We start from the raw sequence: 57,671 nt of genomic DNA on the forward strand, positions 1-57,671 counted from the left end.
GCCCGGCGGTGAGCAGCGCCACCGCGCGGCGGTCGCGCAGGTCCGCCGCCGGCCGGGCCGGCGGGTGGGGGCCGTCGAGCGGCACGTAGGCCGCGCCGGCCTTGCCCACGGCCAGCAGCGCGACCACCGCCGGCGGGCCGTCCAGCAGTACGCCGACCAGGTCCCCGCGGCGCGTGCCGGCGGCGATGAGGTGGTGGGCGAGCCGGTTCGCGGCCGCGTCCAGCTCCCGGTAGGTCAGCCGGGCGGCCGGGCCGTCGCCGCTGCCCTCGACGGCGACCGCGTCCGGCGTGCGGGCCGCCTGGGCCTCGAAGAGCCGGTGCAGCGGCCCGGCCGGGATCGGGGCCGCGGTGTCGTTGGCGTCCAGCAGCAGGCGGCGCAGCTCGGGGCCCGGGATGACGGGCAGCGCGCCGATCGGGCGGTCCGGGTCGGCGGCCGCGGCGGCGAGCAGTTCGGCCAGGGAGCCGGCCAGCCGGGCCGCGGTGGCCGGGTCGAACAGGTCGGCGGCATAGTCGAGGATGCAGTCCAGCCCGTCCGGCGTCTCCCAGACGTTGAGGTCCAGGTCGAACCGGGTGGCGGTGGCGTCGCCCCAGATCAGCTCGACGGTGACCCCGGACAGCGAGGCCTCGACCGGCGGCATGTTGTGCAAGCCCAGGTTCACCTGGAACATCGGGTTGCGACTCAGGTCGCGCTGCGGGAACAGCCGCTGGGCGATCATGTCCAGCGGCGTCTCCTGGTTGGCGTAGGCCGACAGGCAGGTGTCCCGGACCTGGTGCAGCAGGGTGGTGAACGTCGGGTCGCCGGTCAGGTCGATGCGGAACAGCAGGGTGTTGGCGAAGAAGCCGATGAGGTCGTGCAGCTCGCGCTGCCGGCGGTTGGCGATCGGGCCGCCGATCACCAGGTCCGGCTCGCCGCCGTGGCGGAGCAGGGTGGCGGCGAACGCGGCGAGCAGCGTCATGTAGAGGGTGGCGCCGCACCGGCGCCCGAGGTCGCGCAGGCCGTCGGCCAGCGCGGCCGGCAGCGTGAACGCGTGGGTGGCGCCGCGGTTGCTCTGCACGGCGGGGCGGGGCCGGTCCAGCGGCAGGCTCAGCCGCTCCGGGGCGCCGCTGAGCCGGGCCGCCCAGAAGTCGAGCTGCGCCCGGGCCGCCGCGCTCTGCTCCCAGTCGCGCTGCCAGCGGCTGTACGCGGCGAACTGCATGGGCAGCGGCGACAGCGGCGAGGGAGCGCCGGCCTCGAACGCCTCGTAGAGCGCGCGCAGCTCGCGGGCGAAGACGCTGAACGACCAGCCGTCGAAGACGACGTGGTGGAACGTGCCGAGCAGGATCGACTCGTCGTCGCTCAGCCGGAGCAGGAGCAGGCGCAGCGGCGGCCCGGCGACCAGGTCGAAGGGGGCGGCCGCGGCGTCGTCCTGCAGGCGCCGCGCGGCCTGCGCGCGCTCGGCCTCCGGCAGGTGGCGCAGGTCGACCACGGGCAGTTGACGGGGGCGCGGCGGCTCGACCCGCTGCACCGGCCAGCCGTCGACGACGGGGAAGCGGGTGCGCAGGATGTCGTGCCGGGCGGCGATCTCGTCCAGGCAGCGGGCCAGGACGGCGACGTCGAGGGGTCCGGTGAGCCGGTGCGCGCAGGCGATGTTGTAGAACGCGCTGTCGGGCTGCAGGTCGGCCAGGAACAGGATGCGCCGCTGTGCGAAGGAGGCGGGGGCGTCGCGCCCGGCCTCGGCCGCGCCGTGGTACATCGCCGGCGTCGGGGCCAGGCCGCGCTGGGTGAGCTGGTGCAGTACCACATCGCGCTGCTCGGGCGGCAGCGCCCGCAACCGGTCGGTCGGCGCGCTCATGCCAGGTCCTCCAGCAGCTGCGACAGGGCGTCGTCCACGGTGACCGCCGCGGCGCGGCGCGCCTCGACCGCGGCAGCGGTGCCCGCGACGGTCGGATCTGCGAAGAAGCCGTCCAGCCGCAGCTCCACGCCGAAGCGCTCGTGCAGCAACGTGAGCAGCACGGTGGCCAGCAGCGAGTGCCCGCCCAGCTGGAAGAAGTTGTCGTCGCGGCCGATGCTTTCGCGGCCGAGTACCTCGGCCCACATCGCGGCGACCTCCTCCTCCAGCGGGCCGGCCGCCTGCTGCGGGGCCTGGGCGGTGGCCGGCCCTGCGGCGGCGGGCCGCGGGACCGGCACCGGACCGGGCGTGCCCTCGATCGGCCGGTCGGGGTCCGCGGCGAGCTCGCGCAGCACGGCGATCCAGCCGGCGGCCAGGGCGGCGACGCTCGCCTCGTCGTAGCGGTCCGTGGCGTACTCGACGTAGCCGCCGGCGGGCTCGATGGTGAAGACGAGGTCGAACATGGCCGGCGCGGGCTCCGGCGGCCGGAACGCGGCGGCGAGGCCCGGCAGTTCGAGCTCGGTCGTCATGTTGATCATCTGGAAGACGACCTGGAAGAACGGGTGCCGCTGCGGGTCCCGCGCCCCGCCGCGCAGCTCGACGAGGCGCTCGAACGGGGCGTCCTGGTGGTCGTAGGCGTCCTGACAGGTCGCGGCGGTGCGGCGCAGCGCCTCGCGCAAGGTGGGGCGGCCGTCCAGCCGGGTGCGCAGGACGAGCATGTTGACGAAGAACCCGACCGTGTCCTGCAGCTCCGGCCGGTGCCGGCCCGGGCTGGTGCCGCCGACGACCACGTCGTCGCGGCCGGTCCAGCGGTACAGGAGCACGTTGAAGGCGGCCAGCAGCACCATGTACCGGCTCGCGCCCTCCCGCCGGGCCAGCTCGTCGAGCGCGCCCAGCAACCCCGGGTCGAGCGCGAAGTGGTGCAGCCCGCCCCGGCGGGTCGGCACCGGGGGCGGCGGGCGGTCGGTGAAGAGGTCCAGGGCCGGCAGGTCGGCGGTCTGGCGCAGCCAGTAGTCGAGGTGGACGTCCATCCGCCCGGCGTCGAGGGCGCGGCGCTCCCAGGCGGCGTGGTCGGCCTGCTGCAGCCGGGGCGCGGGCGGCTCGCCGGGCTCGCCGGCGACCAGCGCCCGGTAGTCGGCGGCGATCTCGCGCACGACCTGGTCGAGCGACCAGGCGTCGACGACGATGTGGTGCAGCACGAGGACCAGCACGTGGTGCTCGTCGGCCGGGCGCAGCAGCAGCGCCCGCAGCAGCGGCGCGGTGCGCAGGTCGAAGGGGTCGGCCGCGGCAGCCCGGACGAGGTCGTCGGCGAGCCGGTCGGCAGCGGGCAGGCCGCGCAGGTCGACCATGCGCAGCCGGGGCTCCCGGCTCGTGATGATCTGCCGGAGGCGGGTGCCGCGCAGCTCGAAGCGGGTCCGCAGTGCCTCGTGGCGGCGCACGCACCGGTGCAGCGCCTCGGCGAGCGCCGGCGCGTCGAGCGGGCCGCGCAGGTCGACCGCCCGGTTGACGTGGTAGGAGGAGCCGACCGGCAGCATCCGGTCCAGCAGCCACATCCGGGTCTGGGCCGTGGAGGCGTCCGCCGCGGCCACCAGCTTGGTGGCCGCGGGTGCCGGCTGTCGGGCGGCTGTCACGACGGGGCTCCGTGGGGCTCGGCCATGGCCACCGCGATGTCGCGCGGGCCGGTGAACGGCTCGCGCCCGTGTGCGGTCGACATGTTGTCGACGACGAGCACGTCGCCCGCCTCGTAGTCGAACCGGGTGGCCGCCCCGCGGTAGGCGGCGCGCAGGTGCTCCAGCACGTCGGGCGGGATGGCCCCGCCGTCGCCGTAGTAGGTGTTGCTGGGCAGGCCGGCCTCGCCGTAGAGCTCCAGGAGCCCGTCGCGGACCGGTGCCGGCAGCGTGCTGACGTGGAAGATGGTCGCGTGGTTGAACCAGCTCGCCTCGCCGGTGCCGGGGTGGCGGTGCACGGCGTCGCGCACCGCGGTGGTGCGCAGCCGCGCCGGGCCCAGCCACTGTGCCCGGATGCCGCCGGCCGCGCAGATTCGCTCCACCTCGTCGGGGTCGTGGGTGCCGAAGACCTCCGGCCAGGGCAGGCCGAACTCTTCGCCGAAGTTGCGCACCACCATCCAGCGGCGGCGGGTGAACTCCTCCACGACGGCAGGGTCGATGGCGGCGAGCACCCGGCGGGTGTCCGACAGGGGGGTCGCGCCGCCGGCGCCGGGGGCGGTGCGGCAGTAGAAGTAGAGCGTCAGGGGCCACGAGAGCTGGTAGGAGTTCTCGTTATGGAAGAAGATCTCCTCGCTCGGCGGGTAGTCGGTCGAGGTGTAGACCCGGCCCTTGATGGTGCTGCGCGGGGAGGAGCGTTCGGTGTACGGCAGCGGCTCCCCCGACAGCGCGGTGACCGCGGCCTGGAAGCCGTCCACCCCGCCGGTGTCGAAGCCGCGCAACAGTACCGCGCCGTGCTCGTGCAGCCGCCGCCGGACCTCCTCGCGATGGGCGGCCGACCAGGTGGCGAGCGCACGACCGTCACCGGCGATGACGTGCAGGAGATCCATGCGGTGCTCCTTCAGGTTTGTGGGACGTCGAAGCCCAGCTCGCGCGCGCAGAACTCGCTCCACCGCGGGTCGGCGCAGCGCCACAGCTCGCCCTCGTCGGCCGCGGCCGGGGCGGCGACGACCGTCAGGTCGTCCTTGAGGTAGACCACGGTGTCGTCGCCGAGCCCGGCGCCGGCGTCCCAGCCGGGGAACCGGCGCAGCTGGCCGAGCAGGTAGCCGCGGCAGTAGCTGATGGTGTTCACTCGTCCTCCTCGATGAGCTCGCGCGGGACGGGGACGATCTCGTCGTAGGGCCCGGCCGGCGCGAGCGCGTCGATCACGGCCGCGAACCCGGCCACGGTGGGGTTGGCGAAGAGGCTGCGCACCGGCGGCTCGACGGCCCAGCGGGCGGTGACCAGCGCGATGAGGCGCATGGCCAGGAAGGAGTCGCCGCCGGCGGCGAAGAAGTCGTCGTGCACGCCGGGCGCCGGCCCGTCGAGCACCGTGGCCCACAGCCCGGCCAGCTCGCGCTCGGTCGCGCTGCGGGGCGCCACCGCGGCGGGCGCCGGGGCGACCGCGGCCGACGGGTGCCGGGCCAGCGCGGCCCGGTCGAGCTTGCCGTGCCGGGTGATGGGCAACTGCTCGTGCACCGTGAACCGCTCGGGCCGCATGTAGTGCGGCAGCCGCCCGCGCAGCACGGCGGCCCAGTCGGTCGGCGCGGCGGGGTCGGCGACCACCAGGTGTGCGCGCAGGCCGCCGTCCGCGGTGACCGCCGCCTCCCGCACCCCGGGCAGCCCGCGCAGCGCCGCCTCGATCTCGCCGAGCTCGACCCGGTAGCCGTTGACCTTGATCTGATGGTCCTGCCGGCCGAGGAACTCGATGTGCGGGCCGCCCGGGCCGGTCCGCAGCCGCGCCCGGTCACCGGTGCGGTAGAGCCGGCGGCCCGGCTCGTCGCTGCGCGGATGCGGGACGAAGGACGCCGCCGTCGCCGCCGGGTCGCCGTTGTAGCCGCGGGCCAGGGTGGGGCCGGCGACGTAGATGGTGCCGGTCGCGCCGGGCGGCGCGGGCTGCAGCTCGTCGTCGAGGATCCAGATCTCCGTGCCCGGCAGCGGGGTGCCGATGAGCACCGCGTCGCCGTGCTCCTCCTCGGCTGGGCTGACGTAGCAGGTGCTGTCGATCGAGGCCTCGCTGAGCCCGTAGCAGTTGATCACCGTCGTGTCGGGCCCGCCCAGCCGACGGATGCGGACCAGCTCGGCCGCACGGTAGGTGTCGGAGCCTACGATGATCATCTTCAGGAAGCTCAGGCTCTGGCCGGTCGCCTCGGCGTGCCGGACCAGCGCCCGCAGCACCGGCGGGACGAAGTCGGCGGCGTCGACGCCCTCGCGCCGCAGCAGCTGCAGGAGGCGGTCCGGCCGCAGCAGTACCTCCTTGGGGCACACGACCAGCTTCGCCCCCGTGCACAGCGCACGGACCAGTTCCCCGAGGTAGCCGTCGAAGCCGAAGTTGGCCATCTGGGCGTGGGCGGTGACGGTGCCGCGCAGCGCGAACGCGCGCTCCCAGGAGCGGTAGGTGGTGAGCAGGCCCTCGTGGGTGGACATCACGCCCTTCGGCACCCCGGTGGAGCCGGAGGTGTACACGACGTAGCCGAGGCTCGCCGGGACGATCGAGCGCGGCGGCGGCGCGGCGGCCCGGTCCTCGTCGCCGCCCAGCACCAGGACGGTGACCCGCTCGCCGAGCACGGCGGCCAGCTCCGCGGCGAGGTGCGGCCGGGTCACCACGACCCGGGCCGCGCAGTCGGCCACGATGAGCCGCAGCCGCTCCGGCGCGTTCTCCATGTCCAGCGGCACGTACGCGGCGCCGGCCTTCCACACGCCGAGGACGGCGACCAGCGCCTCGGCCGAGCGCTCCAGGAACACCCCGACGCGCGCCTCGGTGGCCACGCCGAGCCGGGCGAGGCGGTTGGCCAGGTGGTTGGCCCGCTCGTCGAGGTCGCGGTAGGTCAGCCGGTCGGAGCCGGCCACCACGGCGGGCGCGTCGGGCGGGCGGCTCTCGATCAGGTCGAGCACCGTGGTGACGGGCCGGGTCGTGGCGGGCAGTGTCGTGGTCATGTCAGCTCACCGCCTCCTCCAGCCGCTCCGGCCGGCGCTGCCTGATCGGCGTGGCCAGCGCGGCCAGTGCGATGGCCACGCAAGCGGTGCCGCCGACCACGCAGGTGGCCATGACCCCGTAGCGGGCGGCCGCCGCGGTGAGGGCGGCCGCGCCGATCGGGCCGAGGGAGTTGTGCAGGGTCCAGAACGCGGAGGTGACCCGGCCCAGCAGGTGGTCGGGGGTCACCTCCTGGCGCAACGACATCGAGGCGATGCCGGCCCAGCCGGTGGCCACCAGCTGCACGGTGGCCAGGACACCGACGACGATCACGCTGCGGGTCAGGCCCAGGCCGGCGATCGTCACGCCGCACAGCGCCCAGGAGCCGATCCAGCAGCCGCCGAAGCCGAGCCGGTCGCGGACCGGCGCCACCGTGCTGGCCGCGAGCAGCGAGCCGAGCGTGGCCGCGGCGAGCACGTAGCCCACGACGCCGTCGGAGCGGCCGAGGTCGTGCTTGAGGTAGTAGATGATCAGGTCGGTGAGGCCGGTGGTGATGAACAGCAGCAGCGACAGCAGGACCGTCAGCGAGCGCAGCACCGGGTGCCGCCACAGGAACGTGACGCCGGCCAGGAAGTCTCTGACCAGGGCCCGGCGCCCGGTGACCGCCGGCGGCGCACCGCCTTGGCCGGTCGGCGCTTCGGCGGCGTCCGCGGTCGCGGCGTCAGGGGCAGCGGGGGCCAGCGTCGTGGGCCTGATCCGGATCAGCACGAGGCCGGCGGCGGAGGCGGCGAAGGTCGTCGCGTCGATGGCGACCGCCCATGCCGGGCCGAACGCCGCGGACAGCAGGCCGGCCAGCATGGGGCCGGCGACGCTGGCCACCGCGTAGCTTGAGTAGAGGTGCCCGTTGGCCCGGGTGATCTGGCCGGCCGGAACGAGTGCCGGCACGACCGTGACATAGGTCACCTGAAATTGCTGGGCGAACGCGCCGGCCAGCGGCACGACCACGTAGAGCAGCCAGATCTGGGGCGAGACCAGCCAGACCACGGCGACGAGGCCGTACAGCACGAAGCGCGCCACGTCGCAGGCGATGAGCAGCCGCCGCCGGTCGGCATGGTCGGCGATGTAGCCGGCGAAGATGCCGGTGACGACGGACGAGGCGCCCACCAGGGCCGTGACCACGCCCATCTGCACGACGGAGCCGGTGGCCTGCAACACCAGCAGCGGAATCGCCACGAACGAAAACGAATCGCCAAGCGCCGATAGAGTTTGGCCGGCGAGAAAAATCTGGAAATTCCTGCTCCGCCACAGGCTGACGCCGCCCCCGTTGGACATCAGCACTCCTTCCCGGTGTTTTGGTGCGGAGAACCGCATCAATAGAACAAGCGGATGCACGGACTGTCAACCCCGTGTCACACAGGGGTTGACGTCGATGCTTCGTGGGGTTTAGGTGTAATGGTCGGACGCGCGGAGCACATCCGAGCGTAACGGCATGACTACCGAGTGTAGCAACCGCAGCCGTAGAACGGGGACTACGATGCGCATTGCCTTTGTGCATACACCCATGTCTTCCGTGGCCTTGGATGAGCGCCGCGAATTCTGGCAGAATTTCGATTTCCAATACAACTCGACGCATCCTGGACTGCGCCCGATGCGGCGCAACATGTGGGAACTACCGCACTGGATGCACTGGCTCGGCGGCGTGCTGCTGGCCCACGGCCACACCGATCTCGGGGTGGTCGATCTCTACTCCGAGCCCGGCGCGGTCGGCGAGCTCGGCACGCTGAACTCGGAAACGGTCCGGGCGAGCCTGCGGGCCCGCCCCGCCGACGTCTACCTGTTCTCGCCGATGACCGTGAACCTGCCGTTCGCGTACCAGATCGCCGAGGAGGTCAAGGCCCTCACGCCGGACGCCGTGGTGGTCTTCGGCGGGGTGGCCGCCACGCCGCTGGCGGCGGAGGTGGCCCTGCATCCGGCGGTCGACTACGTGGTGGTCGAGCGCGGCGAGATCGCGCTGCCCGAACTGCTGCGGACGCTGACCCGCCGCGGCGACCCGCGCGCGGTGGGCAACCTGGTCTTCCAGGCCCGCGACGGCGCGCTGGTGCGCACCGGATTTCGCTACCCCGATGTGCCGGCCCGCGAGATTCCCTTTCCGGCGGTCGACCTGTTCGACGCATCGGCCGGGCAGGACATCCGATACCTGCGGCAGGTTTATGCATTGGGCTGCCCATACAAGTGTACTTTCTGCACGATTCAAACGATCGGCCGGAAGCCGGACTACTTTCCCATCGACCGGGTGCTGCGCGAAATCCGCAGTTACCGGGAACGTTACGGCACGCATCACAATATTTACTGGGGCGACGAAACATTCACCCTACACCCCGAGTACACATTGCAGCTGCTCGCCGCGCTGGAGAGCGAAGGCGACATTCACTACGACTGCCAGACCCGACTCAACTGCCTGACCGACGAGCGCGTGCTGCGCGCCCTGGCGGCCAGCGGCTGCCGATGGGTCGAGATCGGCCTGGAGACCGGCGTGCAGGGCAGCCACGAGCAGCACAAGCACCACATGAAGCTCAGCCCCGTCGAGGACGTCCTGCAGCGGATGCGCGACGCCGGCCTGGCCGCATGCGCCTTCACGGTCAACGGCTTCCCCGACCAGACGCTCGACGACATGCGTCGCAGCGTGGAGTGGGTGTGCGACCTCATCGACCGCGACCTGCTGCAGGCCTCGTACCTCTTCGGGCTGGTGCCGTACCCGGGCAGCGCGATGTTCGACGACCCGGCCCGCTTCGGCATGACCCTGCTGCACCACGACTACGGCCGCTACCACGAGGATCTGCCGCCGGTCTTCGCCACCGAGCACGCCACCCCCGACCAGGTCTACGAGGTCTTCCTCGACTCGGTCGGCATGCTCGCCCAGGCGATGAGCAAGCGGCCGTACTTCGGGGCGCCCGCGGCCGTGCCCGAGCACGGCTACGGCGCGTTCTGGGCCGGCGCCCATGTCTAGCCCACACTGGCGGCCGCTGAACGCGGGAACGAAGGCGCTGGTGCTGGCCGTGCACTTCGACCCGGGCGCGGGCGGGCCCGGCTTCGCCGACCTGGCCGGGGACCTCGCCGGCGCGCGGCTGTACGAGACCCTCCCGCCCCGCTCGGCCGGCGCCTTCGACGAGGAGTCGGAGCCGGTGGCGTACATCCGGCCGTGGCTCGCCGAGATCCCGGCGCTCGGTGCGCCGGTGCGGGCGGTGCTCGGCTACTGCGCCGGGTCGTCGCTGGCCGGGATCCTGGCCGCGCAGATCGCCCGGGCCGGGCTGGGCGACCCGCCGCTGCTGGTGTTCGCCCCGCAGCGGGTCGACGCGGCCACGCTGGCCACCGAGTTCTGTGCGGCGATCGACCGCCTGGCCGCCCAGCTGTCGCCCGACGAACTGGCCGCGGCGCGGCACAGCGCCGCCGCGGTCCAGGGCGAGGCCGACCTGCCGGCGGCGGCCGGGGCGCTGGAGCGCGCCTACCGCACCGCGGTGGAGGCGGCCACCGCGCGGCTGGGGGTCGCCCCGGCAATGCGGCGCCAGCTCGGCGACCGCTTCGCCACCTACCTGGCCTACCTGGTGGCCTGCGCCCGCGCGGCGTCCGTGCAGCTGCCGGCGCAGGCCGTCCTGCCCCACCCGCCGGGCGGCGCGGCCGAGCGGGTCCTGGCCCTGCTGGCGCACTAGGAGGCATCCGATGGTGAGAAGGATCGACCCGCGCGCCCTGCGTCCGGTCCCCGTCGAGCCCGCCGCGGCGGTCGTGCGCGAGGGCACGGGCCTGCCGCTGGTCCTGCGCCCCGCCGGCGACGACGTCGACCTCGTCGAGTGGGCCGGCGCCGAGCGGGAGGCGCTGGAGGCCGAGCTGCTGCGCCACGGCGGCCTGCTCCTGCGCGGCTTCGGCGTGACCGAGCCCGCGGAGCTGGAGCGCTTCGCCGGGCTCTTCGTCGACGAGCTGTTCGCCGACAACGGCGAGCACCCGCGGGCCCAGATGGGCGGGGGCGTCTACACCCCCGTGTTCTTCCCGCCCGAGGAGCGGCTGCTCTGGCACAACGAGAACTCGTTCAACCGGCAGGCGCCGGCCAAGATCTGGTTCTGCTGCGCCCGACCGGCCGCCTCCGGCGGGGAAACCCCGCTGGTGGACAGCCGCGCCGTGTACGACCGCCTGGACGCCGGCCTGCGCGACGAGTTCGCCGCCAAGGGCGTCTGCTATGTGCGCAACTACGGCACCGGCATCGGCCTGGACTGGCCGGACGTGTTCCGGACCGGCGACCGGGCGCAGGTCGAGGCCCGTTGCGCGGCCGAGGGGCTGCGCTGGCAGTGGCGCGGCGACCGGCTGCGCACCGAGGCCGTGCGCCCGGCGGTGGTCCGCCACCCCGGCAGCGGCGCCCGGTCGTGGTTCAACCAGGCCCAGCACTGGCACCTGGCCTGCCTCAACGAGCGGACCCGGGCCTCGCTGCTGGCCACGTTCCCGGCCGACGAGCTGCCTCGCACCTGCACCTTCGGCGACGGCTCGCCGATCCCGGACGCGGCGATGGCCGAGATCCTGCGGGTCTACCAGGAGCTCGAGGTCGTCTTCCCGTGGCAGGCCGGCGACGTGGTCATGCTCGACAACTTCGCGGTGGCGCACGGCCGCAACCCCTTCACCGGCCCGCGCTCCCTGCTGGTCGCGATGGGCGACATGCGCACGGTCGACTGAGAGGACACGGGGAATGACGGCGGGGTATCGGCTGTCGGTACAGCAGCGGCGCCTGTGGCGGCGGGCGTGCGGCCCGGCCCGACTCCGGCTGCGCCTCGGCGGGCCGCTCGACGCGGACCGGCTGCAAGCGGCGCTGGACGCCCTCGTCCGGCGGCACGAGCTGCTCCGCAGCACCTTCGAGCGGGCCCCGGGGCGGCGCACCCCGGTCCAGGTGGTGCATCCGGACGCGCCCGAGCCGCCCGCGCTCACCGCCGACCTGCGGGCGCTCGGCCCCGGCCGGCACGCCCTCGAGCTGACGCTGAGCGCGCTGGCCGCCGACGCCGAGTCGCTGCGACTGCTGGCCGAGGACCTGGCCGCCGAGTACGGCGGGCGGGCGGAGGAGTCGGACGTCCTGCAGTACAGCCAGTTCGCGCAGTGGCAGCACCACCTGGCCGAGGAGGAGCCCGACGAGGTAGCCCGGGCCACGGCGGTCCTGCAGCGCCGGGCCGACCCGGCCGAGCTGCGTTTCCCGCTCCAGCTCGCGCCGGCGTACCCGGCCGGGACGGACCCGGCCGGGTCGCGGGCGCCGGCGGTGGTGCGCCGTGCGCTCCCGGGCGGTGTGCGCGCCTACGCCGACCGGTGCGGGGTCCAGCCCGACGCGGTGCTGCTCGCCGCCTGGCAGGTGCTGCTGTGGAGGGTCACCGGGCAGAGCCCGGTCACCGTCGGCACCGCGTTCCGCTCGCGCTCCCAACCCGACCTGCAGGGCTGCCTCGGCCCCCTCACGCGCTGGCTCGGCGTGCCGGCCACCGTGGAGCGCACCGCCACCTTCGCCGACGTCGTGTCCGCGACCGCGCGCGAGCTGGACGAGATCGAGGAGGTCGAGGAGTACCTCCTGGGCGCCTACGAAGCCGGCACGCCCCGCTGGGACGCGGCGTTCGCGTGCCGGCCCGCCCCCGCGCCCACGACGGCGGGCGGCGTCACCTTCGCCGTCGAGCTGGCCGAGGTGCCGGACGAGCCCTTCGACATCGGGCTCGAGTGCCAGATCGGCCCCGCCGGCGGCACCGCGGTGTGGCGCTACCGCGACGAGCGGTTCACCCCCGCGTACGTGCGCGGCCTGGCCGAGCAGTACGACGACCTGCTGGGCGCGCTCGTCGCCGCCGGGCCGGCGGTGCCGCTGAGCCGGGCCATCCCGCCCCGGGCCAGGTCCGGTGCGGCCCTGCACGAGCTGTTCGAGGAGCAGACGGCCCGCAACCCGGACGCCGTGGCGGTCACCTCCCCCGGGCGCGCCCTCACCTACGCCGAGCTCAACGGGCGGGCCAACCGGCTCGCCCGGCAGCTCGCCGGGCAGGGCGCCGGCCCGGAGACGCTGGTCGGTGTCTGCCTGGAGCACACCGCCGACCTGCCGGCCGCGCTGCTGGCCGTGCTCAAGGCGGGCGGCGCCTACGTGCCCCTCGACCCGGCGCTGCCCCGGCTGCGCATCGCGGAGCTCGTCGAGCGGGCCGGCTGCCGGACGCTCCTGGTCGACGCCGGCACCGCCGAACGCTGCGCCGGTCTCGCACCCACGGTCCTGAACCTCGCCGATGCCTCTGCCGATGCCGGCGTCGGCGACGCCGGCGGCGCGGACCTGCGCCGGGCGGTGGACCCGGACCAGCTCGCCTACGTCATGTTCACCTCCGGCTCCACCGGGGAGCCCAAGGGTGTACTGCTGCCCCACCGCGCGCTGGTCAACTACCTGCAGTGGGCCGCCGGGGCGTACGGCGGCGAGCGCGGCACCGGCGCCCTGGTGCACTCCTCGGTCTCCTTCGACCTGACCGTCACCAGCCTCTTCGCCCCGCTGCTGGCCGGGCGCACGGTGGCGCTCGACCCCGCCTGGCGCGACGTCGGGGCGCTCGCCGCCGAGCTGCGCCGCCGCCGCGACCTCAGCCTGCTCAAGCTCACGCCGTCGCACCTGGCCGTGCTCAACGGGCTGCTCGCGCCGGCCGACCTCGCCGGCACCGCACAGGCCCTGGTGGTGGGCGGCGAGGCGCTGTCCGGCGCGGCCGTGCGGCCCTGGCGGGGGCACGCGCGCGTCTTCAACGAGTACGGCCCGACCGAGGCCGCCGTCGGCTGCTGCGTGTACGAGGTGCGCGCGGACGCGGGCGACGGGCCGGTGCCCATCGGCCGGCCCGTCCCCGGCACCGAGGTGCTCGTGCTGGACGAGCTGCTGCGCCCGGCCCCGGTCGGCGTGCTCGGCGAGATCTACATCGGCGGCGAGCAGCTGGCCCGCGGCTACCTCGGTGCGCCCCGGCGCACCGCCGAGCGGTTCGTGCCCCACCCGGCCCGGCCCGGCGCCCGCCTGTACCGCACCGGCGACCTCGGCTGCCTGGACACCGACGGCGAGATCCGCTTCCACGGCCGGCGCGACGAGCAGGTCAAGGTGCGCGGGGTGCGGGTCGAGCCGGCCGAGATCGCCGCGACCCTGCTTCGCCACCCTGCCGTCCGCGACGCCGCAGTGGCCCCGGGCGAGGCGCTCGCGGCCTTCCTGGTCCCGGGCGACGGCGGTCCGATCCCGACCGAGGCGATCGCGGCCTTCCTGCGCGAGCGGCTACCGGCGTACATGGTCCCGGAGCGCTACGCCTGGATCGAGCGCATCCCGCTCACCGCCAACGGCAAGACCGACCAGGCCGTCCTCGCCGCCCATCAGGCCGCCGGGGCCGCGCTCGGGCACGGCACGGCGGCGCCCCGCGATCCGGCCGAGGCCGCGGTCGCCCGCATCTTCCAGGAACTGCTCGGCGTCGAGGGGGTCGGCGCCCACGACGACTTCTTCGCCCTCGGCGGGCACTCGATGCTCGCCGTGCAGCTCATCGCCAAGCTCAACGCCGAGTTCGGCCGGGGCCTGCCGGTCGCGGTGCTCTTCCCGGCCGACGACCTCGACGGCGGCGACCGGCCCACGACGGTGGCCGGCCTCGCCCGCCTCGCCCGCCTCGCCCGGGGCGACGCGGCCGCCGCGCCAACGGGGCGGCTGGTGCTGCTGCGCGCGGGGACCGGGGCGCCCGTGTACGTGCTGCCCGCGGCCGGCGGCGACGCGCTCGCCTTCCGGGAGCTGACGCCGGCCTGGGACTCCCCGCGGCCGCTGTACGCCCTGCAGCCCGGGGTCGCGCCGAGCATCGAGGCGCTGGCCGCCGCCGCGCTGGAGGAGGTCGCCGACGGGCCGTGCACGCTGGCCGGCTGGTCGATGGGCGGCCTGGTGGCCTTCGAGATGGCCCGCGCGCTCGGACCGGCGGCGCGGCTGGTGCTGCTGGACAGCTACCTCGCGGCGCAGCAGACGCCCGACGACTCCGGCGACGAGCTCTACCGGGCGCACGCGCGCGCGGTGGCCGCATACGACCCGGCGCCCCACGATGTGCGGGCCACCCTCGTGCAGGCGGCCGAGCAGGACGCCGGGCTACGGGCGGCGGCGGTCGAGGCGTGGACCCGCGCCTGCGGGGCGCCCCCGGCGGTGCATGTGCTGCCGGGCGGGCACTTCTCGCTGCTGCGCCGGCCGCACGTCGAGCGGCTGGCCCGGCTCCTGCCCGGCCTGTAGGCGACCTAACCCACCGTGAGGAGCGCTCATGCTGACCCCGACGGAGCTCAAGCAGTACCGCGAGGCGGGCTATCTGCTCATCGAGGACGGCCTCGGCCCGCGGGAGGTCGACTGCCTGCGCCGGGCGGCGGCAGCCCTCTACGCGCAGGACTCGCCGGACCGCACGCTGGAGAAGGACGGCCGCACCGTGCGCGCGGTCCACGGCTGCCACCGGCGCGACCCGGTCTGCCGCGACCTGGTCCGCCACCCGCGCCTGCTGGGCCCGGCGATGCAGATCCTGTCCGGCGACGTGTACGTCCACCAGTTCAAGATCAACGCGAAGGCCCCGATGACCGGCGATGTCTGGCCGTGGCACCAGGACTACATCTTCTGGGCCCGCGAGGACGGCATGGACCGTCCGCACGTGGTCAACGTCGCGGTCCTGCTCGACGAGGCCACCCACCTCAACGGCCCGCTGCTGTTCGTGCCGGGCACCCACGAGCTGGGCCTCATCGACGTGGAGCGCCGCGCTCCGGCCGGCGACGGCGACGCGCAGTGGCTGCCGCAGCTCAGCGCCGACCTCGACTACGCCATCGACGCCGACCTGCTGGCCCGCCTGACGGCCGGGCGGGGCATCGAGTCGGCCACCGGCCCGGCGGGCTCGATCCTGCTGTTCGACTCCCGGATCGTGCACGGCTCCGGCACGAACATGTCGCCGCACCCGCGCGGCGTCGTCCTGGTCACCTACAACCGCACCGACAACGCCCTGCCGGCGCAGGCCGCTCCGCGCCCGGAGTTCCTGGCCGCCCGCGACGCCACCCCGCTGGTGCCGCTGCCCGCGGGCTTCGCGCTGGCCCAGCCCGTCTAGGCTGCCGCAGGCGGCGCACGGCCCACCTCAGCGCAGGCCGAGCAGCCGCCCCACGCCGGCGGCGAAGCGGATCAGGCCGCGCAGGCCGAGCGGCGGGCGAGGCGAGCATTGTCGGGCTGCCCAGTCGTCGTGTCGTGGGTGACAGCCCGTGGCGGCTCTTCTGACGGCCCGCGACGGATCACGGTCATGTTTGCCGATGGGACGTCACGGTCGTGTGCCCGGACGGTCGAAAATCACCAGAATGGTGCTGATGGCCTGTCGCGGGGTGTCGGTGGTGCGGTCGCCGGCATTCCTCGGCCGCGCCGGGGCCGGTGCGTCTCACCAGGCCGTGCGGGCGTTGACGGCCGAGGCGGCGGACCGGAAGGCGGCCACCGGTTCGCCGAGATAGCACCACGGGAACTCGGTGACCAACTCGCCGATGGCCAGAAACTGCATCGCCGCCGCCTCGTCGTCGCCGGCCGCCAGAAACGCGACCGCGAACGCGTTGGCGTCCAGGGCCCAGTCCCGGCGCCGCACATAGCGGCGGTGCCGGACCGACTCGCGGGCCGCGTCGTTGAGCGACTCCCGCACCGCCGCCGAGCGGATGTAGTCACGGCTAGGCGCGCCACCGAGGTCCAGCCAGTGTTCAAGGTGCGCCAGGGCGACGAGCGTGCCAAGACGGCTGCCCTCGCCTGCGTCCCGCGCGGCCCTCTCGGCGAACGCGCGCATCCGCTCCGGCGAGCCGCCCCACTTCCGGCAGAGGTTCTGCAGCATCGCGGTGTGGGCGCGGTAGTTGTCCGGGTCATGCGCGACCGCCGCATCGAACCGGCGCCGCTGCTCGTTCGCACTCAGACCCAGGCCACGGGCGACGGTGATCAGGCCAGTCCAGGCCGTGACATTGGCCGGCTCCCGGCGTACCACCTCCTGCAGGCAGTACTCGGCGAGTTCCAACCGCTGCCGGAACAGCACCCACCGCTCAGGCGGGACGTACGCGGCAAAAAGCCCGGTGCGAGCCTCCCAGGCCCACGCGATCGCCCGGTGACCGCGCACGAGCAGCGCCAGGGGATCGTCCGGTCCGTGCTCGATCACATGCGCCAGCCAGTGCTCGGTGCCGGGGACCTGGGCCGCGACCGAGACCAGGAAGTCGAGATCCTCCTGTGCCCGCTCGGCGGCCAGCATGGGCCGCGCGGCAAGCCAGTCTCCGGCGGCCAGCGCTGCCCACAGCCACCGGGCGTCGGCATCACCGAGCGTCGGGTCGAGGCCGGGCGCCACGCGCCCTGCGGACCGCCGGAACAGGGGCATGCGCGCATCCTCCAGCCGATGCGCCGATCAGCCGGCGCGGCAAGATCGTACGCCCGGACGGCGAGGTCGGGAGGTCCACGGGCGGTCCCCACTGGGCGACGACTGTCAGTGGCTACGCTGGCCCGGTGGCCGAGATCACCGGGGCGTTCGAGATCCATGTAACCGTCGAGGCGCACCACGGCACGGACCTCGCCCGGTTCGCCGAGAAGCACGACGTCAAGTTCCTGCACATCGTCCTGGACCGCGGCCGGTTTCCGTCCCAGCCGATGCTCACGCTGCCGACGCACGGCACCCTCGCTCAGGCACGGAAGACGGCCGCCACGTGGCGGGAGCGGCTACTCGAGCACGGGCTCGTCCCGGCCCGGCTGAAGATCGAGGCGGCGCCGTGGTGCGACGGGCTGCCGCAGACCGACGACGAGGCCGCCGGGGAGCCGGCGGGGCGCTACTTCGAGCACCACGTGAAGCTCGCCCTGCCGGCCACCCCTGCCGCCGCTATGCAAGCGGCCGCCGAGATCGGCGCGGCTCACGACGCCCGCCTGTCGCGCAACGCGCGGCGCCGCCACGACGGCGGCGGGCAGGAGCGGTTCCTCACCCAGCGCTGCCACCACGTCGGGCTGGACACCGCGACGCAGCGGCTCCAGCGGCTCACCGCCGCGCTCCGCGACGCGGGCCTCGACGTGGTCAAGGTCGAGCAGGAGTACGTCGTCGAAGACTCCAACCTCGGCCACGACCGCGGCTGGATCACCCGCGAGCCCGAGTCCTGGCGCAACGAAGCCCGTGAGGCCACGATGCGCTCCGCACGGGCCGGCTCCCCGCACTACCCGCCCACCTACCTGCCGGTGCCGGCCGACGGGTCGGTGCGGCAGACGGCGGCGTTCGACCCGGCCATGCGGCAGTACCAGAACGCATACCGGGCCGGTGAGCCCGCCTTCGCCGACGAGGGCACCGGCCGGCGGTGGCGGCAGGCCCGCCGCGTCGCCCTCGAACACGCCCTCGGCGCGATCGCCCGCAGCCGCTGGGCCGGCCACCTCGTACTGCGCGGCAGCGTCACGATGGCCGTGTGGGTCGGCGACGCCGCGCGCGACCCCGGCGACCTCGACTTCGTCGTCACCCCGCACACCATCACCAGCGGCAGCGACCAGGCACGGGAGCTGCTCGGCGGCATCACCGACGCGATCGCCGCCGACCCCGGCGCCGGCCTGCGGCCCGACCGCGTCGTCCACGCGGAGATCTGGACCTACGAGCGCGCCGACGGCCGCCGCCTCGCCGTACCGTTCACCACCGGCGACGGCGGCCCCAGCGGCAGCATCCAGATCGACGTGGTCTTCGGCGAGCCGCTGCCGCTGCCGCCCGAGCCGATCACGCTGCCCGCCATCGACCGGCCGGTCCCGGCCGCGCCGCCCGAACTCGCCCTGGCGTGGAAGCTGCTGTGGCTGGCCACCGACACCTACCCCCAGGGCAAGGACCTCTACGATGCGGCGCTGCTGGCCGAACTCGCAGCACCCGACCTGCACTTCGTCCGCGACCTGCTGCGCCCCGAGTTGGGCGCCGAGGCCGACACCTTCTGCGCTGAGAGCGTGCTGGCGCTGACCGTCGACTGGCCGAACTTCACCGACGAATACCCCTGGGCCGGCGGTACCGAGGAGCAGTGGCGCTGGCGCCTAGCGCTCGCCCTGGAGCGCGCCTGGGGGTAACGCCGCGGACCGGAACGCTGAGCCTCCTGGCTCCCTGGGGCCGCCGCCCGGCTGCTCGGCGGCCCCGTCACAGGTCCTGTGCGACCCACGGCGGTCGCGAAGCCGCCAGGTTTTGGGCCGCGTCATCGTGACGGGCCGCTTCGAGCACGCGGACGGTGGACCATCGCCGTCGGCCCGGCCGGTCGATAACGCCTGAAGGCCAGGGCGGCCAGCACGAACGCGAGGCAGAGCAGGACGATGCACAGCAGCGCGGCGAGTAATGGGACCTCTCCCGTGACTGATCGAGGATCAGCAGTTCTGGGTGGGTTGTCCGTCGCCGTACGGGATCGGCGGTGTTTGTGTTGTTGTTTTGTTGCCGTAGCTCATGAGGTCGGAGCGCGCTCTGGTAAAGCCGCCCGAGATGGGGTGGCTGACCAGCTGGCGAGGAGTTTGAGTCGGTCTTCGGACGCGGTGCCGGGTTCGGCGGTGTAGATGATCAGGTTGTGCACGGCTCGGCTGGACAGGGGCAGGTCGAGGTGCTGGAAGGTCAGTTCCAGGTGGCCGACCTCGGGGTGCTGGAGTCGTTTGATGCCGTCGTGGCGGATCAGGACGTCATGCGCGGCCCATTGGTCGCGGAACTCGGGGCTGAGGGTGGACAGCTCGCCGATGAGGTCGCGCAGCGCCCGGTCGCGGGGCTCGCGAGCGGCCTCGGCGCGCAGCAGGGCGGCGGTGGCGTTGCCGGCGGCGTCCCAGTCGACGAAGAAGTCGTGTGCGCCGGGGTCGAGGAAGATGTAGCGGGCGATGTTGGGGCGGCCGCGTTTGTCGATGGTGGCGCTGTCGAACATCGGCGCGTACAGGGCTCGGGCCAGGGGGTTGCTGGCGATGACGTCCGTGCGGCCGTTGCGCACGAACGCCGAGGACATCGTCATGGAGTCGAGCAGCCACTGGACTCGGGGCGGGACCTCGACGTCCCGGCGACGCGATGGCGTGCGACTCCCGGCCCGCGATGACTGGGCCAGGTCGAACAGGTAGGTGCGTTCGTCGTCGTCCAGTCGCAGGGCGCGGGCGACCGCGTCGAGGACGTCTTCGGACACGCCGCCGATGTGACCCTTTTCCAGCCGCGTGTACCACTCTGTGCTCACGCCGGCGAGGACGGCGACCTCCTCGCGCCGCAGCCCGGCGACCCGGCGACGGGCGCTGGTCGGCAGTCCGGCCTGCGCCGGGGTGATCTTGGCGCGCCGGCCGGCGAGGAAGTCCCGGATCTCGCCGCGGTTTCCGGGCTGCTGGTCCATGTCCTTCACGGTATCCGCCGGTCGCGGCGCGAGAGGGGTAGAGGTTGTACCCCCCATAAACGCGACCTTCTCCGGTAGCGGCGATCGCGGTCTTCTGGGATCGAACGCGTAACGGAGGTAGGGGACATGACGAGCAAGACGCTGACAGTGCCGGCGGTGGCGCTGGGCACGTGGGCCTGGGGAGACAGCGGCGAGGCGGGCGACGGCTATTTCGGCAGTCAGCTGACCGCGTCCGGCCTGCGCGAGGTCGTCGAGACGGCGCAAGCAAACGGGTTCACCTTGTGGGACACCGCGGTGGTGTACGGCATGGGTCACTCGGAGACGGTCCTCGCTCAGGCGCTGAAGGGCTACGCCCGCAGCGAGTACCAGCTGTCGACGAAGTTCACCCCGCAGGCCGCGGGCGACGGCGACGATCCGGTCGCGGAGATGCTGGAGCAGAGCCTCGACCGATTGGGTACGGAATATGTGGATCTGTACTGGATCCACAACCCCGCCGACGTGGCCCGCTGGACGCCGCTTCTGATTCCGCTGCTGCGGAGCGGCAAGATCAAGCATGTCGGCGTCTCGAACCACAACATGAAGGAGATCGCTCTTGCCGACCAGATCCTCGGCGAGGCCGGCTTTCGCGTGGAGGCGGTCCAGAACCATTACAGTCTCCTGTACCGCAGCTCCGAGCGCGCGGGCATTCTCGATCACTGCCGCGAGCACGACGTGCGGTTCTTTTCCTACATGGTCCTCGAGCAGGGAGCGCTGACCGGCAGGTACGGCCCGGCCCATCCGTTGCCCGCGGGCAGCAACCGGGCGGCCGCGTACAACGGCATCCTGCCCAAGCTCCAGACGCTGACGGACAGGATGCGCGCGATCGGCGGGGACCGGGGCGCGTCCGCCGCCGACGTCGCCACCGCCTGGGCCATCGCCAAGGGCACCACCCCGATCATCGGCGTCACGAAGGCGAGTTACATCGACGGGATGGTCCGAGCTCGCGGCATCGAGCTCGCCGACGAGGAGATCGTGGAGCTGGAGGCGCTGGCGGACGCCGCGGACGTCGACACGCGCGGCTGGTGGGAGCACGAGATGACCTTCGAAGGACGACTCTCCGCAGGTCGTGAGTACGTAGGCCCGGGAGCGGCAGCCAAGGCAGGTGCCCGTCCTCGGTAATCACTCGGCGCCGGCGGCGTACCGGCCTGGACGGCTGGCCATCGCCTCAGGGATGACCACGGGGGCCTGGTCACCATGCCGGGACGTCCCGTGGGGCTCGATCAGTCCGACCCCCGGCCGGTTGCGGTCCGGCCCTGGTGGTAACTCGAGGCTCTCCGCGCGGCGACGGTCTAGTGTTGCTGCCGGGCGATCGCCTCGGCGCTGACCGGTGTGAACAGGTTGACCAGCGTTCCGTCGGGGTCGCGGAACAGCAGTGATCGGTTGCCCCAGGGCATTGTGGTCGGGGCTTGAACGAACTCGCCGATCATGTCGCGCAGCCGGGCGAACTCGGCGTCGACATCGTCCACGCGGAACTCGATGATTGCCGTCCGGTTGGCGGCGGGCTCGGCCGAGCCTTCGCCGAAGAGCTTGACCGTTGCGGTGCTGCCGATCGCCAGCGTCGCCCCCGGCAGAGCGATCTCAGCGAAGTCAGGCGTGTACCGGCGGGCGGTCTGGCCCGTGACTTGCTCGTAGAACTCGGTGAGACAGCCGACCTGGTCTGTGATGATGCGGACCGACACGAATTTCATGACGTTGCTCCTCGTTGCGGGTTTGGCAAGCAAGAGGCTAGGTCCGATACCGGGCACAATCCGCCCGGTATTGAGGAAGAATCTGACCATGACACGGCCGACCTCACGGGTGCTCGCCCTCCTCGAGATCCTGCAGGCCGGCGGCACTCACACCGCTTCTGACCTGGCTGAACGCCTCGGCGTCGACGAGCGCACCGTACGCCGCTACGCCGAGCACCTGCTTGATCTGGAAGTGCCGGTCGAATCGGTACGCGGCCGCTACGGCGGATACCGGCTGGCGCCCGGATTCCGAATGCCACCGCTCATGCTGACCGATGAGGAAGCACTTGCCGTCCTGCTCGGCCTGGTGGCAGGCCGCCGAGCCGGCCTGGTGCCGACATCGGGGGAAGCTGCCGCAACCGCGGCCGCCAAGGTGCGCAGGGTACTGCCCAAAGCGCTGGCCTCCCGGCTCGATGCACTGTTGGCGACCACTGACTTCACCGCACCGGGGCTTGAGGTGCCGACGCCGGAGGCCTCGGTCATGCTGCGGCTGGCGGAAGCGACGCGACAGCACCAACCCGCGGTCATCAGCTACACCGACCGCACCGGACGCCGCAGCGAGCGCACCGTGCATCCCTACGGGCTTGTGACGCACTCCGGGCGCTGGTACGTGACCGGCACCGACTCCGCGTCCAGAGCACTGCGTACCTTCCGGCTCGACCGCATCGTGCAGGTACGAATCGCGCAGGGCACCTTCGCGGTGCCCGAGGGCTTCCAGCCCGCCGACGTGGTCCTGACGAGCCTGGCCGGCACGCCATGGCGGCATCAGGTCGCCGTCGCCGTGCAGGGCACCGCCGACGAGGTACGGGCGCGTCTGCCGCACGGAATCGCCAGCGTCGAACCCGATGCCGGCGACGGCCCGGACTGGGTTCTCGTGCGGCTGCGGGCGGAGCGACTCGACTGGATTCCCGGCGTCCTGGCCGGGCTCGGACTGCCCTTCGTCGTGCGGGAGCCTGTGCAACTCCGCGAGATCGTGCGCGCGTGGACGGACCGCATCGCCGGATGTGCAGCCGCAACGTCTCCGCAGGAGGCGATCGCCGCCTGGGGACCGAGGTGATCAGCGCTGTTCGCCGCGCCTCCGGCCCCTGCACCACAGTCAGCGCACCACAAATCATTCGGGAATGACGGCTCAACTCGCCACCCGGGCGGAATCGTCAAGCTCAGGTGCACACTTCTGCCGCCGTTGGTGCGCGGCGGCGGGCCAGGGCTCGTCACAGCCGGTGACTAGCACGACGAGGCAGCAGCCCGTCCAGCACGAGGGAGATGACACCGTCGGCCTCGGCCCGCCAACCGGGGCGGTCATGGGCCGCACCGATGCCATGCAGCGCCATCATCACGGCACCGGCACCCACGTCGTCGCGAACGGCGCCGTCCCGCACGGCGGCGGCCACCAGGTCGGCGACAGCCTGCTCCAGCGCCCGGCCGCCCTCGGCGAGGGCACCCGAGCGATCGGCCATGAGCGTGGCCAGCGTCCGGGCCAGGCCCTCGTGGGCATCCATGTGGTCGACCATGCCGCGCAGGAAGGTCGCCAAAGCCTCCGCCGCGGGCAGCGTGGCCTGTAGCTGGCGGGCGCGGTCGCACAACGCGGCGACCTCCCCGTGGTAGACCGCCTCGGCCAGTGCCTCCCGGGTGGGGAAGTGGCGGTACAGCGTGCCGGTGCCCACCCCGGCCAGGCGGGCGAAGTCGTCGAAGCGCAGGTCGAAGAAGTCGCCGGCGTCGAAGACCTCTCGCGCCTTGGCGATCAGGACATCGCGGTTGCGTTGGGCGTCGGCCCGCAGCGGCTTGTCGGCGGTCATGCACTACCTCGCGTTGACAAATGGAGATGGCCTCCATATTTTGGAAAATGGAGATAACCTCCAGATCGATCGTACCCCACGAGGTGCAGCGTGAAGATCCTGATGTTCGGCCGAGGCGTGATCGCCACCGTCTACGGCTGGGCCTTGGAACGGGCCGGACATGACGTCGAGTTCTACGTCCGCCCGGGCCGCGCGGCGACGTACGGGGACACGACAGATCTCGACCTGCTCGATACACGGCGCCGGGTGTGGGGGCAGCGCGTCGTCGAGAAGTGGCCGGTGCGCTACCGCGAGGAACTGCAGTCAGACCACGACTTCGACCTGATCGTGCTCAGCGTGCCGCACCACCGCCTCGCGGAGGCGACGGCCTTCCTGGCGCCGCGCGTCGGTCAAGCCACGGTGCTGGTCTTCGGCAACATCTGGACCGAGCCGCAGGCCGCTATCGGCGCCCTTCCCGTCGACCAGGTCGCATGGGGCTTTCCCCAGGCCGGTGGCGGCTTCGGCGAGGACGGCGTGCTCCGCGGGACGCTGCTGCCGGCAGTCATCTTCGGCACCCTCGGCCAGCCCCCGACCGACCGGGAGCGGGCCGTGCGCAGGGTGTTTCGCGACGCCGGGTTCCGGCCGCGGGAGCGACCCGACTTCCGCGGCTGGCTGTGGATCCATTTCGTGTCGAACGCGGGCCTGCACTCGCAGGGCCTGCGGCTAGGGTCGTTGGCCAAGCTGGCTGGGTCGACGGGCGCGTTCCGCGAGGCGCTGCTGGCCGGCCGTGAACTCCTGCCGCTTCTTGAAGCGCGAGGCCTCGACCTGCGACGTCACCGGGGCGGCGGGCTGCTGTTCCGGGCGCCCACCTGGCTGACGGCCCCCACGCTCGCCTGGCTGACCGCTCATGTCGCGCTGGTGCGCGTGAATTTTGCGGCGCACTCCGACGCCGAGGCTCAGGAGCCGCGGGAGATCTGCCGGGACACCCTGGCGGAAGCACGACGGTTGGGCGTCGCGGTACCGCGACTGGAAGCGGCGGAACCGCACTTCGCCCGTGAGAAGACGGATCGAGTCTGAACCCCACCGATGTCGTCGGTCCCGGTGGTCCGTTGCGGTTTTTTGGTCCGTCGCGTCCGGAGCCAAACCCGGTCGCGCCGCTCGACCAACTACCGTTCACACACGGCTTTTCGCTGTCCAGCCTCTATCGCCTGTCCGTGACATCGTCTCCCTCCCCTGCATCGATCCTGGATCCGTCCTCGCCGGGGTCGAGATCAAGGTCGCGGCGCTGATCGGGCTGCTGCAGCCGTTGGGCGGTGGTGGCGGCCGTACGATCTCGTCGTGGCCCGGAGTCGTTTGAGGGGCCGACAGAATGCGGCGCCGTCCGGGAACCGCCGACGTGACAGTTCCTGAGTTCTTCCATCTTGCGGTCGGCGTGTCGGTCATCTCGCTCACGCTGTAGCAAGGGGCGTTGCTGGCCGATCCGAACGGCTTCGGGTTCGAATGTGGACGGACCTCCATATCGCGATTTGAGCTGGCCCCTGCGGCAAGTCCGGTCTACGGCGATGGGCTCGAAGGCGGGGACCCGTAGTAGCTGGGCACCGTTACGCTGTCATGGGAGAACGTCAATCCGCTCTCGTTGGCTGTATCGAGAGGAGTTTGCGTGCCCGGCCGTAGTAAGGGTCGCCCCAAGCACAAGCAGACCGAGGCTCGCCGCCGTTCCGGACGCGCCTCTTCAGCTTCAGCGCCTGCGGGGGCCGCCGAGGCGGTTCAAGCGCCGGCTGGTCATCGGCCCTCGCTCGAGCCCTCGCACGAGGGCAGCGTTTTACCATCAATGCTTGACCGGCCTGAGTCACCGACCGGTGATTCAAGTGCAGCTACCAGGGGAAATCGCATCCGGTCTCGGGTGGTGAGCGCGGCCGGCGCTGCTGCCGTCATTCTGGTCACCGCCGCTGTCTCGTATGTCCTGGCCGCGAAACAGGGCGCGCGGGAACAGCAGGGAGCCATCGACGCTCAGCGCGTCACGGCGGAGGGCAAGCCTGCCTTATCGGCCTCGGTCGAATTCGACTACGGCGACCAGGACGGCAACACCTGGGTGGCTCCGAACAAGGTCTTTGCCGGCGAGCGCGAGCTGGCCGGGGACGCGAAGCAGAAGCTGGCGGGTGCCGGAGGCTTTGAGCTGGGCACACCGCCTCCCGGCCATCCCAAGGGTCAGACGGCCACGCGGCTGCGCGTGACGATTGTCGGGCAGCGGTACAACGGTGTCGTCGTCAATGACATCAAGGTCCGGGTTCTGCGCCGGGCGGCACCGTTGCATGGCAGCCTGCTGCTCGGCCCGGCTCAGGGCGACGAAGCGGTGTCCCAGGTGGGATTCGACCTGGACTCGACCGACATGCCCGCGCGTGAGATCGAGCCCGACGGCAGGCTGGGAACCGGCTATTGGCGCGGGCACCGGTTCATCAAGCTGGCGCAGCACGAACCGCAGGTGATCGAGGTGACCGCGCTGACCGCTCGAGACTACTGCGAGTGGGTCCTCGAATTCGACGTCGTCGACACCGAACATGTGACGAAACCCGAGGTGGTGGAGGTCCGCAACAACGACGGCACGCCGTTTCGCAGCACGCCCGTGGCAGGCAGCTACGACGAGCGGTACGACTTCGATTTCCCCACGGCGAAGTGGCGGCTCGCGGACAGCGGGCAGGTGCTCGACTGGTGACAAGGCAGCGGATCGTCATCCTCTCCCTCGCGGTGATCGTCGGATTGTCCCTCGGATGGGCCGTAGCACGGCTCAAGCCGTCGCCCCAGGCAACCGGACCCGCCGCGCACGCCCAGGACTCCACGCCACCCCCCGATGCCGGCAGGGCCACCGACGACTGGACGCCCGTCGGGGCATCGCTCAAGGTGCGAACACGCGGCCAGGAGCCGGGCACCTGGTGGGTACTTGCCCTGGCCGGACCGTTGCCCGCCACGGCCGAGGCAGCCGGCAGTACCTGCTCCGACGCCTACTACTGGACGCTGGAGCACGGCGGTGCACAAACCGCCGACTTCGCGATGGTGCTCGAGGTGAAGGCGCTGGCCGACACCGACGTTCGGATCGATCGGATCGCCGGCCGGCTCACCGGACATCCTGCGGAGACCGGCACCATGTACGCGGACTGCGGCACCGCCGATACCGAGACACCGCCCGGGTTGACCGGTGACGAGATATGGCTCTCGAACGACCCACAGAACGCCGACGCGGTACTCGGCCCAGATGAGGGGCTCACCGCCCCGCTCCCGGCCGGGGAGGTCCACCGCAGGACGCTGCACGTCATGCAGGCCGGCGGACCCGAGGACAGCCTGTTCGTGCTCGACATCGGCCTCGTGGTAGACGGGCGGGCGTACCAGATCACCCTGGACGATCACGGCAAGCCCTTCCGGCTGCGCAAGGTCGCGGGTGGAATCGGCTTCATCCCGGCGGCCTACCACTGGCGACCGGCACCAACCCCTGGGTTTTCACTGGAGCCCTCGTACACGAGATCGAACTGATCGGGGTCGCCACGACGAGCCTCCGGCGAGCCCGCCGCAGGACGCCCGCCCATCGGGCGACCGTGGCCGGGGCTGACCTCATTCGCCGCATCTGGCGGCCCGAGTGCCACCAGCTTGGTGCAGCCAGCCACGGGAGCCGCCAGGGGCAACGGCTCTCAAAGTCGCCGACATCAATTATGACCAACCGCCGACCCGCTGGCTCCAAACAGGCCGACAAACGGATCCCGTTCAAGCGGACCGAATCACGCGATCCTGGGGTCGGACTCGCCAGTGCTGAATCGACCCCGTAGCCGTTCGCCGCCGGCTGTGACGCGGGTCACGCTCGGTGATGCACCAGATCGGGTGGGGTGGTCGTCTTGCCTGGTGTGGGACGAGGTTTGGACGCGGTTGACGAGGCGGAGCTCGTGCGCCGTACGGCGGCGGGCGACCGGCGGGCCTTCGACGAGTTGTATCGGCGTACGTCGCCGTGGCTCGCGGTGCGGCTGCGCCGGCGGTGCGCTGACGACGACGTGGTCGCTGACGTGATGCAGGAGACCTATCTCGCGGTCTGGCGGGCGGCCGGGAGTTTCGCCGGCACCGCCACCTCGGGCAGCGCGGTCGGCTGGCTCTGGACGATCGCCGCCAACCGGCTGGTCGACGCGTTCCGGAGGCGGGCCCGGCAGCCGCAGGTGTCGGCCGTGCCGCTCGCCGAGGCGGTTGTTCCGGCGGCCGAGGACGAGGTGATGGCTGGCCGGGTTGGCCAGGACCTCGAGCGGGCGCTGCTGGCGCTGCCGCCCGAGATGCGTGAGGTGTTGCGCGCCATGGCGCTGGACGGGCTCAGCGCCCGCGAGACGGCTGTGCTGCTCGGCGTGCCGGAGAACACGGTGAGGTCCCGCGCGCGGCGGGCCCGGATCGCCCTGCGGGAGGCGCTGTCATGACCATGCACCCGAGCTCCGCTGCGATTGCGGAGTATGCCGCCGGCGGCCGAGGTTTGGACGAGGCCGCTGTCTGGTCGGTCGAGATTCACCTGGAGGAATGCGCGCAGTGCCGCGCCCGGCTGGCCGGCCGTGCGGACGGGGACACCCTCGTCCTGCTCGACCGGGTTGCTGCCGGACTGGACCGGGAGATCGCCGCCGGGCCCGCCCCGGCCCGGCGTGCCCGCCGCTGGGCGGCGCCGCGGCGCCGCTGGCTGATCGTCGCGCTGGTGCCGTGGGCGACCATGACGGTCGCGGTGCTGCTCTGTGCGGCGGGGCTGAACCGGCTGCTGCCCGATCTGCCGTCGCTGGTGCTGCTGCTCGCCCCGGTCGCTCCGCTGCCCGCGGTGGCGGCCGCCTGGAGCCGTCGCCTCGACCCGGCCGGGGAACTGATCTCCAGTACCCCCGCGGCCGGCCTGACGATGTTGCTGCGGCGCACGCTGGGGGTCCTCGCCGTGATCGTTCCGGTGCTCGCCCTGGTCGGCGCCGGTACCGGGACGTCGCTGGCGCTGATGCTGCTGCCGTGCTTGGCGTTCACCGCCGGCACCCTCGCGGTCGGCGCGCTGATCGGCGTGCCACGCGCCGCCGCCGGCCTCGGCACGCTGTGGGTGCTGGCCGCGGTCGTGCCGACCTTGATCACTGAGGACCTGCCGGTCGTGCTACGGCCCGGCAGCGCCGCCGTCTGGGCGCTGGCCACCGCGGTGCTGGCCGGCGTCATGGCGAGCCGCGCCAACGACTTCCGCCGGCTGACCAGCCACTCCTGAGCGTTCCCGAGTTCCTGCTACGAAAGGCATCACCATGCGTATGGTGCGCGCGGCCGAGACGGCCCCCACCACCTATCCCTGGATCGTGCACGCCGACGGCCTGCAGGTGAAGGCCGGAACCCACCTGGCCGTCGACGGACTCGACCTGGCCCTCGGCACCGGCGTGCACGCCCTGCTCGGCCCCAACGGCGCCGGCAAGACCACGCTGATGCGCGCCCTGGCCACCGTGGTGAAACCGGTCGCCGGCACGTTGACCGTGCTCGGCGCGCCTGTCCACGGCCGCGCCGAACTGCGGCGGGTGCGCCGCGCTCTGGGCTATCTGCCGCAGCAGTTCGGGTTCTACCCGCGATTCACCGTGCGCGAGTTCGTGGAATACATGGCCTGGCTCAAGGAGATGCCCAGGTCCGAGGTGCCGGCCGCGGTGCAGCGGGCGATCGACCGGGTCGGGCTTACGGCCAAGGCCGATACGCGAATGAAGACGCTGTCCGGCGGCATGCTGCGCCGGGCCGGCATCGCCCAGGCGATCGTGAACGACCCGGAACTGCTGCTGCTCGACGAGCCCACCGTCGGCCTCGACCCCGAGCAGCGCCTGGACTTCCGTGAACTGCTGCGCGACCTCGGTACGGACGGCTGCGTCCTGGTCTCCACCCACCTGGTCGAGGACGTGGTGGCCGCATGCACCGACGTCGTCCTGCTCAATGAGGGGCGGCTGGTACACCGGGGCACCACCGCCTCGCTGATCGCCGAGGGCGGTTCCAGCGACGCCGGGGACAGCCCGGCCGAGCGGGGCTATTCCGCTCTGCTGCGCCGGCACCGGGCGGAGGCGGGCCGATGAGCCGCATACTGCGCATCGAACTGCGCCGCTCCGCCGCCCTCTGGGCCGGCCTGATCCTGCTGCTTGCCGGTGTGGTCATGTGTTATGTCGCCCCGCAACGCTGGTCGTCCGGCTGGATGGCGCTGGCCATGATCGAGCGGGAGTACCTCGTACTGATGGCGCCGCTGGCGCTGGCGGCCGGAGCGTGGCAGGGCCGCCGGGAATCCCGGGCCGGCCTGGCCGAACTCGTCGAGAGCACACCCCGGCCACGCCTGCAGCGGGTCCTGCCGGTCCTCGGCGCGCTCGGCCTCGCAGTGATCGGCGGCTACCTGGCGGTCCTAGCAGTGACCACGCCGTGGATCGCCGGCACCGCCCGGTATCTGCCCGCGGCGGCATTCGCCGTGGTGACCGTCGGCGCACTCACCGTGGCCGTGGCGGCCTGGCTGGGCATCGCGGTCGGTCGCCTGTGGCCGTCGATCGCCGCCGGTCCGGTGCTCGCGTGCGCCGGCATCGGCTGGCTGATGGGGTTCCCGGCGGCACTCCGCGGTCAGCAGTGGCTGGGCATGCTGTTCTCCCCGATGTACGGAATGAGCCAGTTCAGCGACTACGAGACGGTGTCCGGCCGGCTCACCGTCGCCCAGACGGTGTGGCTGGTGGCGCTTGTTGTCGCCGTGTACGTCCTGCACGGGGTCGAGGACCGCCGGGCGCGGATGGCGGCGTCGCTGCCGCTGGTGCTCGGCGTGGCCGTGGCGGTCACGGTGGTGCCGCACGACCGCTCCGTCGCACATGCGATCGACCCGGTCGCGCGGGAACTCGTCTGCACGACCGACGCCCCGAAGGTCTGCGTTGCCCGGGTCCACTCTGCCCTGCTGCCCGAGGTCACGCCCCGGGCGCGGCAGGCGCTCGCCTTGCTTGCGAGGTTGCCGCAGCCGCCGGCCGAGGCGTACGAGGACACGGCCACCACCTGGGGTAGCGGTGCGCCCAAGCCGGGGCCCGATCCGGCCGGGGTCGCGCTGATGACCATCACGGTCGACGGCCGCGGCCACCTGGCCTTCCCGGACGACCTCGTGCCGCGGACCGTCGGCCGGGTGCTGGCCAACGTGGGCCGGTGCCCCGGCGGGCTGGACTCGCCGGTCCTGCGAGCGGCCACGTATTGGCTGGTCGGCACCGAACCACCGGACGAGCCCGGCGTCGACGACGAGCGGTGGAATGACCACGTCCGCCAGCTGTGGCAGGGGCTGCGGAGACTGCCCGAGGCGCGGGCGCTGGCCCGGGTCGCGGCAGTGCGCGAAGGCGCCCTGCGATGCGCCGACCTCGAGGGGATGCTGAGCGACACATGAGGTGGCTGACGCTCTATCTCCGGTCGCGCCGGGTTCCTGCGGCTCTGGCCGCAGCCGCCGCAGGCATTGCGGTGATGTGGGTGCTCGCCGCTGCCACCAGCGACAGCGCCCCAGGCCTCACGATGGTCGTCCTCACCGTCCTGCTGCTGACCGCGGCGCTCACCGCCACCCTGGGCGGCCCCGACGAGGAACTGGACCGGACCGCCGCACTGCCCTGGGCGCCGCGCCGGGCCGCCCATCTGCTCGCCGCCGTGACCGTGGTGGCCGGCCTGCCGTTGCTGACCCAGCTCACCCCAACCGGCTTCGGGCCGGCCGCGCTGGTGATCAGGGACGCTGCCGGCCTGCTCGGTCTGACCGCGCTGAGCGCGCCGCTGCTCGGCGCGGGCCGGGCCTGGTTCGCGCCGCTGGGCTGGACGCTCGCCGCGACGATCTACCCAGCAGCCGGGAACGTGCTCGGGCAGATTCTGACCTGGCAGTCCCAGGCGCCGGGGAACGTCCCGGCCGCGGCGACGGCCGCGACGCTGGCGTGCGGTGGACTGATCGCATACGCGATCGCCGGATCGGCCAGACACGCACGCGCCGAGACCGCCTTCTGAGCAGGTATTCGATCAGCATGCGAACCGCGCCGGGCGAGTCCCAGCCGCCGTCAGGCGCCTTGCCCTCCTCGCAACCGGGCCTCCATTGCTCAGCCCCGATGCAACAGGCTCGGCAGGCCGCGCGGCGATTGACGCACGTGAACGCTTGACACCACGTCCCGGGCGGTGGTCCCATCTCCTGACAACTGTCAGGCAACTTGCCTAACAGTTCCATTGGGAGGAACGATGCGACTGAACAGACTGCGCGTGGGCCTGACGGCGCTCGCGGTCGGCGTCGGGGCGACGCTCACGCCGCTCGCACTGCAGGTTCCGTCCGCCGAGGCCGCCACAACGGTCTACCAGGCGGAGAGCGCCACCGTCTCGCAGGGCGTGGTGGAGTCCAACCACGCCGGCTACACCGGCACCGGGTTCGTCAACTACGACAACGCCAGTGGCTCCTACGTGCAATGGACGGTGAACGCCGCAGCCGCCGGCACCGCCACCCTCACCGTGCGGTTCGCCAACGGCACCACCACCAACCGCCCGATGACCATCGCCGTCAACGGCACGACCGCCGCCTCGGGCGTGGCGTTCAACGGCACCGGCAACTGGGACACCTGGCAGGACGTCAACGTCAACGTCACGCTGAACGCGGGCGCCAACACCGTGCGGGCCACTGCCACGACCGCCAACGGCGGGCCCAACGTCGACAAGCTCACCGTCACCGACGGCGGCGGCTCGAGCGGGCCGAGCATGGCCGTCGCGCCGTACGAGTACTTCGGCTGGGGCAACCCGCAGAGCCCGACGTCGGTCATGTCAGCGACCGGTATCAAGTTCTTCACCCTGGCGTTCATGCTCTCCGACGGCGGGTGCAACCCGCTGTGGGACGGCTCCCGCCCGCTGACCGGCGGCGACGACCAGGCGAAGATCAACGCGATCCGCGGCGCGGGTGGCGACGTCATCGTCTCCTTCGGCGGCTGGAGCGGCAACAAGCTCGGCGAGAAGTGCACGTCGGCGTCGGCGCTGGCCGGCGCGTACCAGAAGGTCATCAACGCCTACAACCTCAAGGCCATCGACATCGACATCGAGGCGACCGAGTTCTCCAACGCCACGGTGCGGCAGCGGGTCATCAGCGCGCTGAAGACCGTCAAGGCGAACAACCCCGGCATCAAGACGTTCATCACGTTCGGCACGACGCCGACCGGGCCGGACTCCGCCGGCATTGACCTCATCAACAAGGGCGCGGCGACCGGACTCGACAACGACGGCTGGACCATCATGCCGTTCGATTTCGGCGGGCACACCGGCACGATGGGCGCGGCCTCGGTCAGCGCCGCCGACGGGCTGAAGAACGCCGTCAAGAGCGCCTACGGCTACAGCGACGCCGTGGCCTACACGAAGATCGGCATCTCGTCGATGAACGGCAAGACCGACGAGAGCGACGAGACCGTCACGATCGCCGATTTCCAGACCATCCTGTCGTACGCGCAGCAGCATCACCTGGCCCGCCTGACCTTCTGGTCGATCAACCGCGACCGGGCCTGCGGCAGCGGCAGCGACGCTGACTCGTGCAGCGGTGTGTCCCAGGCGGCCTACGCCTACACCAAGATTCTCGTCCAGTACACCGGCTGACCCGGGGCACACATAAAAGCACAGTTGAGACTGCGCCACATTGCGGTGCCGCTCGTGGTGCTCGGAGTGGTGGCGGCGCTGATGCCGCTCGCCGCCCCGGCAGCGGCGGCCACGACCCGCTACGAGGCGGAGTCGGCCACCATCTCGCAGGGCGTCGTGGAGTCCAACCACGCCGGTTACAGCGGCGCGATCTCCTCGGGCAGCGAGCCGGCGTTCTTCGCGCCGTTCGCGGTCGCCGCGCTGACCGACCCCGGCAGCCAGGCGTGGCTCGACGCGCTGTGGACCAAGATGCTCAACACCTCGTTCACCAGCAACGACTACTACTCGACGAGCATCCAGCTACAGGTGATGATCGTCGCCAGCGGGAACTTCTGGGTTCCCTGAGCCGGCCGTTACAACCGGGCCCGGCGTCCATTGCCGACGCCGGGCCCGGGGTCGTTCCAGGCTGGTCAGGCGCTACCGGATCGTCAGCCACGAACTCGTCGACCCGCGCACGTAGTACCCCGCCGACGCCGCCGTCGGGGAAAGTTCGGGACCAGCGTGAACGTGATGGTGCTGAAGGTGCCGACCGCTCACGCTGATCTGCGCCGGCAGCAGCGCTTCGCCGGCGCGCGCTTGTGGTGTCCACCCGCCGGCCCTGCTCGTGCTGCCGTATTGCGGCCATCCAGTCGAGCCCGTTGCGGCGATCGGCGAGCCGGTCGCCGCCGGCGCATAGGTGCAGCTGCCACCTCGGTCGGGTGTGCCTGTCCAGGAGCTCGTCGACGGGGCCCTCGTGGATGAGCCGGCCCTCGCGCAGGACGCCAACCGTGTCCGCCACATGCTGAAGGCCGGCGAGGATGTGGCACCTCGCCGGCAACTCGGGGGGAGCGGCGACCCGCCGCTCCCCCCGAGATCCCCACCTTGGCGGGTCAGGTCACCGTGACCCGCATGATCTGGTCGGAGCCGTTGGCGGCGCCGCCGTTGTTGTCGCAGTTGGTGGTGCTGAGCCAGAAGGCGTCGGCGCCCGGGACCTTGGTCACGGTGCGCAGCCGGCCGTAGGTGCCGACGTAGTAGGCGCTGGGGGTACCGGTGGACTCGCCGCTGAGGATCGGGATGCGCCAGAGGCGTTCGCCGCGCAGGGCGCCCATGTAGACCACGTCACGGACGATGGCGATGCCGCTGGGCGATGCCTGGTCGACGGACCACTGCCGCTTGGGGTTCTCCATGCCGGCGACGCTGCAGGTGCCCTCGCAGGTGGGCCAGCCGTAGTTGAGGCCGGGCTTGATCAGGTTGAGCTCGTCGTACAGGGAGTTGCCGAACTCGGCCTCCCACAGCCGGCCTTGCGAGTCCCAGGCGATACCCTGCGGGTTGCGGTGACCGTAGCTGTACACGAGCGTACCGAACGGGTTGCCCGGAGCCGGCGTGCCGTCGGTCTTCATCCGCAGGATCTTGCCGTTGAGCGAGTTCTTGTTCTGCGCGTTACTACCGGTCTGCGCATCGCCGGTAGTGGCGTAGAGATAGCCGTCCGGTCCGAACGCAAGCCGGCCACCGTTGTGGTAGCGGTTCTTGGCAATCCCCGTCACCAGCGTCGTGTAGCCGGACAACGAGCTGCCGTTGTACGTCATCCGCACGATCCGGTTGCCCTCGGCAGCGGTGTGCATGAAGTACACGAAGTGGTTGCTGGCCCAGTTCGGGTCGAACGCCACACCCAACAACCCACCCTCACCATCGGTGGTCACGACATTGGGCACCGTCCCGACCAAGGTCTTGCCGCCACCGGTGGTGTTGAGCTTGTACACGCGGAACTGCCCGCCGGCGACCTTGTCATCCCGCTCGGTCACCAGCGCCGACTGCCCGTCCGGCGCGAAATAGGTGCCCCAGGGGATCGTCCACCCGCCTGAGTACGTCGAGATGGCCGACGGCACCCCGCCGCTGCACGCGGGCGTGGTGAACGAGACCGTGTTGCTCTGCCCCGACACGTTGCCGGCCAGGTCCCGAGCCACCGCGTTCAACGTGTACGACGTGTTGCACGCAAGCGCGGTGACCGTGGTCGTGGTGGCGGGCGGGGTGCCGTTCACCGACGTCACCACCGTCGTGCCAACCCTGACGTCATAGGCCACGACACCCCGGTCGTCGGTGGAGGCAGTCCAGCTCAGCGTCACACTCCCCGACATCAGGTTGGAGTAGGTGAGGCCGGTCGGGGCGCTGGGCGCAGACACGTCCGTGCTCTGCGCGGTGGTGCAGATCGCCTGCGCGCTGGACAGCGACACGTTACCCGCCGCGTCGCGGGCGAATACCGACAACCGGTACTGCGTGTTGGGCGTCAGGCCGGCCAGCGTCTTGCTCGTAGCGGTCCCGGCCGACTGGGCCAGCAGGTTGCCGTCGTGATAGATGTCGTACCCCACCACGCTCACGTTGTCCGTCGAGGCACCCCACGACAGGCCGATGCTGTTCTCCGTGATGCCGGAACAGCTGGGCTGACCCGGCGTGGTCGGCGGCGTCGAGTCGGCCTGACCCGTCACCCGCAACCGATCCAGGTTCGGCCCGCCGCCGGTCGTGGTCGCCGTCGCCCGCACCTTGTTGCTGCCCGCGGCGAGCGTGACCGAGATGGTCTGCTCCGCCCACGTGTCCCAGTTCGCGGTCGCCCCGAACGCCAGATCCAGCTTCGCCGAATTGCCGTTGACGGTAATGTCCATCGGCCGGTTCACCGTCGTGCCGTTGGCGTACCGGAACGTCAGCTGAGCCGTGCCCGCGGTCGCCGTGGTGACCGTGAACTCCACATATGAGCCGGCCACGTTCGTGTAGTCCACGAAACCGCTACCGGTGTAGCCGGTGTGGTTGCTGGCGACCGTGCCCTGCGAGATCGCAGCGTCCTCGGCCTGGTAGTCGACGAACTGCGGCGCGACGCTGAAGTCGACGTAGTCCAGGTTGACGTTGCCCAGCGCGGTGGTCGCGGTGATCCGGATCTTGTTTGACCCGGCGTTCACGTTCGCCGTGACGGTCTTGTCGGCCCAGGTGTCCCAGTTGGTGGTCGGGTCGAACGCGGCGGCCGCGGCGACGACAGTGCCGTTGACGCTGATGTCGGCCGTGCGGTTGGCGGTGGTGCCGTTGGAGTACCGGATGACGAATGTGCCGGGGCCGGCGTTCGCGGCGGTGACGGTGCATTCCAGGTAGTTGCCGACCGCGTTGTCGCCGTTGGCGAACCCGGTGCCGCTGTAGTTGAGATGGTTGGCGTCCACCGTACCGGCGGACATGGTGCAGTTCTCCGCCTCGTACCGGGTCGACGCGGCCGACGCCGGAGCGGCCTGCAGCGCCACGGTGGTCAGCAGGCCCGCCATCAGCAGGCCCGCCACGGCCGTCGTGACGACCCTCGAGCGTCTCGTGCCCCTTTGCAACAGGCTTCTCATCGATGTCTCCTGAAATCGTCAGAGGATGGTGAGGTAATCGACATTCGGTCCGCCGTCGGCCGTCGTGGCGGTCGCGCGGATGGTGTTGATGCCGGCGGTCGCCGGTACGGTCACCGTCACGTCCTGCCAGGTGTCCCAGTTGGCGGTCGGGTTGAACGCGACGCCCGCCGCCACGACCGTGCCGTTGACCGTGATGTCCATCGGACGGTTCGTGGTGGTTCCGTTGGCGACCCGGAACGTCACCTTGGCGGTGCCCGCGGCCGGCATGCTCACCGACCACTCGACGAAGCTTCCGCTGACGTTGGTGTAGTCAACGAACCCGGTGCCCGAGTAGCCGAGGTGATTGGTCGCGACCGTGCCCTGCGAGATCGTCGCGTTCTCCGCCTCGTACCGCGCGAGCGAGCCGCCGCCTGCGGGTACGGTCTGCGTCGTCGTGTTCCACCCGGAGACCCTCACCGACGGCGTCGCGCCGAACAGGTCGCTCGTGCGGTACCTGGCGGTCAGGGTCTTCGATTCGCCCGGCCACAGGCTGATCTCGTTGTCGTCCCACTGGATCGGCAGCACGGGTTTGCCGGACGGATCAACCACGTGCGCGTCGAGGTAGAACGCCGGCGTCTTTCCGGTCGAGGTGTTCCTGAGCGTGACGGTGGTCGTCGTGGTGCCGCCCGCCTCGCTCGACGACGCCGTCGCCGACACCGGCGCCTGCGCCATGCTCGACAGGCCCTTGAGGTTGGCGTAGGCGGTGGTCGGCGCGTAGTACCAGTCGTTCTTCGCCCAGTCGACGCTGTCGGGCGCGGTCGACAGCCAGTAGACGTTGCGACTGACCTCGGCTCCGGCCGAGTCGAGCAGGACGAGCTTGGCGAGGTACGTGCTGGCGATGCCGCTGATGGGCGACGGTACGGTCAGCGCGGTCGCCCGCCCGCCGTCGCCCGGGACCGTCAGCGCAGCCGAGGTCTGGCCGAACACCTCGGTGCCGTCGGGGTTGTAGAGATTCACCTTGGCAACGAGGCCGCTCGCCGAGCCGTGCCGCTGGTTGACCACGACGACCGAGCGGCTGTCGTACGAGTACTGCACGTGCAGCGGCTCGTTGGCCTTCTTGGCGCCGTAGTAGGCGCCGTTCTGGTCAAGGTAGTAATCGAACAACTGCCAGTGCAGCGAGGTCCAGCCGCTGTTGAGCATCCAGTAGATGACGCCGTCGGCCGGGTTCGACGAGTCGGTGAAGTTGCGCCGGTACGCCTCGAACTGCGCTCGGACGTTCTCGTACTGGGTCAGCTGCGCCTTGCGCACGTAGTCGTCCAGGCTGACCGGCGCCCCGTACCGGCCGGTGATGGCGTTGTCGAAGATCTTCAGCGTGTTGAAGGTGCTCGACTGGGACCGGTGGTACTGCACGGCGGTGGGGCTCTGCCACAGCGTGGCCAACTCGGTGCTCGACATCATCCGTCTGAGGGTGTCCATCGTGGGCACGTCCGGCCCGGCACCGGTCTCGGAGTTGAAGCCCCATGCTCCGCCGCTGTCCGAGTGCGCCTTGTCGTACCAGTAGTTCGGCGGAATCCAGTCGTACGGCCCGGTCATCTTCATCCCGGACGAGCCGGTCAGCGGCGCCGAACTGTCCGACGCGGCAGCCACGACCGGGGTCGACCAGTCGGCCGCGGTCAGCGCGTCCACGTAGTTCTTCTCGATTGTCGCGTTGGGCGCGAAGTCGCTGCCGATGAGGAACGAGATGACGCTCGGATGGTCGCGCAGCCGGGCGGCCTCGGCGGCCATCGACGCCTTCGCGATCGGGTAGTCGCCGGAGGTCCAGGCATCGCCCGGCTCGCTGCCGTTGACCTGGCCCTCCCATTTATCGCAGCACTCCCAGCCCGGCAGCGTGAGGATGCCGTACCGGTCGGCCAGGTCGAAGAACTCGTCCGGCTCGATGTGTCCCTCGAGGCGGATCGTGTTGAGCCCGAGGTCGAGCGCGTAGCGCAGCTTGTCTTCGACGTACACGGGGTTCCATCGCAGGAACAGGTCGGGCGACCAGCCACCGCCGCGGATCTGCAACGGTCGCCCGTTGATGCTGTACCGGCGGTGGCCGCTCGCGTCCAGCGGCGCCTTGACGTCTCGCACGCCGAACCGGTCGTGCGCGGCGTCGGTGACCGTGCCGCCGACCGACGCGGTGAGGTTCAGGTCGTACAGCGGCTGACCGCCCATGCCGGCCGGCCACCACACCTGCGGGTTGGCGAGCGTCACCTGAGGGAAGGTGACCGTCTTCGTCTCGTGCGCGGCCAGGCTCACGGCCTGCGACAGCGAGGTGCCGGCGACACTGCCGGCCACCGTCGCGGTGACCGCGGCGGCGGCGTCGTTGCGGACGTCAACCTTGGCGGTCAGCGTCGCGCTGTCCAGCGCCGGCGTGCTGAGCTTGGTGACCACGTGCGCGTTGCGCAGCGCCACCGTGCCGGACCGGCGCAGCAGCACGTCGCGCACGATTCCCATGTTCTTGTCCGGCGGCGTCTGCACCCAGTCGATCCAGCCCATGGTGAGGTCCCGGTTGGGGTCGTTCGGGTACACCTTGACGGCGATGCTGTTGACGCCACTGTGGACGATCGCGGTCAGGTCCAGTTCGTGCTGGGTGTACGCGCCGGCGACGGTGCCGCTCGTGGCGACCTGGGTGCCGTTGACCCAGACGTCGGCCTTGGACAGCACCCCGCTCACGTTGACGAAGGTGTGCAGCCCGGTCTCCGCGCCGAGCGAGAAGTCCGCCCGATACCACCACGGCACGGTGAAGTCGGCCGTGGGTATCGACTTCATGTTGGTGGAGTAGAAGGGGTCGGGGTAGACGTTGTTGTACAGCAGGCCGGCGAGCACGGTCGAGCGCGCCGGCACCGCGAACCAGCCCGACGCCGCGTAGCCCGGCTGCGAGATGGTGCCCCCGTTGTCACTGGTCTTGCCGGACGACTGGATGACGAAGCCGGGGATCGCGGTCGACTCGCCGGGAGCCGCGGAGACTGGGACGGCCGCGGGCGGTGCGGCCGCCGCCGGGCGGGCTGAGGCCGTCGCGGTGCCAGGGCCGCCCAGCGCGACCAGCGTGGCCGCGCCGACGAGCAGGCGCCACGGGACTCGGGTACGGATTTTGCGCAGCATGAAGCCTCCCGGGTGATGGGCGGTCTACGTGCACGGGTGTGGACGGCTCGGGGCGGCGGGCCGACCGGCCACGCCCCCGAACTGTTAAAGACTCTTACTATTTAATGGCTCTCGATGCTAGGCGCGCGGCTCGGATGCGGTCAAGACGTCGCAGTGCTGAAAAGTTGCGGGTTGACCCCGGTTCGCGCGCGGTCCTAGCATCGAGAACCATCTGTCAGTAAGGTTGACTGACAGTTTCCCGACAGGGAGGCAGCCAATGGGAAGACGCAGACAGCGAGCCGTGCTCGCGGTGCTCGGCATGGCGAGCGCAGTGCTCGGTGTCCTGGCCCCGGCGGGACCAGCCAGCGCCGCGACGACCCGCTACGAGGCGGAGAACGCGACGATCTCGCAAGGCGTGGTGGAGTCCAACCACCTCAACTTCTCCGGTACCGGGTTCGTGAACAACGACAACGTCGCCGGCAGCTACACGCAGTGGACGGTGAACGCCGCCAGCGCAGGCACCGCCACGATCACGATCCGGTACTCCAACGGCACCACCACCGACAGGCCCGCCGACATCGCGGTGAATCGCCGTCAACGGTACGACCGTGGCATCGAATCAGGCCTTCAACGGTACGGCCAACTGGGACACCTGGGCTGACCAGAGCTTCACGGCCACGTTCAACGCCGGCGCCAACACGATCCGCGCTACGGCGACGACGAGCAACGGCGGCCCGAACGTGGACCGGCTGCGCTTCGGCGCTTCCGGAGGCGGCGGTGGCGCCCCGACCGCGGCCGACCTGCTGGCCAAGGTGACCACGTGCAACCAGATCTCCAACGGCAAGTACAAGACGGACTCCGACGTGACGACCGCGACCGTCGCCGTGTGCCAGAAGACCGGTGCCGTGTTCTGGAAAGCCGACATGGACATCGACTGCGACGGCGTGCGTACCACCCAGTGCAACGAGACCACGGACTGCTGCTTCCAGGCGGACACCTTCTGCCACACGTCGGGCAACAGCCCGCTGAACGCAGCACAGCTGCCCTACGTCGTGGTCCCCAGCTCGAGCTCCATCTGGAACTACACCAACTACCAGATCGGCTGCGGCACGGTTGTCGCCGTGATCTACAACAACCAGGTGCTCTACGCCGTGGTCGGTGATACCGGGCCCACGGGGATCATCGGGGAGGCGTCCTATGCCACCGCCAACGCGCTGGGCATCAACCCCGATCCGAGCAACGGCGGCACCGACTCCGGCGTGACGTACATCGTGTTCCAGGGCTCGCAGCGGGTCTCCCCCATCGAGAACCACAACAACGCGGTGGCGCTCGGCCAGAGCCTCGCTCGCACCTTCGTCGACAACAACTGATCCGACGCAGGACGGACCCTGCCGGGGGGGCGCCCGCCGGCAGGGTCAATCACGTGTGCAGGCGGGCGATCGCGGACCGCGCGACCGCGGCGGCCGCGTCCCGCAGGGATTGCATGCTCGGCGGCGTCGAGGACGTCACTTTCAGGCGTACCCCGACCTGCGTGCGGCCGTCGAGCGCCCACAGCTGGTAGGTGCGCACTCCGCCGTCGCCGATCTGGTAACCGAAGGCGCTCGAGCCGATCCCGGCGATGTCCACGGCGTCCGCGGGCGCATGCGCCCGCGCGTCGGCGAAGCGACTGGACGCGCCGGGCGCATCCGCGCCGATCAGGGCCGTGACGTCCGCGGCGATCTGCAGGTTGTTCCCGGCGAAGGGCCGGTCACAGGTGTACGACGTGTAGTCGGACTTGTCGGCGTGGTCCCCGACGGCCGGCTGCGTCGCGGCGGTACCCAGCCCGGCGACCGGCCCGAAGTCGACGGCGCCGCAGAGGTCGATCGGCCCGGGCGGCGCGCCGGCAGTGCCGCTGGTCGCAGTGGGACCGGCCGTCGCACCTGTCGCGCCGGGCGCGCCGGAGCCGATCACCGCGGACGGGCCGGGTGTCCCAGCCATGGCAGTCGTCGCGATCGTCGTCGCCGATGCGGGCGCGGACGCTTCGCCGGCCTCGTTGCGTCCGGCCGGCGGGCCGCCGCCCAGGGTCGCGACGGCGAGCACCACCAGGGCGACGACCATCGCCCCGATGCCGGCAAGCGTCCACCATGCCAGCTTGCCGAGCCGCCGTTGCGGGCCAGTCGAGCCGTCCATCGGCGCAGTATTGCAGAACACGGCGCAGACGAGTCAGCCCTTGGTGGCGCCGCCGGCGAATGGTCCAGCACCGTGATCCGCCTCAACAGCACCGGCTGATGCCAGCCTCGCCGTCCCGTGGCCGCGGCCGGGGCCGTGCCGGGCTATCCGGATCGTGTCGAGCACGTGGGTGAGGCGGGTGCAGTCGTTCCCCTGGGCGCACACGGCAGATTGCGGCAATACCGAGGGCGGTGTATTCACGGGCGCGGCGCGGGGCCGGAGTGCGGTGCGGTAAACCTTGCACGTCGGCGCTTGACGGCGCTGATGCGTGGTCGCAGGTCGCCCCAGCCGGGAAGCCACTGCACGTCGTGCAGCCCCGCTTGGCGGATCGCTTGGCGGTACTGCTCGTCTGTGAACAGTGTCAGGGTGTGTTCCTCGCTCCAGTGCCGGATGCCGGTGCCCGTCTCGCCGAGCAGGTAGTGCATGGTCAGCGTCGACGTTGTGCCATTCTGATGGGACACGCACATCCTGGTGAGGTGCCGCCGGCCGTCAGCGGCCGTGCCGGTGTCAACTGGTCCGGAGATCCATTGGTTCGGTGTGAACCACGGCTCGAGGAGCAGGACACCGCCCGGTTCCAGGTGTGCGGCGAGGCAGTCCACGGTCTGGTTGAGTTCCTCGACCGACCGCGCATAGCCGATGGAGGAGAACAGGCAGGTGACGGCGCTGAACCTGCGTGTGAGCCGGAAGTCACGCATGTCGCCAGCGTGCACCGTGATCCCGTCGAGGCGGTCGATGGCGGCCTTGCGCATCGGTTCGGCAAGCTCAAGCCCCTCGACGTGCGCGAAGCTGTGGCGAAAATGGGACAGGTGCAGTCCGGTGCCGCACGCGACGTCGAGGAGGCTGTCCGCCGTGGGATTCCGTTGCCGGATCAGGTCGGTGATGTCGTAGGCCTCACGTTGATAGTCCTTGCCTGCGGCGACGGTGTAGATGAGCTCGTAGGCCGAGGCAAGATCCTGGTTGTGGGCCACGTTCGTCGTTCCTTCGTCGGCGGGCCGGTTGATGGTCATGGCGTGGTGGACGACGTGGCCCGCCGCAGGAGAGAGATGGTACCGGCGGGCCACGTCGAGTTCCACCAGACGTTCCCAGATGCTCAGCAGCACTCGATGGCCGCCCGGACCGGTGCCGCCGGCAGCGAGGTCGCCGCCAGTCACTAGCTCTGCATCTCGCAGCCCGTCGCGGTCGCCGCGGTCATCCAATGAGAACTCACAGTCGGGCAGATGGTCATCACGTACGGCAACTGACCTGCGGGCCGGTGCGGGTGAGGCTGCCATCTGCTCATCGTCCCAGGACCGTTCCCCCGTTGACTCCCACCAGCTGCCCGGTGATGAACGATGCCCCGGGCGAGGCCAGGAAGTTCACGACGGACGCCACGTCCTCTGGTGTGCCGGCGCGTCCGACCAGGGTGCGGTCGACCCTGGCCTGGTGGAACTGCGGGTTCATCCGGTCACCGAAGAACTCGGTGTCCGGCACGTATCCGGGCAACACCAGGTTGGCGGTGGCTCCGGCCGGCCCCAGTTCCGCGGCGAGCCAGAAGATCCACGCGTGCAAGGCCGCCTTTGCCGCACCGTACGAGCCGCTGTAGCCGCTGCCGAGTTGGGCGCCGATCGAGCCGATGCCGATCACCCGGCCCTGCTCGGCCAGTTTTGGCCGCAGCGCGGCCACCAGCAACACAGCGGTCAGCACGTTCTGGTCGAAGTCGGCACGCCACTCCCGGGCGATGGCGTCCAGTTCGGACGGCACCGCCGCAGCGGTGCCCCCGGCGCCTGCCACGATCACGTGCACCCGGTCCACCGCGCGGGCCACCCGCGCGGCACCGTCCGCCGTGCTCAGGTCGGCGGCGACCCAGGTCGCCGCGGGGCCGAGCGTCTCCGCCGCGGCGCGCAGCGTCGGCTCGCGCCGGCCCACCAGCACCACCCGGTCGCCGCTCCCGACGAACGTCGCGGCGACCGCCCGGCCGATGCCGGTGCCGCCGCCTGCCACCACCACCGTACGGCTCATCGAGCCCTCCCGAGCAGACTCCCGGCTTTCGCCGTGAGGAGGAATTGGGACATCCGGTCAGGGCACCAGCATCGTCTTGATGCGCGCCGATGGGCCTCGCATCAGCGCCTCGAACACCTCGACACCGTCGGCGAGGTCTCGAAGTTCCAGCCAGTCCTCGTCGACGGCGACGACCAGCGGCACTGCCGCCGCGAACTCCGCGGCGGTGTAGCAGAAGCTGCCCAGGACCGCCTTCTCACCCCGGATCATCGCCCTGCAGTCCGCATCGGACTCGGCGGCATGCAGGCCGAGCCAGACCGCGGCACCGCCCGGATGCAGCAGGGCGACGGAGTCGGCTCGGGTCCCGGCCGTGCCCACCGTGTCCACGATGACGTCGAAGGCGCCGGTCAGCCGCTGCCCGGTGCGCTCGGCGCCCGCCTTGACCGCGGTCGCCAGCCGCTGTTCGGCCAGGTCGGCGACGTGGATGCCGGTCAGGCCGCGGCTGCGGAGCACCAGCAGCACCGCTGTGCCCAGCATGCCGGCGCCGATCACGCCGACCCGGGCGTCCGGGACGAGTCGGTCGGCGACCAGGTTCGCAGCGTGCACGGCGTTGGCCATGGGTTCGACGAACGCTCCGCGCTGCGGGGACACACCGGCCGGCAGCGGGTGCACGTTGGCTCGTGGCACGGCCACGTACTCGGCGAAGCCGCCCGCCCGGTTGATCCCGAGGATGCTGCGGTTGTCGCAGATGTTCGTCCTGCCGCGCCGGCAGTTGCCGCAATCGCCACACGCCACCAGCGGATTGACCGTGACCAGGGTGCCGTCGTCGACTCGGTGCCCGGCGAACTCGTGGCCCATCACCAGTGGCGGCTTGCGGAATGGGCTCTGGGTGGCGAAACCCTCCACCTCGGATCCGCAGACCCCGGCCGCCGCCACCCGTACCAGCACCTCGTCGTCGGCAGGAGCCGGAACGTCGAGATCGGTGACGACGAGTTGGAGCGGCCCCGCGTAGAGCAGTGCTTTCATGCGACGCGTACATCCTTCCGCGCGCCGATGCGCGCACCGCTGTGGCTGTCGAACCAGCAGGCGCCGCTCAGGTCGAGCAGCACCCGGCATTCGTCGTCGACGGCGAGGCCGGCGTTACCCGGTACCTTCGCGTAGTGCAGGTCGCGCACGGCGGCGGCGCCGAGCTCCTCGGGGTTGGCGGCGAGCCCGAGCCGGAATCCGACCACGGTTTCGGCGCCCAGCCGTTCCACCACCGCGACCCGGGCCGGCAGGCCGGAGCCCGTCGCGGCGACCCGTACCTTCTCCGCTCGCACGCCGAGCAGGGCCGTCCCGTCGGGCACCCCGTCGGCGGGCACGGTCGTACCGCCGTCGATCGTGGCCTGTCCGTCCTGGACCGTGACGGGCAGGAGGTTCATCGGCGGCGAACCGATGAACCGGGCCACGAAGGTGTTCGCCGGCTCGTCGTAGATCTCCTGCGGGGTCCCGCTCTGCTGCACGACGCCGTCGTTGAGCAGGATGATGCGGGTACCCATGGTCATCGCCTCGACCTGGTCGTGCGTCACGTAGATGAAGCTCGCACCCACTCGCCGGTGCAGCGCCGTGATCTCGGTGCGCATCTGTGCCCGCAGCTTGGCGTCCAGGTTGGACAGCGGCTCGTCCAGCAGGTAGATCGAGGGCTCGCGAACCAGAGCCCGGGCCAGTGCGACCCGCTGCCGCTGCCCGCCGGACAGTGTGCGTGGCCGGCGGTCGAGGTAGGGCGTGAGCTCCATGGTCGCGGCGATCTGCTCGATTCTCGTCGTGATCGCGGGGTCGCGCATCGCCCGCCAGCGCGCCACCATGCCGACCACCGGGATGTGCTGCCACCAGCGGAAGCGGCTCATCAGCAGCGGGAAGGCGATGTTGGCCCGCACCGTCTTGTGTGGGTAGAGCGCGTAGGACTGGAAGACGAACGCGACGTTGCGCTGCTTGGGTTCCAGGTCGTTGACCCGTTGGCCGTCGAAGAGCAGATCACCGCCGGTGATGTCGATGAGCCCGGCGATCATGCGCAGCATGGTGGACTTTCCGCATCCGGACGGGCCGAGCAGCACCAGGAACTCCCGGTCCGGGATCTCCGTGGAGAACTCGTGGATGACCGGTGTGTCGCCGTAGGACTTCCGGATGCCCCGGAACGCAATGGCTGGCATGCCTACCCCTTCACCGAACCGGAGGTGAGGCCGCTCACGATCCGGCGCTGGACCAGTAGGAAGAAGATGATGGCGGGAACGGTGAACACCAGCGCGGCGGAGAACACCGTCGACAACGGGGTGATGAACTCGCCGATGAACGACGACAGGCCCTTGCTGGCCGGCCATTTCGTCGAGTCGCGGATGAATGTCGAGGCGAACAGGTACTCGTTCCAGCCGTCGAAGAACGTGATGACGGCGGCCGCGGCCACCGACGGCGCCACCAGCGGCAGCGTGACCTGGGAGAAGATCACGAACCGGGGGGCGCCGTCGACCCGGGCCGCCTCCTCGATCTCGTAGGGGACGCCGTCCACGGCCGACTTGATGATCCACGCGGCGACCGGCATGGCGAAGGCCGTGTCGGCCAGCACCAGGCCGAACAGTCCGTTGATCAGGCCCAGCGACACGAACAGCGTGTAGAGCGGCACGATCAACAGCGCCTCGGGCAGCATCTGGGTGGCGAACAGCGCGAAGCCGATGAGACCGCGGCCGTGGAAGCGGCGGTACCGCGACAGCCCGTAACCGGCCAGCACGGCGAGCGCCAGGCTGAAGAACGTCGTGCCGGACGCCACGATCGCGCTGTTGGTGAGCCAGCGCAGCAGCGGTACATCGCTGCCGAAGACGTCGAAGATGGAGCCGATGCGGTCGACTCGCGGCCACAGGCTCTGCCCGCTGAACAGTTCCTCGCGGGTGGCGAGGGCGGTGTTGAGCATCCAGTACACCGGGAAGCCGGCGACGACGATCAGCACGACGACCGCGAGCCATCGCCCGGGACCCGCTCCGGTCAGCCGCTTCACTGCGCCTCCCGCCGCGCCGAGCGCCGCTCGACGACGAAGTAGACGACGGTGACGACGAGGGACAGGCACAGACCGAGCATCCCCAGCGCGGACGCCCGGCCGAGGTCGGAGTTGGCGAACGCCTCCCGGTAGACGTTGATGACGAGCGTGTTGGTGGCATCGACCGGTCCGCCGCCGGTGAGCAGGTAGATGATCTCGAACCGGCGCAGCGACCAGATCGTCATGAGCAGCGCGACGATGCGCAGGGTCGGCGCGATGTGCGGCAGGACGATCTCCTTGAGCGCGGTGAACCGGTCGGCGCCGTCGACCCGGGCCGATTCGCGCAATTCGGCGGGCACCGACTGCAGGGCGGCGAGGACGACGAGCATGATGAACGGGAACACCTTCCAGACGCTGACCGCGGTCACGGACAGCAGGCCGAGGTCGGGGTCGATGAGCCAGCCCTGCTCACCGATGCCGAGGACGGCGAGGCCGCGGTTGGCGACCCCGTCACCGACGTTGAAGATCCAGGTGAAGACGAGCACGACGGCGATCGACGGCACCGCCCACGGCATCGTGAGGATGGCCCGCACGACGGCCCGGCCGCGGAACCCGTCGTTGATCGCGAACGCGGCGGCCGTGCCGAGCAGCAGCGACCCGGCGACCGTGCAGGCGGTGTAGAGGATCGTGGTGAGCACCGACGACGCGAACCGGTCGTCGACGAGGAGGTCGTGGTAGTTGTCCAGGCCGACGTACTCGCCGCCGTCGGGGTTGAGCAGCTTGGTGTCGGTGAAGCTGAGCAGCACCCCGCGCAGCAGCGGGGTGGCGGTGAACACCAACAGATAGACTGCCGCACCGCCGACGAACAGGTACGGCGCCAGCCGCGATCGGGTGCTCATGGCCCTCCTTCGGGGATCGTGCGCGGTAGATGCCGCTTGACCGGCACCTACCGCGCCGGCGGCGGGTCAGCCCCCGACCGCCGCCTTGGCCTCCTGGGCCGCCTTGGTGAGGGCCTCCTCGGGCGGGACGTTCTGCAGCAGCACCTTCTCGATCCACTGCAGCACGATGTGGCGGATCTGCGGGGTCTTGGCCTCGAACCCGTTCACCACGGCGCCGTGCGAGAACGGCGCGTTCTCCCGGTAGGCGGTGACCCACGGGTTGGCCTTCACGTACGCCTCGGGGACGGTCGTGTCGACGGCCACGGTCGAGGCGTTGCCGATGACCTCGGAGAGCTTCTGCTGCGGCTGCGGCTGGACCAGCCAGCGCAGGAAGTCCTTGGCCAGCTCCTTGTTCTTGGAGTGCTTGTTGATGACGAAGTAGATGCCGACCTGGCTGGTGTTCTTGCCCGGGAACGGCAGCTTCGAGGACATGATGGAGGTGCCCGGCACCTTGTCGCTGATCATCGCGGTCGGCGCGCCGGTCGCGTCGATGAGCATCGCCAGCTTGCCCTCCTTGAACTTCGTGCGGAAGGTCGACGCGTCATCACCCACGGCGAAGGCGCCGGAGTCGTAGACGGCCTTGTAGGCCTTGAGCGCGGCGATGTTCTCCGGGCGGTCGATGGTGAGGGTCTTGCCGTCGGACCAGCCGCCGCCGAAGCCTTGCGGCCAGTTGTTGAAGTCGATCCACCACGGGTTCTCCTCGGCGATGCGGTGGCGCACCGCGAAGCCGGTGATGCCCGTCTTCTCCTTGATGGTCTTCGCCGCCGTGACGAGTTCCTCGGGCGTGGTCGGCGGCTGGACGCCGGCCTGGGCCAGGATGTCCTTGTTCCACAGGAACGCGTAGGGCGCGATCTGGGCGGTGATGGCGAGCTGCTTGCCCCGCCACTTGCCGCCCTCGTTGGTGACGTTGAGCTTCGCGTCGGCGCCGAAGACGCCGTCGAGCGGTTCGAGGACGCCCGCCTCGGCGAGCTCGGGCAGGAACGTGTCGGCGACGGCGAACACGTCGGGGCCGCCGCCCGCGGCGATCTGCGTCTTGATGGTGGTCTCGTAGTCGGCCCGGGTGATTTCCTGCTTGGTCAGCGTCGCCTTCGGGTTCTGCTGCTGGTAGCCCTGGAAGGTCTCCCACATCTTCGCGCCGTAGCTCGGTGCCAGCAGGTCCCAGTGGGTGATCTCGAGGGTGCCGCCGTCCTGGGCGGACTTGGTGGGTTCGTCGGTGTCGCCGCATGCGGCCGTCAGGCTCAGTGAAGCCACGACAGCGGCCGCCAGAAGTGCGGATCGGTGTCTCAACATTCCAGTCCACCTCGTGTGGCAGTTGGTGTGTCGGAGGGACGCGGGACTTGGTCCACGACTGTAGACGCGGTGATCGGATATGGGAATACGCGTTCAGATATCTGAATCATTCGAGAATTTTCGCAGCTCAGAAGCGGTTGATTGCCTACGATCGGACGCGTGTGGCACCCTGCTCGGGACTCGACTCACGGACAAAGGCGGACGGAAACCATGGCGCCGACAACCCGATCTCAGGACGCCGCGGACGCCGCGGCGCCGGCCGGCTCCATCAAGTCGGCCGAACGGGTACTGCAGATCCTGGACCTGGTCGCGGGGCACACCGACGGGCTCGACGCCAGCGGTATCCGCACCGCCCTGAAGCTCCCCCGCAGTAGCCTGCACGGGCTGTTGCGGGTGCTGTCGGACCGCGGCTACCTGTTCATGGAGCCGGACTCCCGGGTGTACCGGGTCGGGCTGCGCGCCTGGGAGGTCGGGCAGGCGTACGCACACAACCGGAACATCACCGTCCTCATTGGACCTGAGATGCGCGCGCTGCGTGACGAGCTCAACGAGACGGTGCAGCTGGCCGTCCTGGACGGACTCGACAACGTCTATCTGGCCAAGGAGGAGTCCGACCATCCGCTGCGCCTGGTCTCCGGCGTCGGCCTGCGGCTGCCCGCGCACACCACGGCGCTGGGCAAGGTGCTGCTGGCCGGCCTGCCCGCGGGCGAGCTGCGCCGCCGGCTGATCGGGGTGACGTTGCAGCGGTTCACCAAGAGCACTGTCGGCGACAAGGCCGAGTTGCTGCGCCGGCTCGCGGCCGTGCGGACCAGCGGCTTCGCCGAGGACGACGGCGAGTACACCGTTGGGCTCTACTGCGTCGCCGTGCCGGTGCGCAGCGAGTCGGGGGCGGTCGTCGCCGCCGTGAGCTGTTCCATCCCCTCGGCCCGCGCGGGCGGTGCCGGCGACCGCGCCCAGCGGTACCTGCCGGCGCTGCGAGCCTGCGCAGGCCGGCTCGCCCCGCTGATGGCCCCCCTGTCCTGAGCGCCGCCGGCGTGGCGTCAGCCGCCCGCTGCCGCCACGCAGTCGATCTCGACGAGCATGCCTGCGGCCAGCGTCGATCCCACCGTCGTGCGCACCGGGCGCGGCTCGGACATCAGCCGGCCGTACGCCCGGTCGAAGGCGGCGAAGTCGGCCAGGTCCGCCAGGTGCACGGTGACCTTCACGACCCGGCTGAGTGAACTTCCACCGGCCCCTAGCACCGCGTCAAGATTGCGCAGGACCTGGACGGTCTGCTCGCCGACGTCACGGCCGACGATCTCCCCGGTGGCCGGGTCGACCGGACCCATCCCTGCGGTGAAGATCAGCCCATTGACGAGCAGCCCCTGCGAGTACGCCCCGGCCGGGGCCGGGGCCTGGTCGGTCCGGATCTGTTGCACCATGTCTCCACCTTCGGGTTGCGTGTCTGATGTGGACGAACACCGGGTCACTGGCCACCGCCTCGCCAGCCGAGGTCACGGGACATCGCCTCGCAGTGGCGGGTCAGCGTGTCCACCAGGTGGTCGCGGTGCGCCGGTCCCTCACCGAGCCGGACACGGGGGATGGAGCAGCTCATCGCGGCCACCACCCGCCCGGTGCCGTCCCTGACCGGCACGGCGACGCAGAAGACGCCGGGGGTGTACTCGCCGTCGTCCTCGCCGAAGCCGCGCTCACGGATGTCCTGGACCCGCTCGAGCAGCTGCTGCCAGGTGGCGACGGTGTGCTGCGTGAACCTGCGCATGCTCACGCCCTCGAGGCGTGCCCTCAGGTCCGCCGGATCAAGGTAGGCCAGCAGCACCTTGCCCAGGCCGGTGGCGTAGGCGGGCAGCCGCATCCCGACCCGGGACACGAGCCGCAGCGGATGGTCGGCCTCGACCTTGGCGATGTAGACGTTGTCGATGCCGTCGAGCACGGCGAGCTGCACGGTCTCGTTGAGCTCGTCGCGGGCCGCCCGTAGGTACGGTTCGGCCCGCTGGGCGAGACTGTCCAGGTAGTCGAAGCTTTGCGCGGTCTCCCAGACCCGCACCCCGATCCGGTAAAGGCGCTGCTCCTCATCCAGATAGATCCAGCCACGGCCCACCAGCGTGCCCAGCAGCGCGTGCAGGCTGCTCTTGGGAAAGCCCAGGTCCTGGCTGATCCGCGGGAACGTCGCGCCGGAGCGGTGCGACGCCAGGTACTCCATGAGATCCAGAGCCCGCTCGGCAGACTTGACGCCGGTCGTGGACTGGACGTTCGGCGGGGTGTTACGGATGGCGGTCATGACGCTGGCCTCCTTGCGTGCTGAGGTGTGACCGGCTGTCCCGCCCAGGTTCGATCGGGAAGCGCGCCGCGTTGCCCGGGTCGTGCAACGCCACCACCTCATCACACACGCGTCGATACTGTTTGATGGCCCGTCGGCACTCGGCGGCGTCCTCGGCGATGCCGATCGGGAGCTCCTCGGCGATGTTGCGGTCGAAGAACGCCGTCTCCAGCAGGCCGACCACGCCGTCGGCGCGGCGGACCCGGACGCCGGCCGAGCCGGGGTGGTGGCCGCCGGTCGTCTCGAACTCCAGCCCGGGCGCCACGGTGACCGGCCCGTCGGTCAGCACGAGCCGCCCGGCGACCGCCAGGTCCCGCAGCAACGACCAGGTGCCGCTCGTGAAGTAGAACTCGGTCGGCGGGTGCCCCGGCGGCGCGCACAACATCTCCCGCACCCCGGCGTACGAGGCGTAGATCGTGGCCCGCGGGAGCAGGTCCGGCAGGAGGCCGCCGGTGTGGTAGGTAACCGTCTGGGTGAGCAGGACGAAGTCGACGTCCTCGCCACGGACCCCGAGCACGTCGAGGGCGTCCGGCAGCAGCCGCACGTCGTGGAACGCGCATCGCGGGTCAAGGGCCTGATTGGCCTTCTCCAGCGCCGCCCGGTCGGCGGCGCCGATCGGCAGGCCGGTGTCGATCAGCCCGGTCCGCTCGCCGTCGGTGACCAGCCAGACGTAGAACCACAGGTCGTAGAAGTCGGGGTCGTTGCGGCCGAAGAACGCCGCCGAGCCCACGATCGGCATGCGGGCCACCGGCACCGCCGACAGCCGCCACGGGCTCGTCATTGGTCGAGCACCTCGACCAGCCGCTTCGCGAACGCGGCACCGTCGCCGGGCCGCAGTCCCATCGGGTTGACGACGAGCACGCCCTGCCAGGCTCGGTCCTCCCCGACGTGGATGCGGGGCGCCCCCCGGTCCAGCTCCCGCACAACGTCGTCGGCGTCGCGACCCGATGCGGACAGGTCGATCTCGAGCACTGGCACGTCGAGGTGGTGCTCGTAGCCGTCCCGGACCACGCACCGGGCGTCGGCCTCCAGCGCGGCCCGGATGTCGGCCAGCTCCTGCGCCCCGTGCCGGTGGTGGGCGTCCGGGTCCCGGACGAACGCCCGCAGGGCGACGAGCAGGCCGATGATCTGTTCGCGGCCGACCTTCATGCCCCGGCCGATGCCGTGCCGGCCGCGGACGGGGTCGGCGCCGGTGATCTCCGAACGCTGCCAGGTGCGGGGCCGGATGTCCATGTCCTGGTGGTGCAGGGCGACGGCACCGACCAGGTCGGCCCGGCCGCAGAGGATCCCGGCGGTGTGCGGGCCCCGGAACGCCTTCCCGGCGCTGATCGCGACCAGGTCGGCGCCACCGTCGAACAGTTCCGCGAGCCTCGCCAGCGGTGGTACGTCCATCGCGGCGTCGACGAGCACCGGAACACCGGCGCGGTGGGCCAGCTCCGAGACCTCGGCGATGCCGAGGTGGTCGCCGCCGCGGCCGGGCCGCCACAGCACCAGCGCGGCCCGTTCGTCGAGCTCGCGGACGAGCTCGTCGCGGCGGGTCGAGCCGGGGTAGCCGATCTCGACCAGGTCCGCGCCGACGGCGGTCAGCGCGTGGTCGTAGGGGTCCCGGTGGGCCCGCTGGATGATGACCCGGCGGCGGGGCCCGGCAACCTCGGGCAGCACGTCGATGGCCGCCGGGCGGTCGCCGGCGAGACAGACCGCGGTGGCGAGGCTCAGGGCCGCGGCGGCGCCGCTGGTGACGTAGGCGGCGGGCGCGCCGAGCAGGGCGGCGATCTCGGCGCCGGCGGCCTCCTGGAGCTCGTCCATGCGCACGTTGCGTGCGCCCGCCGCCCGCATCGCCTCCACGACCTCGTCGGACAGCGGCAGGCCGCCCAGCCGGGTGGCCGGCCCGACCGCGTTGACAATGGTCCGCACGCCCAGTTCGGTATAGATGTCCATGTGTCGATGCCTCCTTCAGATTGGTTCGGCGCGGTACACGATCTCGCCGGCCCGGACGGTCAGCACGGCCGAGACGGCCGGGGCCGGATCTTCGGTCACCCGCAGGACCGCGACGTCGGCCGGCGCACCGGCTCGGAGGGTCCCGACACCGGCGCCGTCCAGCCCGGCGACCCGGGCCGGCGCCACCGTCGTGCGGCGGACCACCTCGGGCAGGGCGACGCCGAGCCCGAGGAACTTCGCCATCACGTCAGGCAGGCCGCCGACGATGTCGCGGGAGTAGGTGTGCAGGTCGGAGCTGATCGTGTCGGGCAGGAACCCGGCGCCGACCGCGGCCCGGGCCTGCTCCAGGTCGAAGCCGCACATGCCGTGCCCGACGTCGAAGAGCACGCCGCGCTGCCGGGCCTCGCAAACCAGGTCGACGACCCGGCCGCGCTCGGTGTACGGGGTGCCGGACAAGCCGGTGAAGCAGTGGGTGAGCACGTCGCCGGGGCCGAGCCGGGCCAGGATGTCGGCCAGGGACGCCGGCGGCGGCCCGAGGTGCACCATCAGCGGCAGCCCCTCGGCGTCGGCGACCTCGCGAGCCCGGTCCAGGGCCACGACGCCGTTGTCGCCGGCGACGTCGGCGGACGCCCGGACCTTCACGCCGATGATCCGTTCCCGGTGCTCGGCGATCGCCGCGCGGCAGGCGGCGGGGTCGACGTACGGGAGGGTCTTCAGCTCTCCGGACAGCAGGATGCTCGTGGTGCCGACGGTGGAGATGTTGATGAACGCGCCGATCCGGGTGCGGGCCTGTTCGACCGTACCGCGGACGAACGCCCCGAACAGGTGCGCGCCGGCGCTGCCGGTGTCCACCATGGTCGTGACCCCGCTGGGCGGGCCGAGCACGTCCGGGTCGACGCCGAGGTCCTGGCCGACGAAGACGTGCGTGTGCAGGTCGACCAGCCCAGGCGTCACCACCAGCCCCGACACGTCCACGACCCGGTCCCCCGGGCCGGCGGTGCCGGCGATCCGCCCGTCGCGCACGACGACGTCCCCCGGGGCCAGGGTGCCGGTCTCGGGGTCGCAGACGAGGCCGCCGCGCAGCACGAACCCGGTCATGACAGGCGCACCGGCTGCCCGGTGCGGGCCGACTCGGCCGCGGCGGCGGCGCAGACCACGGCCAGCCGCCCGTCCTCGGCGGCCGGAACGGCGGGCTCCGGCCCGGTGCAGGCCGCCACGAACGCCGAGAGCTGCCGGTGCAGCCAGTCGTCGTCGGCGTACGACTCGGCCCGCTCCCCCGCGTTGGACGACACGGCGAGCGCGCCGCCCTGCTCGATCCGCAGCTGCCCGGCGCTGCCCTGCACGACGGTCAGCGACCGGGGGCCGGCCACGTGCGTGCGGCCGAACGACAGCGAGATCCCGGCGACCGCGCCCGGCGCGAACGTGCCGGTGATCGCGGCCGCCGACTCGGCCTCCCCGGCCAGGCCGGTGGTGCGGCAGGTCAGCTCGGCCAGGGGCATGCCGACCAGCCACGGCAGCCGGTCGAAGCAGTGGTGCGACTGCAGCTGCAGGATCCCGCCGCCACGGCCGGTGTCCCAGTACCAGGGCGGCGTGTCGGGCGTCGCCTCGACGATCACGTCGGTGACCGACAGCGGCTCCCCGATCACGCCGTCGGCGACCAGCCCTCGGGCCGCGAGCCACTCGGCCCGGAACCGGTAGCTGAACCCGACCATGAGCACGATGCCGGCCGCGTCCCGGGCCGCGATGATCCGGTCCGCCTCAGCGACGGTGTTGCACAGCGGCTTGTCGATCAGGACGTGGACGCCGCTTGCCGCCGCCTCGACGCAGGCGTCGGCGTGGCCGTCGTGGGGCAGCCCAAGGTAGACGGCGTCGACCGCGCCGGAGTCGAGCAGTTCTTGGAAGCCGGCGAACGGGATGCCGCCCGACCGGTCGGTCAGCGCGGCGGCGCGTTCGGCAACCGGGTCGGCGACGGCGGTGACCCGCACCCCGGGCAGCCGTTCGGCGGTCGCCGCCACCTTGGCGCCCATGATCCCGGCACCGACGATGCCAAGCCTCATCACGACATCGCTCCTCACATGCCCAGCAGCTCGCCGCCGTCGACGACGATGTCGCCGAGCAGGACGTGGGAGCTCTCCGCGGAGAGCAGGAAGCGCACCACGGCGGCAACGTCGCTGCCGCGGGCGACCCGGCCGGCCGGGATGCGGGGGCGGAACGCCAGCAGGCTACCGTCGGCCAGGTCGTCGACGGACGCGTGGTCGCTGGCGAGCTGCCGCATCATCTCCGTGTCCGTCGGCCCGGGCGAGACTGTGTTGACCCGGACTCCGCTGCCGGCGACCTCCAAGGCGAGGACCCGTAGCGACTGGCGCAGGGCGGCCTTGGACGCCGCGTAGGCGGCCTGCCGCATCCGGGGCATCCGCGCGGCGACGGACGCGACCGCCACGATGGACCCGCTGCCGCTGGCGGCCATGCCGGCGGCGTAGCGGCGGGCCACGTCGAAGCAGCCGATGGTGTTGACCCGCAGGATGCGCTCGAAGTCGGCAGCGGTGACGTCGAGGGTGGGTGAGCTGTCGAAGATCCCGGCGGCGATCGCGACCTTGTCCGCCTCGGCGGTCTCGGCGACCAGGTCCTGTACCGATTTCTCGTCCGTGACATCGACGTGGCGGGCGACCGCCTCGACGCCCTGCACCCGCAGCGTGGCCGCGACGCGTTCGACGAGGTCGGCGTCGATGTCGGCGAGGACCAGCCGGTCGCCGGGGCAGGCGCGGGCGAGGTCCTCGCCGATCGCCTGCCCGATGCCTCGACCCGCGCCGACCACGACTGATGTGCTCATGGTTGTTCTCCAGGTTCTGTGGCGGGCGCCGCCGCGTACGCGAACGCCCGGGCGGGGTTTGCGACCGTCATACGGTGGATGTCCTCCTCGGACACTCCCCGGTCGCGCAGCATGGGCAGGAAGGCCTCGATCACGTTGGCGTAGCCCGGTCCGCCGTACGCGGCGAGCTGGCCCAGCTCGCAGATGTCGTTGGACAGCATCAGCTGCCCGGCCAGTCCCATGGCAGTCAGCTCGGCGACGTTGTCGGCCCGGAACGACAGGGGCGCGTAACCCTGCACGAAGGCCAGGTTGTCGATGTTGAGCCAGGCGCCTCGTTCGGCGATCGGCAGCCACCACTTCGTCCCGCGCCGGTCGCCCAGGTGCGACACGATGACGCGGCCCGGGTCGACCCCCTCCTCGGCGAGCAGGTCGAGCTGCTCGAGGGCCAGCTCGCCCCAGTGGGTGGTATGGGTCATGATCGGGCAGCCGGTGCGGCGGTGGGCCCGGCCGGCGGCGCGGAACACCCGCTCCTGGTGCGGGGTGATGTGACCGCGCTCGGTGCCGATCTCGCCGATGAAGCCGGGGCGGATGCCGCTGCCGTCGACGCCGTCGGTGATCTCGGCGACGAGGCGGTCGGCGAGGGCTTCGGTGCTGTCGGTGGTGATGTATCCGGGATAGACGACCTCGCGATACCAGCCGGCGCCCATCACGATGTTGACGCCGCTGGCCTCGCTGATCCGGCGCAGGGCCTGCGGATCGCGCTTGAGCCCGATGTTCGTCGGGTCGCAGATCGTGCGGCCGCCGGCCGCAGCGAACCGGCGGACCTCCTCGACGGCGATCTCCTCGTCGTCGAGGATCGCCTCGTACAGCTGGCGCAGTCCCCACCCGTCGACCAGCACGTGGTCGTGGCTGAGGGTGTTGCCCATGTCCTCGGGCTCGATCGGCCCGAGGACGGTCATGACCTTTCCGGCAAGACTTTCGATCACTTCACACTCCCTGCGGCGAGACCTGTCACGATGTACCGCTGAAACGCCAGAGCGATGAGCACCGGCGGGACGACCGTGAACATGGTGGCCGCGGCCAGCGTCGTCCAGGAGAACTGCTGAAGGTTCTGCAGGCCCGCCACGACCGGCGGTACCGTGAGGGCGTTGGTGAGCACCAGCGAGTAGAAGAACTCGCTCCACGCCTCCAGGAAGACCAGCAGGCCGGCGGCGATCAGCCCGGGCCGGGCGATCGGGGTGACGACCACCAGTAGGCAGCGCAACCGGGACGCGCCGTCGACCTCGGCGGCCTCCTCCAGTTCCTTGGGTACGCTGTCGAAGTACGTCTTGAGCAGCCAGATCGCCAACGGCAGCGTGAACGCGTTGTAGCTGATGATCAGGGCAAGCGACGTGTTGAGCAGCCCGAGCTGCCGGAACGCGACGAAGAATGGCAGCACGATCGCGATGGCCGGCACCACCCGCGAGGCGAGCAGCAGCAGGTACGCCAGACGCGAGCCGCGGAACTCGTACCGCGAGAACGCGTACCCGGCGGCGCCGGCGATGACCAGGTTGCTGGCGACCACGACGACGCCGACAACCAGGCTGCGGGCAATCGCGGGCATCAGCCGGGCGACCGCGTCGGTGCTCGAGACGATCCCGCCGTCCTGCCCGGTGGAGAACGGCGCGCTGTTGCCGGTGAAGATGGCGACGTAGTTGGCGAGAGTGGGGTCGTGCGGCCACCAGTGG

Annotated in this window: 49 protein-coding genes and 1 pseudogene (1 of these 50 running past the window's edge); 21 read left to right on the top strand and 29 right to left on the bottom strand. The window is 71.5% G+C overall.

All coding sequences use genetic code 11. The features are described 5' to 3' along the window. The 6 genes and pseudogenes from ABD352_RS57710 to ABD352_RS27380 form a co-directional block, all read right to left on the bottom strand. Positions 1-1,831 (bottom strand): annotated as a pseudogene (locus ABD352_RS57710) (condensation domain-containing protein); the annotation flags it as partial. After that, positions 1,828-3,498, bottom strand: coding sequence for a condensation domain-containing protein (locus ABD352_RS27360; RefSeq protein ID WP_344615353.1), 1,671 nt, complete (start codon positions 3,496-3,498; stop codon positions 1,828-1,830). The pseudogene ABD352_RS57710 and the gene ABD352_RS27360, both read right to left, overlap by 4 nt. Then, a complete protein-coding gene (locus tag ABD352_RS27365; RefSeq protein WP_344615354.1) occupies positions 3,495-4,421 on the bottom strand; it encodes a TauD/TfdA family dioxygenase in 927 nt (308 codons plus the stop codon). Before ABD352_RS27365 ends, ABD352_RS27360 begins: the two co-directional genes overlap by 4 nt. A gap of 11 nt (positions 4,422-4,432) precedes the next feature. Continuing rightward, complete coding sequence (locus ABD352_RS27370; RefSeq protein ID WP_344615355.1) at positions 4,433-4,663, bottom strand: hypothetical protein; 231 nt, start codon at positions 4,661-4,663, stop codon at positions 4,433-4,435. Then, on the bottom strand, positions 4,660-6,507 hold the full coding sequence (locus ABD352_RS27375) for a non-ribosomal peptide synthetase (protein ID WP_344615356.1): 1,848 nt from the start codon (positions 6,505-6,507) through the stop codon (positions 4,660-4,662). Before ABD352_RS27375 ends, ABD352_RS27370 begins: the two co-directional genes overlap by 4 nt. A gap of 1 nt (position 6,508) precedes the next feature. After that, entirely contained in the window at positions 6,509-7,855 is a 1,347-nt protein-coding gene (locus ABD352_RS27380) for an MFS transporter (protein WP_344615357.1), read from the bottom strand. Positions 7,856-8,132: 277 nt separating this feature from the next. On the opposite strand from ABD352_RS27380, the gene ABD352_RS27385 reads away from it, so the two are divergent. The 5 genes from ABD352_RS27385 to ABD352_RS27405 are packed head-to-tail and all read left to right on the top strand — an operon-like array spanning position 8,133 to position 15,588. Further along, positions 8,133-9,491, top strand: a complete 1,359-nt coding sequence (locus ABD352_RS27385) for a B12-binding domain-containing radical SAM protein (RefSeq protein ID WP_344615358.1) — start codon at positions 8,133-8,135, stop codon at positions 9,489-9,491. Then, the gene (locus tag ABD352_RS27390) at positions 9,484-10,191 is read left to right on the top strand and encodes a hypothetical protein (protein ID WP_344615359.1); all 708 of its coding nucleotides are present in this window, start codon (positions 9,484-9,486) and stop codon (positions 10,189-10,191) included. The genes ABD352_RS27385 and ABD352_RS27390 overlap by 8 nt, the downstream gene beginning before the upstream one ends. Positions 10,192-10,201: 10 nt before the next feature. Beyond that, the gene (locus ABD352_RS27395) at positions 10,202-11,200 is read left to right on the top strand and encodes a TauD/TfdA family dioxygenase (RefSeq protein ID WP_344615360.1); all 999 of its coding nucleotides are present in this window, start codon (positions 10,202-10,204) and stop codon (positions 11,198-11,200) included. A 13-nt stretch (positions 11,201-11,213) separates the two neighbouring features. Beyond that, entirely contained in the window at positions 11,214-14,741 is a 3,528-nt protein-coding gene (locus ABD352_RS27400) for a non-ribosomal peptide synthetase (protein WP_344615361.1), read from the top strand. Between the two features lie 28 nt (positions 14,742-14,769). After that, complete coding sequence (locus ABD352_RS27405) at positions 14,770-15,588, top strand: phytanoyl-CoA dioxygenase family protein (RefSeq protein WP_344615362.1); 819 nt, start codon at positions 14,770-14,772, stop codon at positions 15,586-15,588. A gap of 318 nt (positions 15,589-15,906) precedes the next feature. On the opposite strand, the gene ABD352_RS27410 is transcribed toward ABD352_RS27405, so the two are convergent. Further along, positions 15,907-16,869, bottom strand: a complete 963-nt coding sequence (locus ABD352_RS27410; RefSeq protein WP_344615363.1) for a hypothetical protein — start codon at positions 16,867-16,869, stop codon at positions 15,907-15,909. A 125-nt stretch (positions 16,870-16,994) separates the two neighbouring features. On the opposite strand from ABD352_RS27410, the gene ABD352_RS27415 reads away from it, so the two are divergent. Further along, positions 16,995-18,563 carry a nucleotidyl transferase AbiEii/AbiGii toxin family protein gene (locus ABD352_RS27415; RefSeq protein WP_344615364.1) on the top strand — a complete coding sequence of 523 codons (1,569 nt, stop codon included), beginning with the start codon at positions 16,995-16,997 and terminating at the stop codon, positions 18,561-18,563. Positions 18,564-18,925: 362 nt separating this feature from the next. Here ABD352_RS27415 and ABD352_RS27420 read toward each other — a convergent pair whose 3' ends face one another. Continuing rightward, entirely contained in the window at positions 18,926-19,834 is a 909-nt protein-coding gene (locus ABD352_RS27420) for a helix-turn-helix transcriptional regulator (protein WP_344615365.1), read from the bottom strand. 126 nt (positions 19,835-19,960) lie between these two features. Here ABD352_RS27420 and ABD352_RS27425 point away from each other — a divergent pair, with 126 nt between their 5' ends. Further along, a complete protein-coding gene (locus ABD352_RS27425; RefSeq protein ID WP_344615366.1) occupies positions 19,961-20,992 on the top strand; it encodes an aldo/keto reductase in 1,032 nt (343 codons plus the stop codon). 170 nt (positions 20,993-21,162) lie between these two features. Here ABD352_RS27425 and ABD352_RS27430 read toward each other — a convergent pair whose 3' ends face one another. After that, positions 21,163-21,651, bottom strand: a complete 489-nt coding sequence (locus ABD352_RS27430) for a VOC family protein (protein ID WP_344615367.1) — start codon at positions 21,649-21,651, stop codon at positions 21,163-21,165. On the opposite strand from ABD352_RS27430, the gene ABD352_RS27435 reads away from it, so the two are divergent. Continuing rightward, positions 21,650-22,657, top strand: coding sequence for a helix-turn-helix transcriptional regulator (locus tag ABD352_RS27435; protein ID WP_344615368.1), 1,008 nt, complete (start codon positions 21,650-21,652; stop codon positions 22,655-22,657). The two genes, ABD352_RS27430 and ABD352_RS27435, sit on opposite strands and share 2 nt — an antisense overlap. 154 nt (positions 22,658-22,811) lie before the next feature. Here the strand turns inward: ABD352_RS27435 and ABD352_RS27440 are convergent, their stop codons facing one another. Continuing rightward, complete coding sequence (locus ABD352_RS27440) at positions 22,812-23,396, bottom strand: TetR/AcrR family transcriptional regulator (protein WP_344615369.1); 585 nt, start codon at positions 23,394-23,396, stop codon at positions 22,812-22,814. 90 nt (positions 23,397-23,486) lie between these two features. Here ABD352_RS27440 and ABD352_RS27445 point away from each other — a divergent pair, with 90 nt between their 5' ends. From ABD352_RS27445 to ABD352_RS27490, 10 genes are all read left to right on the top strand, one after another. Then, the gene (locus ABD352_RS27445; protein ID WP_344615370.1) at positions 23,487-24,452 is read left to right on the top strand and encodes a ketopantoate reductase family protein; all 966 of its coding nucleotides are present in this window, start codon (positions 23,487-23,489) and stop codon (positions 24,450-24,452) included. A gap of 829 nt (positions 24,453-25,281) precedes the next feature. Continuing rightward, a complete protein-coding gene (locus ABD352_RS27450) occupies positions 25,282-26,088 on the top strand; it encodes a hypothetical protein (RefSeq protein ID WP_344615371.1) in 807 nt (268 codons plus the stop codon). Beyond that, a complete protein-coding gene (locus ABD352_RS27455; protein ID WP_344615372.1) occupies positions 26,085-26,900 on the top strand; it encodes a hypothetical protein in 816 nt (271 codons plus the stop codon). Before ABD352_RS27450 ends, ABD352_RS27455 begins: the two co-directional genes overlap by 4 nt. Positions 26,901-27,277: 377 nt before the next feature. Continuing rightward, positions 27,278-27,817, top strand: a complete 540-nt coding sequence (locus ABD352_RS27460; protein WP_344615373.1) for an RNA polymerase sigma factor — start codon at positions 27,278-27,280, stop codon at positions 27,815-27,817. After that, the gene (locus tag ABD352_RS27465) at positions 27,814-28,617 is read left to right on the top strand and encodes a cupin domain-containing protein (protein WP_344615374.1); all 804 of its coding nucleotides are present in this window, start codon (positions 27,814-27,816) and stop codon (positions 28,615-28,617) included. Before ABD352_RS27460 ends, ABD352_RS27465 begins: the two co-directional genes overlap by 4 nt. Before the next feature lie 34 nt (positions 28,618-28,651). Continuing rightward, a complete protein-coding gene (locus tag ABD352_RS27470; RefSeq protein ID WP_344615375.1) occupies positions 28,652-29,452 on the top strand; it encodes an ABC transporter ATP-binding protein in 801 nt (266 codons plus the stop codon). Further along, a complete protein-coding gene (locus tag ABD352_RS27475) occupies positions 29,449-30,771 on the top strand; it encodes a hypothetical protein (protein WP_344615376.1) in 1,323 nt (440 codons plus the stop codon). The genes ABD352_RS27470 and ABD352_RS27475 overlap by 4 nt, the downstream gene beginning before the upstream one ends. Before the next feature lie 74 nt (positions 30,772-30,845). Further along, the gene (locus ABD352_RS27480; RefSeq protein ID WP_344615423.1) at positions 30,846-31,367 is read left to right on the top strand and encodes a hypothetical protein; all 522 of its coding nucleotides are present in this window, start codon (positions 30,846-30,848) and stop codon (positions 31,365-31,367) included. Positions 31,368-31,592: 225 nt separating this feature from the next. Continuing rightward, complete coding sequence (locus ABD352_RS27485; RefSeq protein ID WP_344615377.1) at positions 31,593-32,978, top strand: carbohydrate-binding protein; 1,386 nt, start codon at positions 31,593-31,595, stop codon at positions 32,976-32,978. Positions 32,979-33,002: 24 nt separating this feature from the next. Then, the gene (locus ABD352_RS27490) at positions 33,003-33,362 is read left to right on the top strand and encodes a carbohydrate-binding protein (RefSeq protein WP_344615378.1); all 360 of its coding nucleotides are present in this window, start codon (positions 33,003-33,005) and stop codon (positions 33,360-33,362) included. A 524-nt stretch (positions 33,363-33,886) separates the two neighbouring features. Here the strand turns inward: ABD352_RS27490 and ABD352_RS27495 are convergent. Beyond that, positions 33,887-36,364, bottom strand: coding sequence for a PQQ-dependent sugar dehydrogenase (locus ABD352_RS27495; protein ID WP_344615379.1), 2,478 nt, complete (start codon positions 36,362-36,364; stop codon positions 33,887-33,889). An 18-nt stretch (positions 36,365-36,382) separates the two neighbouring features. After that, positions 36,383-39,484, bottom strand: coding sequence for a glycosyl hydrolase 2 galactose-binding domain-containing protein (locus ABD352_RS27500; protein WP_344615380.1), 3,102 nt, complete (start codon positions 39,482-39,484; stop codon positions 36,383-36,385). Between the two features lie 280 nt (positions 39,485-39,764). Between ABD352_RS27500 and ABD352_RS27505 the strand changes: the two genes are divergently transcribed. Next, complete coding sequence (locus ABD352_RS27505; RefSeq protein ID WP_344615381.1) at positions 39,765-40,124, top strand: CBM35 domain-containing protein; 360 nt, start codon at positions 39,765-39,767, stop codon at positions 40,122-40,124. After that, positions 40,072-40,833, top strand: a complete 762-nt coding sequence (locus ABD352_RS27510; RefSeq protein WP_344615382.1) for a glycoside hydrolase family 75 protein — start codon at positions 40,072-40,074, stop codon at positions 40,831-40,833. Before ABD352_RS27505 ends, ABD352_RS27510 begins: the two co-directional genes overlap by 53 nt. A 49-nt stretch (positions 40,834-40,882) precedes the next feature. On the opposite strand, the gene ABD352_RS27515 is transcribed toward ABD352_RS27510, so the two are convergent. The 8 genes from ABD352_RS27515 to ABD352_RS27550 all read right to left on the bottom strand — a co-directional run bounded on the left by ABD352_RS27515 (position 40,883) and on the right by ABD352_RS27550 (position 48,841). Beyond that, positions 40,883-41,632, bottom strand: a complete 750-nt coding sequence (locus ABD352_RS27515; protein WP_344615383.1) for a hypothetical protein — start codon at positions 41,630-41,632, stop codon at positions 40,883-40,885. 236 nt (positions 41,633-41,868) lie between these two features. After that, the gene (locus ABD352_RS27520; RefSeq protein ID WP_344615384.1) at positions 41,869-42,942 is read right to left on the bottom strand and encodes a class I SAM-dependent DNA methyltransferase; all 1,074 of its coding nucleotides are present in this window, start codon (positions 42,940-42,942) and stop codon (positions 41,869-41,871) included. A gap of 4 nt (positions 42,943-42,946) precedes the next feature. Then, the gene (locus tag ABD352_RS27525; RefSeq protein ID WP_344615385.1) at positions 42,947-43,669 is read right to left on the bottom strand and encodes an SDR family NAD(P)-dependent oxidoreductase; all 723 of its coding nucleotides are present in this window, start codon (positions 43,667-43,669) and stop codon (positions 42,947-42,949) included. A 57-nt stretch (positions 43,670-43,726) separates the two neighbouring features. Then, a complete protein-coding gene (locus ABD352_RS27530; protein WP_344615386.1) occupies positions 43,727-44,674 on the bottom strand; it encodes an alcohol dehydrogenase catalytic domain-containing protein in 948 nt (315 codons plus the stop codon). After that, positions 44,671-45,837 (bottom strand): ABC transporter ATP-binding protein, encoded by a 1,167-nt coding sequence (locus ABD352_RS27535; RefSeq protein ID WP_344615387.1) that lies wholly within the window; start codon positions 45,835-45,837, stop codon positions 44,671-44,673. The genes ABD352_RS27530 and ABD352_RS27535 overlap by 4 nt, the downstream gene beginning before the upstream one ends. A 2-nt stretch (positions 45,838-45,839) precedes the next feature. Beyond that, a complete protein-coding gene (locus ABD352_RS27540) occupies positions 45,840-46,673 on the bottom strand; it encodes a carbohydrate ABC transporter permease (RefSeq protein ID WP_344615388.1) in 834 nt (277 codons plus the stop codon). Beyond that, positions 46,670-47,551 carry a carbohydrate ABC transporter permease gene (locus tag ABD352_RS27545; protein ID WP_344615389.1) on the bottom strand — a complete coding sequence of 294 codons (882 nt, stop codon included), beginning with the start codon at positions 47,549-47,551 and terminating at the stop codon, positions 46,670-46,672. Before ABD352_RS27545 ends, ABD352_RS27540 begins: the two co-directional genes overlap by 4 nt. 66 nt (positions 47,552-47,617) lie before the next feature. Beyond that, entirely contained in the window at positions 47,618-48,841 is a 1,224-nt protein-coding gene (locus ABD352_RS27550; RefSeq protein ID WP_344615390.1) for an ABC transporter substrate-binding protein, read from the bottom strand. Between the two features lie 249 nt (positions 48,842-49,090). Between ABD352_RS27550 and ABD352_RS27555 the strand changes: the two genes are divergently transcribed. Continuing rightward, entirely contained in the window at positions 49,091-49,903 is an 813-nt protein-coding gene (locus ABD352_RS27555; protein WP_344615391.1) for an IclR family transcriptional regulator, read from the top strand. A 17-nt stretch (positions 49,904-49,920) separates the two neighbouring features. Here the strand turns inward: ABD352_RS27555 and ABD352_RS27560 are convergent, their stop codons facing one another. The 9 genes in view from ABD352_RS27560 to ABD352_RS27600 are tightly spaced (at most 44 nt apart) and all read right to left on the bottom strand, a layout consistent with a single transcriptional unit that may run on beyond the window. Continuing rightward, positions 49,921-50,301, bottom strand: coding sequence for a Rid family detoxifying hydrolase (locus ABD352_RS27560; RefSeq protein WP_344615392.1), 381 nt, complete (start codon positions 50,299-50,301; stop codon positions 49,921-49,923). A 44-nt stretch (positions 50,302-50,345) separates the two neighbouring features. Further along, the gene (locus ABD352_RS27565) at positions 50,346-51,158 is read right to left on the bottom strand and encodes an IclR family transcriptional regulator (RefSeq protein ID WP_344615393.1); all 813 of its coding nucleotides are present in this window, start codon (positions 51,156-51,158) and stop codon (positions 50,346-50,348) included. Next, on the bottom strand, positions 51,142-51,978 hold the full coding sequence (locus tag ABD352_RS27570) for an MBL fold metallo-hydrolase (protein ID WP_344615394.1): 837 nt from the start codon (positions 51,976-51,978) through the stop codon (positions 51,142-51,144). Before ABD352_RS27570 ends, ABD352_RS27565 begins: the two co-directional genes overlap by 17 nt. Next, positions 51,975-53,135, bottom strand: coding sequence for an aminotransferase class V-fold PLP-dependent enzyme (locus ABD352_RS27575; protein ID WP_344615395.1), 1,161 nt, complete (start codon positions 53,133-53,135; stop codon positions 51,975-51,977). The genes ABD352_RS27570 and ABD352_RS27575 overlap by 4 nt, the downstream gene beginning before the upstream one ends. Positions 53,136-53,150: 15 nt before the next feature. After that, positions 53,151-54,233, bottom strand: coding sequence for an amidohydrolase family protein (locus tag ABD352_RS27580; RefSeq protein WP_344615396.1), 1,083 nt, complete (start codon positions 54,231-54,233; stop codon positions 53,151-53,153). Continuing rightward, on the bottom strand, positions 54,230-55,192 hold the full coding sequence (locus ABD352_RS27585; RefSeq protein ID WP_344615397.1) for a Gfo/Idh/MocA family protein: 963 nt from the start codon (positions 55,190-55,192) through the stop codon (positions 54,230-54,232). Before ABD352_RS27585 ends, ABD352_RS27580 begins: the two co-directional genes overlap by 4 nt. A gap of 14 nt (positions 55,193-55,206) precedes the next feature. After that, entirely contained in the window at positions 55,207-55,965 is a 759-nt protein-coding gene (locus tag ABD352_RS27590; protein WP_344615398.1) for an SDR family NAD(P)-dependent oxidoreductase, read from the bottom strand. Beyond that, positions 55,962-56,930, bottom strand: coding sequence for a phosphotriesterase family protein (locus ABD352_RS27595; protein ID WP_344615399.1), 969 nt, complete (start codon positions 56,928-56,930; stop codon positions 55,962-55,964). Before ABD352_RS27595 ends, ABD352_RS27590 begins: the two co-directional genes overlap by 4 nt. Further along, a protein-coding gene (locus tag ABD352_RS27600) for a carbohydrate ABC transporter permease (protein WP_344615400.1) crosses the window boundary here: on the bottom strand, positions 56,927-57,671 show its 3' portion. The gene runs 134 nt beyond the window's last position; only the last 745 of its 879 coding nucleotides appear in the window; its start codon lies off the right edge, out of view; its stop codon occupies positions 56,927-56,929. Before ABD352_RS27600 ends, ABD352_RS27595 begins: the two co-directional genes overlap by 4 nt.

It is taken from the genome of Dactylosporangium salmoneum (assembly GCF_039532525.1).
Classification (GTDB): Bacteria; Actinomycetota; Actinomycetes; order Mycobacteriales; family Micromonosporaceae; genus Dactylosporangium; species Dactylosporangium salmoneum.

Excerpts from the sequence above, each read along its gene's own strand:
- ABD352_RS27365 (WP_344615354.1), bottom strand. The coding sequence starts at position 4,421 with ATGGATCTCCTGCACGTCATCGCCGGTGACGGTCGTGCGCTCGCCACC.
- ABD352_RS27375 (WP_344615356.1), bottom strand. The coding sequence starts at position 6,507 with ATGACCACGACACTGCCCGCCACGACCCGGCCCGTCACCACGGTGCTC.
- ABD352_RS27380 (WP_344615357.1), bottom strand. The coding sequence starts at position 7,855 with ATGCGGTTCTCCGCACCAAAACACCGGGAAGGAGTGCTGATGTCCAAC.
- ABD352_RS27385 (WP_344615358.1), top strand. The coding sequence starts at position 8,133 with ATGCGGCGCAACATGTGGGAACTACCGCACTGGATGCACTGGCTCGGC.
- ABD352_RS27390 (WP_344615359.1), top strand. The coding sequence starts at position 9,484 with ATGTCTAGCCCACACTGGCGGCCGCTGAACGCGGGAACGAAGGCGCTG.
- ABD352_RS27395 (WP_344615360.1), top strand. The coding sequence starts at position 10,202 with ATGGTGAGAAGGATCGACCCGCGCGCCCTGCGTCCGGTCCCCGTCGAG.
- ABD352_RS27400 (WP_344615361.1), top strand. The coding sequence starts at position 11,214 with ATGACGGCGGGGTATCGGCTGTCGGTACAGCAGCGGCGCCTGTGGCGG.
- ABD352_RS27405 (WP_344615362.1), top strand. The coding sequence starts at position 14,770 with ATGCTGACCCCGACGGAGCTCAAGCAGTACCGCGAGGCGGGCTATCTG.
- ABD352_RS27410 (WP_344615363.1), bottom strand. The coding sequence starts at position 16,869 with ATGCCCCTGTTCCGGCGGTCCGCAGGGCGCGTGGCGCCCGGCCTCGAC.
- ABD352_RS27420 (WP_344615365.1), bottom strand. The coding sequence starts at position 19,834 with ATGGACCAGCAGCCCGGAAACCGCGGCGAGATCCGGGACTTCCTCGCC.
- ABD352_RS27425 (WP_344615366.1), top strand. The coding sequence starts at position 19,961 with ATGACGAGCAAGACGCTGACAGTGCCGGCGGTGGCGCTGGGCACGTGG.
- ABD352_RS27435 (WP_344615368.1), top strand. The coding sequence starts at position 21,650 with ATGACACGGCCGACCTCACGGGTGCTCGCCCTCCTCGAGATCCTGCAG.
- ABD352_RS27430 (WP_344615367.1), bottom strand. The coding sequence starts at position 21,651 with ATGGTCAGATTCTTCCTCAATACCGGGCGGATTGTGCCCGGTATCGGA.
- ABD352_RS27440 (WP_344615369.1), bottom strand. The coding sequence starts at position 23,396 with ATGACCGCCGACAAGCCGCTGCGGGCCGACGCCCAACGCAACCGCGAT.
- ABD352_RS27465 (WP_344615374.1), top strand. The coding sequence starts at position 27,814 with ATGACCATGCACCCGAGCTCCGCTGCGATTGCGGAGTATGCCGCCGGC.
- ABD352_RS27470 (WP_344615375.1), top strand. The coding sequence starts at position 28,652 with ATGCGTATGGTGCGCGCGGCCGAGACGGCCCCCACCACCTATCCCTGG.
- ABD352_RS27475 (WP_344615376.1), top strand. The coding sequence starts at position 29,449 with ATGAGCCGCATACTGCGCATCGAACTGCGCCGCTCCGCCGCCCTCTGG.
- ABD352_RS27480 (WP_344615423.1), top strand. The coding sequence starts at position 30,846 with ATGTGGGTGCTCGCCGCTGCCACCAGCGACAGCGCCCCAGGCCTCACG.
- ABD352_RS27485 (WP_344615377.1), top strand. The coding sequence starts at position 31,593 with ATGCGACTGAACAGACTGCGCGTGGGCCTGACGGCGCTCGCGGTCGGC.
- ABD352_RS27495 (WP_344615379.1), bottom strand. The coding sequence starts at position 36,364 with ATGAGAAGCCTGTTGCAAAGGGGCACGAGACGCTCGAGGGTCGTCACG.
- ABD352_RS27500 (WP_344615380.1), bottom strand. The coding sequence starts at position 39,484 with ATGCTGCGCAAAATCCGTACCCGAGTCCCGTGGCGCCTGCTCGTCGGC.
- ABD352_RS27515 (WP_344615383.1), bottom strand. The coding sequence starts at position 41,632 with ATGGACGGCTCGACTGGCCCGCAACGGCGGCTCGGCAAGCTGGCATGG.
- ABD352_RS27520 (WP_344615384.1), bottom strand. The coding sequence starts at position 42,942 with ATGGCAGCCTCACCCGCACCGGCCCGCAGGTCAGTTGCCGTACGTGAT.
- ABD352_RS27525 (WP_344615385.1), bottom strand. The coding sequence starts at position 43,669 with ATGAGCCGTACGGTGGTGGTGGCAGGCGGCGGCACCGGCATCGGCCGG.
- ABD352_RS27530 (WP_344615386.1), bottom strand. The coding sequence starts at position 44,674 with ATGAAAGCACTGCTCTACGCGGGGCCGCTCCAACTCGTCGTCACCGAT.
- ABD352_RS27535 (WP_344615387.1), bottom strand. The coding sequence starts at position 45,837 with ATGCCAGCCATTGCGTTCCGGGGCATCCGGAAGTCCTACGGCGACACA.
- ABD352_RS27545 (WP_344615389.1), bottom strand. The coding sequence starts at position 47,551 with ATGAGCACCCGATCGCGGCTGGCGCCGTACCTGTTCGTCGGCGGTGCG.
- ABD352_RS27555 (WP_344615391.1), top strand. The coding sequence starts at position 49,091 with ATGGCGCCGACAACCCGATCTCAGGACGCCGCGGACGCCGCGGCGCCG.
- ABD352_RS27560 (WP_344615392.1), bottom strand. The coding sequence starts at position 50,301 with ATGGTGCAACAGATCCGGACCGACCAGGCCCCGGCCCCGGCCGGGGCG.
- ABD352_RS27565 (WP_344615393.1), bottom strand. The coding sequence starts at position 51,158 with ATGACCGCCATCCGTAACACCCCGCCGAACGTCCAGTCCACGACCGGC.
- ABD352_RS27570 (WP_344615394.1), bottom strand. The coding sequence starts at position 51,978 with ATGACGAGCCCGTGGCGGCTGTCGGCGGTGCCGGTGGCCCGCATGCCG.
- ABD352_RS27575 (WP_344615395.1), bottom strand. The coding sequence starts at position 53,135 with ATGGACATCTATACCGAACTGGGCGTGCGGACCATTGTCAACGCGGTC.
- ABD352_RS27580 (WP_344615396.1), bottom strand. The coding sequence starts at position 54,233 with ATGACCGGGTTCGTGCTGCGCGGCGGCCTCGTCTGCGACCCCGAGACC.
- ABD352_RS27585 (WP_344615397.1), bottom strand. The coding sequence starts at position 55,192 with ATGAGGCTTGGCATCGTCGGTGCCGGGATCATGGGCGCCAAGGTGGCG.
- ABD352_RS27590 (WP_344615398.1), bottom strand. The coding sequence starts at position 55,965 with ATGAGCACATCAGTCGTGGTCGGCGCGGGTCGAGGCATCGGGCAGGCG.